Below are 43,449 nucleotides of genomic sequence, written 5' to 3'. Positions count from 1 at the left end.
CCTGATAAGCGCAGCGCCATCAGGCAATTTGCCGGATGGCGGCTCAAGGCCTTATCCGGCCTACATCGTTACCGTATTACTCCGCCAGAAACAGCTCCAGCAGCGAATTCAAAAACAGCTTACCGTGTTGGGTAATCTGCCAGTATTCATCGCATTCACTCAGGTAACCCTGGGCGATAGCTGCATCAATCTGTCGACGAATAACGTCTTCGGCAAGCCCGGTGTATTGCGTGAATTCTGCACGCGGCGCGGCCTCCAGTAACCGGAAACGATTCATAAAGAACTCGAACGGCTTGTCGGCTTCGGCAACATCACGCTGGCTTTCCAGGTAACGTCCTTGCATGTATCCGCGTGGATGCCGCGTTTTGGTGGTGCGCAAAATGCGTCCGTCCGGGAAAGTGATTTTGCCGTGCGCGCCACAGCCAATGCCAAGATAGTCGCCAAAACGCCAGTAATTGAGATTGTGCTGACACTGATAGCCCGGCTTCGCATAGGCTGAGGTTTCGTACTGCTGATACCCCGCTGCAGTCAGCAACTGGTGGCCTTGCTCAAAAATATCCCACAGTGCGTCATCGTCCGGTAGAACCGGCGGACGCGAACCAAATAGCGTGTTGGGTTCGATGGTCAACTGATACCAGGAAAGATGCGGCGGGTTGAGCGCGATGGCCTGCTGCAAATCACTCAATGCTTCTTCCAGCGACTGATCCGGCAGGCCGTGCATCAGATCGAGATTAAAGCTACGTAGCCCCAGACCGCTCGCCAGGTGTGCTGCACGTTTGGCTTCTTCCGGCCCGTGAATACGTCCCAGACGCTTAAGTTTGGCGGCGCTAAAGCTTTGTACGCCAATGGAGATTCGGTTTACGCCTGCGCGTTGATAATCAACGAAGCGATCGGCTTCCACCGTACCAGGATTCGCCTCCATCGTGATTTCTGCATCCGCGGCCAGCTTCAGACGTGCGCGCACGCCGTCGAGCAGCGTTTGCATTGCCGGGCCAGAAAGCAGGCTCGGCGTACCACCACCGATAAAAATGGTCTTTACTTCACGTCCCTGGGCGTGGGCCACCTCAGTATCCAGATCGCTCAGCAGATGCTGCACATAGTCGTCATGAGGAACGTCGCCCTTCAGCGCATGCGAGTTGAAGTCGCAGTACGGGCATTTTTGCACGCACCACGGGATGTGAATATAAAGACTTAGCGGCGGAAGCTTAACCATTACGCAGGGCATCCAGCAGCAACTTCAGCGCCTGTCCGCGGTGAGAAATCGCACTTTTCTCTTCACGGGTCAGTTCAGCCGCCGTTTTCCCTTCAGTCGGCACAAAGAATATCGGGTCGTAGCCAAAGCCACCGTTTCCGGCAGGTTCACGGGTAATAATACCCGGCCAGCTTCCGTGGCAAACTACCGGCGTTGGATCGTCTGCGTGGCGCATATAGACCAGCACGCAGTGGAACTGTGCCTGGCGCTTGTCATCAGGAACATCCTGCAGGGTATGAAGCAGTTTTTCCAGGTTCTGCCTGTCGGTCGCATCTTCGCCGGAATAGCGGGCCGAATAGATGCCTGGCGCGCCGCCAAGGGCGTTCACCGCCAGACCAGAGTCATCAGCAATGGCCGGCAGTCCGGTAATTTGCGCTGCATGACGCGCCTTCAGAATGGCATTCTCAATAAACGTCAGCCCGGTCTCTTCTGCAGAATCAACACCCAGATCCGTTTGGGCAACGACATCAAGACCGAAATCACTCAGAAGAGAGGCGAGTTCACGCACTTTACCGGCATTGCCGGTCGCGAGGACAACTTTTTGCATGGGATACCTAATCAGTTAGCGCCGCAATTTCGGGCGGGATCTGTTGCGGATGAATGATTTTAACCTGTTTGTGACGGCCAAGCTCGCCCTTCTCAATGATGACCTGGCTCTTTGCCACACGGAACTGTTTGCCGAGAAACTTCACCAGATGGCTATTCGCTTGCCCATCCACCGGCGGGGCGGTAATGGCGACTTTAACTTCGTCGCCATGTAAACCCACAATACTGTCACGGCTGGCTTTAGGCTGAATGTAGAGCCGTAAAACCAGACCGTCGTCGCAGGGTGTAACGGCACTCATAGCGCCATCCACAGCCCCGGCAGCAGCATATTGCCTGTCGCCTGTAACACTTCCGCGATACCCATGTTAATCACATAGAGCAGCAGAACCAGAATCATCGGCGAGAAATCGATGCCGCCCATGCCCGGGAGTATACGACGGATAGGACGCAGCAGCGGGTCTGCCAGTTGGATCAGTACATATTCCACAGGGCTACGGCCCTGGCTGACCCAGCTCATAATTGCCATCACCAGCAGTACCCAGAAAATCAGCAGCCCGATGGTCTTGAGGACAATCAGTACGGCAGCGATCCAGATAATCGGCTGGAACGTGACCACCTTAAACAGCACGATTGCTTTGATAAAGCTGAGAACGAGCGCAACTAATGCCGAGGCGCTGTCAATCGGCCCCATCGGGGGAATTACACGGCGTAACGGCCCAATAACAGGCTGAGTGATTTTCACTATAAACTGCGAGAACGGGTTGTAAAAATCGCAGCGAGACCATTGCATCCACACGCGTAGCAGCAGCGCCATGGTATACAGCTCAATTACCGTTGAGAGCAGGAAGGTCAACGTATTCATGGTGTTCCTTAGTTTTCCTTATTTTTTAGTGTAATCACGAGCACCAAAAATGGCAGTGCCAATGCGCACCATCGTGCTACCCGCCGCAATTGCGGCATCCATATCATCAGACATCCCCAGTGAGAGGGTGTCGATGCCTGGGTAGCGTGTTTTCAACCCGGTAAATGCTACAGCCATTTGCTGTGCAACTTCAAACTGCCTTACATAATCTGACTCAGGCGCCGGAATTGCCATCAGACCACGCAGGTTGATACGCGGCAATGCGGCGACTTCAGCGGCCAGTGCATCAAGCTCTGAAAGCAGAATTCCTGACTTACTGTTCTCATCGCTGATATTTATTTGGATCAGCACATTCAGCGGCGGCAGTTCTGCCGGGCGCTGCTCGCTCAGACGGGTGGCGATGCGCAGACGATCAATGGTATGGCACCAGTCAAAGTGCTCAGCGACCAGACGACTTTTGTTGGACTGCAGTGGGCCGATAAAGTGCCACTGCAGATCGTTGACGCCTTTTTCCCGGAAGTAGCGGATTTTATCCACCCCTTCCTGCACATAGTTTTCACCGAAGGCACGCTGCCCTGCGGTAATGGCTTCTTCGATGGCGCTCGCAGGTTTGGTTTTGCTGACTGCAAGCAACATAACTTCTTCTGAAGACCGCCCGCAACGCGTCGCGGCGGCTGAGATTTTGTCCCGGACATGTGCCAGGTTATGCGCGATATCGTTCATTTTCCGAGGATGTTCATATGAATATGGAAGAAATAGTGGCCCTTAGTGTAAAGCATAACGTGTCGGATCTACACCTGTGCAATGCATGGCCTGCGCGCTGGCGCATACGCGGAAATGTCGAAATTGCGCCGTTTACCACGCCTGACGTAGAGACGTTGCTGATGTGCTGGCTCAGCGAGCAACAACAGGTACAGTGGCAGAAACAGGGGCAGATTGATTTTGCTATTGCGCTGGCAGATTCCCGACGTCTGCGCGCCAGCGCATTTGTTCATCAGCAGGGAATCTCTCTGGCGCTAAGGCTGTTGCCGCTTGATTGCCCATGCCTGGATGATCTCCAGACTCCCGCCGCCTTATCAGAGTTGCTGCACAGTGAAAATGGATTGATTCTGGTGACAGGCGCCACCGGCAGCGGTAAATCAACGACCCTGGCGGCGATGGTGTCATATCTTAATCAGCACGTCGCGGGACATATTTTGACGCTGGAAGATCCCATTGAATATCGTTACACCAGCCAGCGTTGTCTCATTCAACAACGGGAGGTAGGCGTACACTGCGCTTCTTTCGCCGCCGGTTTGCGCGGCGCGCTGCGCGAAGATCCTGACGTCATTCTGCTGGGCGAGCTGCGCGATGTGGAAACCATTCGTCTGGCGTTAACGGCTGCGGAAACCGGGCATCTGGTGCTGGCAACGTTACACACGCGAGGGGCGGCGCAGGCCATTGCACGGCTGGTGGATACCTTTCCCGCACAGGAGAAAGATCCGGTGCGTAATCAGCTGGCAGACAGCCTGCGGGCGGTACTTTCGCAAAAGCTGGAACAAGATAAGCAGGGAGGACGCGTGGCGCTATTCGAACTGCTCGTCAACACGCCCGCCGTCGGTAACCTGATCCGTGAAGGGAAAACGCATCAGCTACCCGGCATAATGCAAACCGGGCAACAGACAGGCATGCAGACGTTTACGCAGAGCCAGCAGCAGCGCCAGGCGCAGGGACGGCTTTAGTAGCCCTGCTCGAAATAGCTTTCGAGAATAATAACGGCAGAAGCGGAGTCCACTTTACCTTTATTCAGTGCCCGGTACCCGCCTTGCTCAAACAGGCCGGAGCGGGCTTCGATGGTACTCAAACGCTCATCATGCAACGTCACGGTAACGCCAAAACGACCATGAATACGGTTAGCGAACTTGCGTGCGCGTGCGGTAAGGGGTTGCTCGGTGCCATCCATATTGAGCGGTAAACCGACAATGATTTCGTCCGGCTGCCATTCTTTCAGCAGACGTTCAATCAGATTCCAGTCCGGCGTACCGTCCTGTGCTTTGATCGCGGGCAAGGGTCTCGCGGTACCGGTAATGCGCTGACCAATTGCGACGCCAATGCTTTTTGTACCAAAGTCGAAAGAGAGTAATGTTCCGCTCATCAGGCATGTCCCGCCACGCCAGGCATGGTAAGAATATCTATCCCGATAAGTTTTGCCGCATCACGCCAGCGGTCGGCAATCGGCGTTTTAAACAAGATGTTGAGATCGGCGGGGGCCGTAAGCCAGGCGTTATCCAGCAGTTCTTGTTCCAGCTGGCCTTTTTCCCATGATGAATAGCCTAACGCAACCAGCACCTCAGAGGGTTGCTCCTGCGTACCTAAGGTTTCTAATACATCGCGGGAGGTGGTGATGATGGTGTTATCTGAAATGCGGATACTGGATGCAAAGCGTGACGGCGGGGTATGCAGAATAAATCCACGGTCTTCCGCCAGCGGTCCGCCGAGCATCACCGGTTTATCCAGACGAATAGCCGGATCGCGCGCTTCAGGGGTAATTTTCAGCTTTTCCAGAATCCCTTCAATTTGTAAGTTTTCCAGAGGCTTATTGATGATAATCCCCATTGCTCCGTTCTCATTGTGTTCACAGATATACACCACGGAACGGCGGAAAATCGGATCCTGGAGAGCAGGCATGGCAATAAGAAAGTGATGCTGTAAATTCATTGTCAGAGGTTCTGTTTCCTGGTTCAAAAAAGCAACAGCGCCCAGTATGCGTACAAATACGAGCGCTGTCACTATGAGTATTGGTAGGATCCCTTCTACCGGCGAGTTCTTTTATTTTTGCAAACGCGCCTCAATGGCATCCATCAGCATACCGGTAATCGAAACCGGGAACTCCGCTTCAATTTCACGAATACAGGTTGGGCTGGTAACGTTAATTTCCGTCAGGCGATCGCCAATGATATCCAGACCGACAAAAATTAATCCCTTCGCTTTCAGCGTTGGCCCAATGCGGCGGGCAATTTCCCAGTCGCTGTCGGTTAATGGACGCGGCTCGCCACGGCCACCGGCGGCCAGGTTGCCACGGGTTTCACCGCCCTGCGGAATACGCGCCAGGCAGTACGGAACGGGTTCGCCATCCACAACCAGTACGCGTTTGTCGCCGTCTTTAATCGCTGGCAAATAGTTCTGCGCCATGCAATAGCGGGCACCATGTTCGGTCAACGTTTCGGCAATGACACCGAGGTTCGGGTCACCTTCTTTCACGCGGAAAATAGACGCGCCGCCCATGCCGTCCAGCGGCTTGAGAATGATGTCGCTGTGTTTTTGCCAGAAGGCTTTCAACTGCGCTTTGTTACGGGTGACCAGCGTGTCTGGCGTCAGGTCGGCAAACCATGCGGTGAACAGCTTTTCGTTACAATCGCGCAGGCTCTGCGGTTTGTTGACGATTAACGTCCCTTTTTCTTCTGCACGTTCCAGAATATAGGTCGCGTAAATGAACTCAGTATCAAATGGCGGATCCTTACGCATCAGAATCACATCCAGATCGGCCAGCGGGAGATCCTGCTCACCCTTGAACTCATACCATTTGTCGTAGTTCTGCTCTACGCTCAGAGTCCGCGTACGGGCGCGGGCTTCACCGTTGATCAGATAAAGATCGGCCATCTCCATATAGTGAATTTCGTAACCACGACGTTGTGCTTCCAGCAGCATTGCGAAGCTGGAATCCTTCTTGATGTTGATGCTTGCGATGGGATCCATCACGATGCCGAGCTTGATCATTGTTCTTCTCCGTTAGCCCAGATCGCCAAAACGCACCTGTAGCGCGGTAATGGCGGTGAGCGCAGTTGTCTCAGTACGCAGAACGCGAGGTCCTAACAGAATATCAGTAAACTGATAACGTGCGGTCATGGCAATTTCATCTGCCGACAGTCCACCCTCCGGGCCAATCAGCAAGCGGATGCGCTCTACCGGCAGCGGCAGCGTATTGATGCTGGCGCTGGCGCGAGGATGCAGGTTCAGTTTCAACCCTTCGTCCTGTTCCGCGCACCATGCTTCCAGATCCATTGCCGGGCGAATTTCAGGCACCCGGTTACGACCGCACTGTTCGCAGGCGGCAATGGCGATTTTCTGCCACTGCTGGAGCTTTTTGTTCAGGCGTTCACTATCCAGTTTAACGCCGCAGCGCTCAGAAAAAAGTGGCGTAATGAGGCTTACACCCAGTTCGATCGATTTCTGGATAGTAAATTCCATTTTTTCGCCGCGCGACATCACCTGGCCCAGGTGGATGTGCAACGGCGATTCACGATCGTCGAGTTCGGCGTTAAGCACCTTCACGTCCACGCTTTTCTTGCTTGCGTGAGTGATTTCGGCGTCAAACACCTGGTTGCTACCGTCAAACAGCTGTAGCGCCTGGCCAGGTCCCATACGCAGCACACGGCCGATATGGTTGGCGGCATCTTCACATAGTGAAATTTGGCTGCCGGAAACGAGTGGCTCAGGGTGATAAATGCGAGGAATGCGCATAGTTAAACATCCGCGTCATGGCCCTGGGCTGCGAAAGGCCAGGGCATGGTTAAAAATATTGCCGCTAGTGTAGGTTAGCTCTTTTGCGCCTGGCAAGCGCGTTGCACATAGGGGTTATGGTTCCCCTGTACCTTCGCAATGCGTTCGTCACGCTCACACTCCCAGTCGGTAACCGGATATTGCTTGTTCCAGGCATTAAAAAGCTGGGTTTGTTGGCGGGAGAGCGTCAGGTCGTACTGGTCACGCATGTAAAAATAGGTGCGTGCGATAGCGCCGCGGGCGCGGGCTGGCGGCTCGGCAACTTTCTCTTTGAAATCAACCTTCATGGCGCACTGTCCATACTGTCCTTCGCCACCGTTCCACTGGCTGTACATAAAGTTTGCGCGATCGCCATTCACTTCACCCACTGCAGGCTGCAGGTTATGCATATCGCTTTCCATCTGGCGATAGACCGGATCTTTGGCGCAGTTTTTACGCCCTCCGTCCTGCCAGCACTGGCGCTGATGACCAAACTGCCAGGCGGGAACAACGTGTTCCCATTCGATACGACTGGCGCGGTTTTCGTTTTTTCGCACTTTATAGCCGCAGGATTCAAGGTCAACGACCCCTTTTTTACCTTGCCAGTTAATTTTGCAACCACAGTAGAAATCTCCCGGCGCATCGGCGTTAACTTTGACGCCTGCTGCTTTCGCCTGAGAAAAACTGTTGATACCTTCGGCTAACACCGGGCCAGAAAACGCAGCGGCTAACATGGCCGCGGCAAAAGAAAGATTACGGTACATCACGAACTCCGTGTCAAAACGAGCCCGCAACGTAGCGAAAGTTGTTCTTGTATGCAATCAGCTAGATCAGAAAGGTTCCTGATAATTCTGAATATTATTCTGCAATCAGTGGTTCGCCGCAATGGACGCAGCGGTAGGTGGCCTCACCGCGCACAACGCGGTTATGGCGGCGAACGGTCAAGTGATGTTCCTGGCACTTACAGCGGTAAGCAAAGGTTTTACGCTGAACGGATTGCAGTTCAAACTGATGCGTGCGTCGGGCCGGGACGCCCAGCACACTCTCCATCATCCATTTCCACTCTTTTCCGTGCGGCGGGACGCGGCCAAAGTGCTTCCACACCAGCAAATGTGCTAGTTCATGGGGGACCACTTCGTTAACGAACGCATCGACGTTTTCCATCAGCAACACCGGGTTGAGGCGGATTTCGTAAGTTTGTAGCCACGCCGTGCCCGCGGCGGTGCCGCGCTGTTGGTAAACAAGCTTTGGCTCCGGGTAATGACGTTCCAGCTTGAGATTGGCCTGGGCGAGTTTTTCCCGCAGGCTGCGCATAACGGCTTGCTGGATGGCGATGGGAAGTCGGGAGGTTTTCATAACGCAAGAGGATAGTGCGACAGGGAAGGGACTGCAAGAGGAAGGCTCCCTCCCGCCCGGGGAGGAAGCCTTGAGTGATTAGTCGTGTGCGCCAATTTCGCGCAGTTTACGACCTTTCATCAGGTTACGTTCAATGTGTTCCAGAGAGACGTTTTTCGTTTCCGGGATTAGCCACAGAGTCAGGAAGATGAACAGTACGTTCAGACCGCCGTAGACCCAGAAGGTGTTAGCGCTGCCCAGAGAGTTCAGCATCGTCAGGAAGGTTGCGCCAACGATCATGTTAGCAATCCAGTTGGTTGCGGTAGAGCAGGTGATGCCGAAATCGCGACCTTTCAGCGGCTGAATTTCAGAACACAGTACCCAAATCAGCGGACCGGCGCTCATCGCGAAGCCAACGATAAACATCAGCAGCATCAGCACGGCAAAGTACTGGGCGGCCGCGGAGTGGATACCTACATGCATCATAGTGCCCAGCACGCCCATACCCACCGCCATGACGATAAAGCCAAGAATCAGCGTAGGTTTACGGCCCCAGCGGTCAACCAGGCCAATGGCGATAAAGGTTGCCAGTACGTTGGTCAGGCCAACGATAACCGTTCCCCACATCTGCTCGGTGGTGTTGGTATAACCCGCCAGTTCAAAGATTTTTGGCGCGTAATACATAATGACGTTCATCCCGGTGAACTGCTGCATCACCTGTAACAGCACGCCAAGGAACACTGCGCGACGGAAGTTGCTGTTTTCTTTAAACAGCGCCCAGCCACTTTGTTTAACCTGCAGACTCTCACGAATTTCATCCAGCTCGCGTTTGGCCTCGGCGCTGGTATCACGCAGACGCAACAGAACGCGCTCTGCATCGACAAAACGACGTTTAGCTGCAAACCAACGTGGGCTGTCCGGCAGGAAGATAACGCCAACCAGCAGTAACAGAGCAGGGATAATGATTACGCCCAGCATCCAGCGCCATGCGCCGCTATAACTGAATGCGGTATCGGAGAGGTAAGCGCCGAGGATCCCGATGGTGATCATCAACTGATACATCGAGATCATGCTGCCGCGAATTTTTTCCGGTGCTATTTCGGACAGGTACAGCGGCGCAGTATAAGACGCAACACCAACGGCCAGGCCCAGCAGCACGCGGGAAACCAGCAGCACTTCAACGTTTGGCGCGGCGGCGGAGAACAATGAACCGGCAACAAACAGGATTGCGCCAATCATCAGGCTCTTTTTACGCCCCAGTTTGAAGGAGAGCCAGCCGCTGCCAACAGCGCCTACAGCCGCACCAAACATCATGGAGCTCACCACCCATTCCTGAGTGTGCGGGGTAATTTGAAACTCGTCGGTGATGAACGGTAAAGCACCGGCAATAACACCGATATCCAGGCCAAAAAGTAATCCAGCCAGGGCTGCAAGAAAGCAGACAAAAAATGTCATGGCTTTGTTGGAACGCCCCGTTTTTTTATTGTCAGGCATGATGCCCTCCGGTTGGGTAGCTAGTTTTGTTGATGTTAAGGGTAGGTGAGTACGGGGTAAAAAAATGCGAATTACATCACATTAGTGTAATCGCTTACACTGGCATTCATTGCGTTTATCATTTATTTAATTGAAAAATAACGTTTTTTATAAGGGTGCGATAAAGCTGGTTGCCTGAAATTAAGACAATGCTGAAAGATAATGTAACAATGATGCACAAGAGATGGCCTGGATATGTTAATTCAAAGTGGGTGGAAACACTGTTTGATGTAATCGCTTTCATTTTCGTTCGAAAAGAGGATTGCGAGGCTGTTCTGGTAATGGTAGGTAGAAAGAAAATGTGCATAAAAAAAGACCAGCCGGGGCTGGTCTTAGGAAGTATACGCGTTCAGTCGTGGGTGAATTACTTCAGCCCGGCAGCGTCACGCAGCAGTTGCGCTTTGTCGGTTTTTTCCCAAGGGAAATGCTCGCGACCAAAGTGACCATAGGCTGCGGTTTCTTTGTAGATTGGGTGCAACAGATCCAGCATCTGAATCAGACCATACGGGCGCAGGTCAAAGAACTCACGCACCAGCAGGGTCAGCTGTTCTGAAGGCACTTTTTCGGTACCGAACGTTTCAACCATGATAGAGGTCGGTTCAGCCACGCCGATGGCGTAGGAAACCTGAATCTCACAACGGTCGGCCAGACCAGCGGCAACGATGTTTTTCGCGACGTAGCGCGCCGCATAGGCTGCGGAACGGTCAACTTTAGACGGATCCTTACCAGAGAATGCGCCGCCACCGTGACGAGCCATGCCGCCGTAGGTATCAACGATAATCTTACGACCCGTCAGACCGCAATCGCCCATTGGGCCGCCGATAACGAAACGACCGGTTGGGTTGATGAAGAATTTGGTAGAAGCATTCAGCCATTCAGTCGGCAGCACCGGTTTGATGATTTCTTCCATAACGGCTTCTTGCAGCGATTTCTGGTCGATATCTTCAGAGTGCTGAGTTGACAGAACAACCGCATCAATACCGACGATTTTGCCGTCGTCATACTGGAAGGTGACCTGGCTTTTTGCATCCGGACGCAGCCAGGATAAGGTGCCGTTTTTACGCACTTCAGCCTGACGCTGCACCAGACGGTGAGCATAGGTAATTGGCGCTGGCATCAGCACGTCGGTTTCGTTGGTGGCGTAGCCAAACATCAGGCCCTGGTCGCCCGCGCCCTGTTCCAGCGGATCGGCACGGTCAACGCCCTGGTTGATGTCCGGAGACTGTTTACCAATTGCGCTCAGTACCGCACAAGAGTTGGCGTCAAAACCCATGTCGGAATGCACATAGCCAATTTCGCGCACCGTGTTACGGGTGATCTCTTCGATATCGACCCATGCGCTGGTGGTGATCTCACCGCCAACTAAAACCATACCGGTTTTGACGTAGGTTTCGCAGGCAACGCGTGCTTTCGGATCCTGTTCCAGGATTGCATCCAGCACGGCATCAGAGATTTGGTCAGCGATTTTGTCAGGATGCCCTTCTGATACGGACTCGGACGTAAAAAGGTGTTTTGCCATATTTAATTTCACCTAAGGAGAATTTGGTTAGCTCAAACTGTCGAGTGGGATAGCCATGTGTAGAAGATTCTACCATGAGTCTGCAGATGACGGACACTGGCAGTCTGAGTGTTAATCGGTATAGATGGATTAACATCTGGACGGCTATTTTAGGACAGTTCTTCGCCTGATTTCCAGCTTTTTTTGAGTAAGGTCTCATTGTACTGAAAATGTAACTGGAAATTTTTCCTGACGGTGCTGGCAATGTGCGTATTTATCTTTTGCTTTTTGACTTTCTTATCGGTATAAAACGCGGCGCGCGGCTCATACAAAAAGCACACGACATTTTCATCGTGTTGCCACTTCCAGCCGGGTTAAAACTTTAGCTTTGGCTTGTGGGTTCGTTCCGTAAGGAGCAACCGTGGAGGTGATACGAGATAATGAACCGTTGTATTCTGCTGAATCTGTCGCACCGTTCTGGTGTACATATGTCCCCCGCAATCTGCATCTCTGCTTTGCATACCTGTCGATGTTATATACACAAAATCATTCATGTTGCGTCGAGGCGGCAAGTGAATGAGTCCCCTGAACGTACGAGTAGTACGTGACTGGGGCGAATGAGCGTAGCCAACAAAGAGGCTGCATGAAGGATGAAGTGTATACCCATCTCGGCGTATCTCAGGACTCAAGAGCCGGTAACGGTCACTAAGAACTGAACAAGGGCGCTCTTGGTAAACAAGAGTTTTCTCGTGGTTTCGCCGAACCGTCAGCAGTACGTTCGGTTACGTGTTTACAATGATATGAAAAAGAAACCGGTCGCACAGTCGGAGCGTCAGCACTATCTGCTGGAAATTCTGCCTGTATTTGGGTTGTTATCGCGTCTTTGGATTGCGATAGTAGTCAACTGTTTTACACTTGTTAATAAAATTTGAGGTTCGCTATGTCTGACGACATTTCTTTGGGTTCGCCTTCGTCAGCAGGCGAACACGGTGTACTACGCTCCATGCAGGAGGTTGCAATGAGTTCCGAGGAAGCCAGCAAGATGCTGCGTACTTACAATATTGCCTGGTGGGGTAATAACTACTATGACGTCAATGAACTGGGTCACATCAGCGTGTGCCCGGATCCGGACGTACCAGAAGCGCGCGTTGACCTTGCTGAGTTGGTGAAAGCCCGTGAAGCACAGGGCCAGCGTCTGCCTGCATTGTTCTGCTTCCCGCAGATCCTGCAACACCGACTGCGTTCGATTAACGCCGCGTTCAAACGCGCCCGCGAATCCTACGGCTACAACGGTGATTATTTCCTCGTTTACCCGATCAAGGTTAACCAACACCGTCGCGTGATTGAATCACTGATCCACTCCGGCGAACCGCTGGGGCTGGAAGCGGGTTCCAAGGCTGAACTGATGGCCGTTCTGGCCCATGCCGGAATGACCCGTAGCGTGATCGTCTGTAACGGCTATAAAGACCGTGAATACATCCGTCTGGCGCTGATTGGCGAGAAGATGGGCCATAAGGTCTATCTGGTTATCGAGAAGATGTCTGAAATCGCCATCGTGCTGGATGAAGCTGAACGCCTGAATGTCGTTCCGCGTCTGGGCGTGCGTGCGCGTCTGGCGTCACAGGGTTCCGGCAAGTGGCAGTCCTCCGGTGGTGAAAAATCCAAATTCGGCCTGGCGGCAAACCAGGTACTGCAACTGGTAGAAATTCTGCGCGAGCGCGGCCGTCTGGACAGCATTCAACTGCTGCACTTCCACCTCGGCTCGCAGATGGCGAACATTCGCGATATCGCCACCGGTGTGCGTGAGTCGGCCCGTTTCTACGTCGAGCTGCACAAGCTGGGCGTGAATATTCAGTGCTTCGATGTGGGCGGCGGCCTGGGCGTGGACTATGAAGGTACCCGTTCGCAATCCGACTGCTCCGTAAACTACGGCCTGAACGAATACGCCAACAACATTATCTGGGCGATTGGCGACGCTTGTGAAGAACATGGTCTGCCGCACCCAACGGTGATCACTGAATCGGGTCGTGCCGTTACCGCGCACCATACCGTGCTGGTTTCCAATATCATTGGCGTTGAGCGTAGCGAAATTACCGAAGCGACGCCTCCGGCAGACAACGCGCCGCGCTCCCTGCAAAGCATGTGGGAAACCTGGCAAGAGATGCACGAGCCGGGCACGCGCCGTTCGCTGCGTGAATGGCTGCACGACAGCCAGATGGACCTGCACGATATTCACGTTGGATACTCCTCTGGCACCTTTAGTCTGCAGGAACGCGCGTGGGCGGAGCAGCTCTATCTGAACATGTGCCATAATGTGCAAAAACAACTCGATCCGAGCAACCGCGCGCACCGCCCGATTATCGACGAGCTGCAGGAGCGGATGGCGGATAAGATTTACGTCAACTTCTCACTGTTCCAGTCAATGCCTGATGCGTGGGGGATCGATCAACTGTTCCCGGTGCTGCCGCTGGAAGGGCTGAACCAGGCGCCTGAGCGCCGCGCGGTGCTGCTGGATATTACCTGTGACTCTGATGGCGCTATCGACCATTACGTTGACGGGGATGGTATTGCCACCACTATGCCGATGCCGGAATACGACCCGGAGAACCCGCCGATGCTGGGCTTCTTTATGGTTGGCGCGTATCAGGAGATCCTCGGCAACATGCACAACCTGTTCGGCGATACCGAAGCGGTTGACGTGTTTGTCTTCCCTGATGGCAGCGTGGAAGTGGAATTGTCTGACGAAGGTGATACTGTGGCGGATATGCTGCAGTACGTGCAGTTGGATCCGAAAACGCTGCTGACGCAGTTCCGTGATCAGGTGAAAAACACCGATCTGGACGCCGAGTTGCAACAACAGTTCCTCGAAGAATTTGAAGCGGGTCTGTACGGATACACCTATCTGGAAGACGAGTAAAGCTGTGCGGGTTCGCTTGAATCCGTACAAATTAACGGCGATAATTCGCCAAAACAAGTAGTCACGTAAATCAATCCCTTCCTCGTCGGGCTTAACGACGCGGAGGGGATTTTTTTTCATCGATTTTTAAAGAGGTCAGTACATGAGCACCTTAGGTCATCAATACGACAACTCCCTGGTTTCTAACGCCTTTGGTTTTTTGCGTCTGCCGATGAATTTCATGCCATACGACAGCGACGCCGATTGGGTGATTACTGGCGTGCCGTTTGATATGGCAACGTCCGGTCGTGCTGGCGGCCGTCATGGTCCGGCGGCGATCCGTCAGGTATCCACCAACCTGGCGTGGGAGCACAACCGCTTCCCGTGGAACTTCGATATGCGCGAGCGCCTGAACGTCGTGGACTGCGGCGATCTGGTTTATGCTTTCGGTGATGCCCGTGAAATGAGTGAGAAACTGCAGGCACACGCAGAGAAACTTCTTTCTGCGGGTAAGCGCATGCTCTCCTTTGGTGGCGACCACTTCGTCACGTTACCGCTGCTGCGCGCGCACGCTAAGCACTTTGGTAAAATGGCGTTGGTGCATTTCGATGCCCACACTGATACCTACGCTAACGGTTGCGAATTCGACCACGGCACCATGTTCTATACTGCGCCGAACGAAGGGCTGATCGACCCGAACCACTCGGTGCAGATTGGTATCCGTACCGAGTTCGACAAAGACAATGGTTTCACCGTGCTGGACGCCTGCCAGGTGAACGATCGCAGCGTGGACGACATCATCGCCCAGGTTAAGCAGATCGTCGGCGATATGCCGGTGTACCTGACCTTTGATATCGACTGCCTGGATCCTGCGTTTGCGCCAGGGACCGGCACGCCGGTGATCGGCGGCCTGACCTCCGATCGCGCGATCAAGCTGGTACGGGGTCTGAAAGATCTGAACATCGTCGGGATGGACGTGGTGGAAGTGGCGCCGGCTTACGATCAGTCTGAGATCACCGCACTGGCGGCGGCGACGTTAGCGTTAGAAATGCTGTATATCCAGGCGGCGAAGAAAGGCGAATAATAGTCGGACTATTTTACTCGTCATTTTGGGTCCGGGCAGTGCTCGCCATCCTCACGTACTACGTGTACGCTCCGGTGGCTGTGCTCTGGCCGGGCCCAAACTGACTTCGCCAATTACGTCCGATAATGGGATGAAATCTGTAGGCCGGATAAGGCATTCACGCCGCCATCCGGCACTGTTTGAAGATTACTTAATTCCGTCTGCGCTCATGCGATCGCGAATATGCTGCGCACGTTCTGCGGATGCCGGGTGATCGTCAAACATGGAGCTTTGACGTCCGGCTTCCAGTTTTGCCAGTTTCTCAAAGCTGGTTGCCAAACCTGACGGATTGATCCCGCGTTTGCGCAACAAATCATACGAGTAATCATCCGCTTCGGATTCCTGACGCTGGGAGAACTGCGAGTTCACCAGTTTCTCGCCAAGATCGCCCAATTGCGACTGCGACAGGCTGCCGACAATGCCGCCAGCGGAGGCCGCCGCTGCACGCACGGCGTTCGTGCCCAGCGCAACCTGCATGCCTTTTTTCACGTGACCCAACGCGACGTGGCCCATTTCGTGGCCGATCACCGCTTCGACTTCGTTATCCGTCATCATATCCATCAGGCCGCTGTATACGCGGATACAGCCGTTCGCCATGGCAAAGGCATTCACGTCTTTCGCCATATAGACTTTGTAGTTCACCGGCTGGCCGTTAATGTTATCGCCAAGCGCGGAGGCGATTTTGCCAAGACGCGTTGCATACTCGCTGCCAGCCGGGGCGATGGTAGCTTTGCTGTCCATATCCTTACAGGCCTGATCGCTCAGCGCTTTCACCTGAGTATCGCTCAGACTGTAGGCCTGAAAAGCCTCTGCGCCTGAGGAAAGCAGTCCGTTTGAGTCCATGTTCTGGCAGCCGGTCAATGCCGTCGCCATGCTCGTAGCAAGCAGTAAAGCGCGAATTTTCATTTTTTCTCTTCCGCACAAAGTCAGGATTATTCTAAAAAATGCGTCGTTTGCAGGTAAACCGACGCTCGGCATAAGTATAAAGAAAAGAACAATAAGCGGGCGAGAAGATTGCGCAACATGCGTGCATGATCCAGAGATTTCTGAAGCGGTAAAAGGATGCTCCATGTACATGACACGCGGCTTAGGTTACATTGTTGGCACTTTTTTCTGGCGTAGCCCAAAACGCGCTGTCGTCAAGTCGTTTAGGGCGTGGCCTTCATTATCCGATCTGGAGTCAAAATGTCCTCACGTAAAGAGCTTGCCAATGCTATTCGTGCGCTGAGCATGGACGCAGTACAGAAAGCCAAATCCGGTCACCCGGGTGCCCCGATGGGTATGGCTGACATTGCCGAAGTCCTGTGGCGTGATTTCCTGAACCACAATCCGCAGAACCCGTCCTGGGCTGACCGTGACCGCTTCGTGCTGTCTAACGGCCACGGCTCCATGCTGATTTATAGCCTGCTGCACCTCACCGGTTATGACCTGCCGATGTCCGAGCTGCAGAACTTCCGTCAGTTGCATTCCAAAACGCCGGGTCACCCGGAAGTGGGTTACACCGCGGGTGTTGAAACCACGACCGGTCCTCTGGGCCAGGGTATTGCGAACGCAGTCGGTATGGCTATCGCTGAAAAAACGCTGGCGGCGCAGTTTAACCGCCCAGGTCACGACATCGTTGACCATTTCACCTACGCTTTCATGGGCGACGGCTGCATGATGGAAGGTATCTCTCACGAGGTATGTTCTCTGGCTGGTACGCTGAAGCTGGGCAAACTGGTTGCGTTCTACGATGACAACGGCATCTCTATCGATGGTCACGTTGAAGGCTGGTTCACCGATGACACCGCTAAGCGTTTCGAAGCTTACGGTTGGCACGTGGTTCGTGGCGTTGATGGTCACGATGCTGACGCGATTAAACGCGCAGTTGAAGAAGCGCGCGCAGTGACCGACAAACCGTCTCTGCTGATGTGCAAAACTATTATCGGTTTCGGTTCTCCGAACAAAGCGGGTACTCACGACTCTCACGGTGCGCCGTTGGGCGATGCTGAAATCGCACTGACCCGTGAACAGCTGGGCTGGAAATACGCGCCGTTCGAAATCCCGTCTGAAATCTATGCTCAGTGGGATGCGAAAGAAGCAGGCCAGGCAAAAGAAGCTGCGTGGAACGAGAAGTTCGCTGCATATGCGAAAGCCTTCCCGCAGGAAGCGGCTGAGTTCACCCGTCGTATGAAAGGTGACATGCCGGCTGATTTCGACGCGAAAGCGAACGAGTTCATTGCGAAGCTGCAGGCGAACCCATCCAAGATCGCCAGCCGTAAAGCGTCTCAGAACGCGATTGAAGCATTCGGTCCTCTGCTGCCGGAATTCCTTGGCGGCTCTGCTGACCTGGCACCTTCTAACCTGACTCTGTGGTCTGGTTCTAAAGCGATCAACGAAGATACCGCTGGTAACTACATCCATTACGGTGTGCGTGAATTCGGTATGACCGCTATCGCTAACGGTATCTCCCTGCACGGTGGTTTCCTGCCGTACACCTCTACCTTCCTGATGTTCGTAGAATATGCCCGTAACGCGGTGCGTATGGCTGCGCTGATGAAACAGCGTCAGGTGATGGTCTACACCCACGACTCCATCGGTCTGGGCGAAGACGGCCCGACTCACCAGCCGGTAGAGCAGGTGGCTTCTTTGCGCGTGACGCCGAACATGAGCACATGGCGTCCGTGTGACCAGGTTGAATCCGCCGTGGCGTGGAAATACGGTGTTGAGCGTCAGGATGGCCCGACCGCCCTGATCCTCTCCCGTCAGAACCTGGCACAGCAGGAACGTACCGAAGAGCAGCTGGCGAACATCGCTCGCGGCGGCTACGTGCTGAAAGATTGCGCTGGTCAGCCAGAACTGATCTTCATCGCGACTGGTTCTGAAGTTGAGCTGGCTGTGGCTGCGTGGGACAAACTGACTGCTGAAGGCGTGAAGGCGCGCGTGGTTTCCATGCCGTCCACCGACGCATTCGACAAGCAGGATGCCGCTTACCGTGAGTCCGTACTGCCAAAAGCTGTCTCTGCACGTGTTGCTGTGGAAGCGGGTATCGCTGACTACTGGTTCAAATACGTGGGTCTGAACGGCGCTATCGTTGGTATGACTACCTTCGGTGAATCTGCTCCGGCAGAGCTGCTGTTCGAAGAGTTCGGCTTCACCGTCGACAACGTTGTCGCGAAAGCAAAAGAACTGCTGTAATTACGGTTACAGATGAAAACGGGTCGCTTAGGCGGCCCGTTTTTTTAGTAATAATATGTTTGTTTATTTCTTCGCAATGATTAATTGTAGATCTTTGTCACAAAGATGACATTTAGTGATGTTGTGAATATGCAATGCATGTCACATAATTGCTATTGCTTTTTATTTATCTATAAATAACTTTTTGTTTTTAAAGGGTTTATGAAAATGCAGTTTGCACTGCATGGCTTTTCTCCCTCGATTGATTTCGCTTTGCCGCACGAGTATTTTATTTTTAACGCTAACTCGTACCCTAAAAATAAAATAAGGAAAATGTATGCGGCTAATTGATTACTTTCCAGAGTCATCTATCTCAATAAAAAATTCAGCAAGGAACTGGCAGGAGGCAATAGATTTTTCTATGTCATCCTTGCTGGCTAACCATTATGTTAATTCAGATTATGTTCAGGCCATTAAGGATTCAACAATCAGCAATGGTCCTTATTATATTTTGGCTCCTGGCGTTGCGATGCCGCACGCTCGACCAGAATGTGGTGCGTTAAAAACCGGGATGTCGTTAACGCTTCTCAAACAGGAAGTAAAGTTTGCCGATGATGACGACGGTATAAAATTATTAATCGGGTTATCGGCAGCGAATGCCGATTCACACATTGGCGCTATCCAGGCCTTAAGCGAATTATTATGTGAAGAGGAAGCATTAACCGCTTTATTAACGGCTAAATCAGAAAAACAACTGGCGGATATTATCGCCCACGCATAATTCACAGCCTCCTTTCAGGACATTATTATGGAAAACAAGTCTGCTCGTGCCAAAGTCCAGGCTTTTGGTGGGTTTTTGACTGCGATGGTCATTCCCAACATCGGCGCTTTTATTGCCTGGGGTTTTATAACTGCATTGTTTATTCCTACCGGTTGGATGCCGAACGAGCATTTCGCCAAAATTGTCGGTCCGATGATTACCTATTTACTACCCGTCATGATTGGCTCCACTGGGGGACATTTGGTGGGAGGGAAACGTGGCGCAGTAATGGGGGGGATTGGTTCTATCGGCGTGATTGTGGGCGCGGATATCCCGATGTTCCTTGGCGCTATGGTGATGGGGCCGCTTGGCGGCTGGGTGATTAAGCATATCGATCGTCTGCTGGAAAAACGCATTCCTGCAGGTTTCGAGATGGTTATCAATAACTTCTCCCTTGGTATTGCGGGAATGCTCTTATGCTTGCTGGGGTTTGAAGTCATTGGCCCGGCGGTTCTCGTGGCTAATAATTTTGTGAAGGAGTGTATTGAAGCGTTGGTTCATGCGGGGTATTTGCCGTTGTTATCCGTGATTAACGAGCCTGCGAAAATCCTCTTTCTGAACAATGCCATCGATCAGGGCGTGTATTATCCGCTCGGCATGCAACAAGCTTCAGAAACGGGAAAATCGATATTTTTCATGGTGGCCTCCAACCCAGGGCCGGGATTGGGTTTGCTACTTGGCTTTGCCATCTTTGGTAAAGGGATGAGTAAGAAATCTGCGCCAGGGGCCATGATTATCCACTTCCTGGGGGGTATTCATGAACTGTATTTCCCCTATGTTCTGATGAAACCCCTGACCTTGATTGCCATGATCGCTGGGGGAATGACCGGGACGTGGATATTCCATCTGCTGGACGGTGGGTTGGTTGCGGGACCGAGTCCAGGATCAATATTCGCTTACCTGGCATTAACGCCAAAAGGTTCTTTCCTCGCGACTATTGCAGGCGTCACAGCGGGAACGATTGTCACCTTTGTTATCACTTCTTTAATCCTGAAAATGGAAAAGAACGTCGCAACAGAAAATGAAGATGACTTCGCGGAATCTGCCAGAACCGTCAAGGCAATGAAGCAGGAAGGTAAATTCTCTTATAAAAATATAAAGCGTGTCGCTTTTGTCTGTGATGCTGGAATGGGTTCCAGCGCTATGGGAGCCACCACATTCCGTAAACGTCTGGAAAAAGCGGGATTGAATATTAATGTGGCGCATTATGCCATCGAAAACGTTCCACAAGATGCCGATATTATTGTCACCCATGCCAGTCTTGAAGGTCGTGTTAAACGCGTAAGTGAAAAACCATTAGTGCTGATTAAGAACTATATTGGTGACCCGCTACTGGATGATTTATTTAAACGCATGACTGCGAACTAACTTTCTTTTTTTGGAGTGAATATGAAAACGAAAGTCGCTGCCATATATGGCAAGCAGGATATTCGTATCCGTGAATTTGAACTTCCTGCAATTACAGATAATGAATTACTAGTAAGTGTAATCTCAGATAGCGTTTGTTTATCAACCTGGAAAGCGGCTGCATTGGGTAGTGATCATAAACGTGTTCCGGATGACCTGGAAAATCATCCGGTTATTACCGGCCATGAGTGCGCAGGTATCATCATTGAGGTTGGGAAAAACCTGACGGAAAAATATAAAAAAGGCCAGCGTTTTGTTTTACAACCCGCGATGGGCTTGCCAAGCGGATATTCAGCAGGATACAGCTATGAATATTTTGGTGGCAATGCTACCTACATGATTATTCCTGAGGTGGCGATTAATCTGGGCTGCGTTTTACCGTACCACGGTTCTTATTTTGCCGCAGCATCCCTGGCGGAGCCGATGTGTTGCATCATTGGCGCTTATAACGCGAACTATCACACCACGCCTTACGTGTATGAGCATCGTATGGGGATTAAGCCAGGAGGCAGCATTGCGTTGCTGGCCTGCGCCGGGCCGATGGGGATTGGCGCTATAGATTATGCCATTAACGGCAATATTCAGCCGTCACGCGTGGTGGTCGTGGATATCGACGAAGCGCGACTGACGCAGGCTAAAAAACTGTTGCCGGTTGAGTTAGCGGCAGAAAAGGGGATTGAGCTTATCTATGTGAACACTACCGGCATGGATTCCCCCACAGCGATGTTGCGCGCGTTAACTGACGATGCAGGTTTTGATGATGTCTTTGTGTATGCGGCTGTGCCAGCGGTGATTGAAATGGCAGATGATCTCCTCGCGGAAGATGGTTGTCTGAACTTCTTTGCCGGACCGACTGACAGCAACTTCAAAGTGCCGTTTAATTTTTATAACGTTCACTATAACAGCACTCACGTTGTCGGAACGTCCGGTGGTTCAACGGATGATATGAAAGAGGCTATTGCGCTCAGTGCAACCGGTCAACTACAGCCCTCGTTTATGGTAACGCATATTGGGGGGCTGGATGCCGTACCGGAGACGGTATTGAATTTGCCTGCGATCCCTGGAGGTAAGAAGCTGATTTATAACGGTGTGACGATGCCACTTACAGCCATAACGGATTTTGCTGAGAAGGGGAAAACGGACCCACTTTTCAAAGAGCTGGCAAGGCTGGTGGAAAAAACGCACGGTATCTGGAATGAAGAAGCGGAAAGATACCTGTTGGCGCAATTTGGCGTGGATATTGGGGAGGCGGCAATATGATGTCGTTGGCATGGCCGCTGTTTCGTATTACTGAGCAGGCCGCGCTGGCGGCCTGGCCGCAAACCGGGTGCGGTGATAAAAACAAGATTGATGGTCTGGCCGTGACGGCAATGCGGGAAGCATTGAACAGCGTTGCCATTCGTGGGCGAATCGTTATTGGCGAAGGAGAAATTGATCGCGCCCCGATGCTGTGGATTGGTGAGGAAGTGGGAAGTGGCGCCGGACCAGAGGTGGATATTGCCGTCGATCCCATTGAAGGAACCCGAATGGTGGCGATGGGGCAAAGCAATGCGCTGGCGGTCATGGCGTTTGCCCCCCGCGGTAGTTTGTTACACGCTCCTGATATGTATATGAAAAAACTGGTTGTTAATCGGTTTGCAAAAGGGGCGATTAATCTGGCGCTGCCGTTGGCAGATAATCTGCGTAATGTGGCTGCGGCGTTGGGCAAACCGCTGGAACGACTGCGGATGGTGACGCTGGATAAACCGCGTCTTCAACCGGCGATTGCCGAGGCGACACGACTTGGCGTCAAGGTCTTTGCGCTGCCCGATGGTGATGTGGCCGCCAGCGTACTGGCCTGTATGCAAGAGAATCCCTATGATCTGATGTACACCATCGGCGGGGCACCTGAAGGCGTTATTTCAGCCTGCGCGGTTAAAGCGCTGGGGGGCGATATGCAGGCTGAGCTAATCGATTTCTGCGAAGCGAAAGGGGATAACGCCGATAATCGTCTGATTGCGACACAGGAACGTCAGCGCTGTGCCGAGATGGGCGTTGAGGTCAACCGTATCTATGCGCTCGACGAATTGGTAGGGGGAAATAAGATCCTTTTCAGCGCGACGGGGGTCACAGGCGGCGATCTTGTTAAAGGGATCCAACAGGTTGCGAATGGTGTGCGCACGCAAACTTTACTGATCGGCGGCGCGGATCGAACGTGTAATATAATAGACTCTCTGCATTCATGGTGATTTATCGAGAAACGAATGACGACGCTGACAGAAGACGATGTGCTTGAGCAACTGGATGCTCAAAATAATTTACTCTCGTTTATGACGACGGCACATAACATTTTGCTCCAGGGCATTAAGCGCTTTCTACCGTCGCTGTTCGTCAATAACGATGAAGAGATCGTGGAATATGCAGTGAAGCCGTTACTCGCCCAGAGTGGGCCGCTTGACGATATCGACGTTGCGTTACGTCTGATTTATGCGCTGGGTAAAATGGATAAGTGGCTTTATGCCGACATTACCCATTTTTCTCAGTTTTATCAGTATCTGAACGAGCAGGATAACATTCCCAGTTTTGCCGATGACATTACCTGGGATTTTGTCAGCAACGTGAACAGTATCACCCGCAACGCGACACTCTATGGTGCGCTGGAGTCGATGAAATTTGCCGACTTTGCTGCGTGGTCTGAAGTGCGCTTTAGCGCAATGGTCAAGACGGCAATGACGCTGGCAGTGACGGCGATTTTAAAGGAATTGACGCCGTGAAAATCGAACTAACGGTGAATGGGCTACAGGTTGAAGCACATTACCTTGATGATGAGATAAAGAACGTTCACAAACCCATATTACAGCAACTGGCCAAAATACATTCCACGAATCCGCAGCGACGAACGATTGTTTTTCTCAGCGCGCCGCCGGGAACGGGAAAATCGACGCTGACCACCTTCTGGGAATATCTTTCCCGTCAGGACCCCGGTCTGCTAGAGATCCAGACGCTGCCAATGGATGGCTTCCATCACTACAATAGCTGGCTGGACACCCATAATCTACGGGCATACAAAGGGGCGCCGGAAACCTTTGATGTGGAGAAGCTTGCACGGAATTTGCAGCAAATAAGAGACGGGGAAGGTGCCTGGCCGCAGTATGACCGGCAAAAGCACGACCCGGTCGAAGAATCCATACAAGTGACTGCACCGATTGTCATTGTGGAAGGAAACTGGTTATTGCGCGATGACCAAAGATGGCGGGCTTTAGCTGAATTTTGTGATTACTCGCTGTTTATTCGCGCCCCCGCCAATGCGCTTCGTACACGACTGGTAGGCCGTAAACTGGCTGGCGGACTATCGCAAGCTGACGCTGAAGCGTTTTATGAGCGTACCGACGGACCGAATGTTCGTCGGGTACTGGAGGGGAGCCGACCAGCCGACTTTATGCTGGAGATGACGGTCGATGGTGAATATCGGATTGCGTGAGATTTTTGTTGTGTAACCTTACCACTCGCGAGAAATGGCGCTGCGTAAACGCAGCGTCATGACTGATCGCCACAACGCTTGCGCCACGCGCACGGCACACCGCCAGCCAGTGCTCGAAAACACCCAGCCAGTGCGCATCAAAATCCCGGCTGGGCTCATCCAGCAGCAGAATCGCAGGTGCCAGGGCTTCCAGACTGGCGACGGCAACCATTCGGCGTTGCGCGGTATGCAGATCCAGTGGGTGTGCGTCGGCAACCTCATCTAGCTGACATAATTGCAGTGCCGCCGCAGTGCGTTGCGCAACTTCTACTGCAGGAAGCTTTTGTAACCGTAATCCAAAGGCCACTTCATCTCGTACCTTACTGTGGAAGATCTGATTTTCCGCCTCCTGAAACAGCACGCCGATCGCCCTGGCGCGCTCCCGGTTTTTCAGTTGCGCAATCGCACGGTTTTGCACCGTTACTGAGCCGGAAGAAGGGGAGAGCAGCCCGGCCATAATGCGCAGCAGCGTGGATTTACCGGCGCCATTATCGCCCGTCAGCGCCAGCCATTCACCTTCATGGAGTTCAAGTGAAATATTGCGCAAGCAGTCATCGGCGGCATTTGGCCAGCGCCAGGTTACCTGGTTTAGCGTTAACATAGTGGTGACAGCGCTCCGTCGCGCAGTTGCCACGCCTGCTGGCAGTGGCTGAGAAAAGGTGAATGATTGCGTTCGAAAAGCACCACTAAAGCATGCTGTTCCTGCGCCCATTGTTGCAGTCGCTCCAGCATCATTGTCGTGGCCTGCGCGGTGAGGCGGCTGAATGCTTCATCCAGAATCAATATTTTCGGCTGCATAGCGAGCGCGCTGGCAATCACCACCCGCTGGGTTTCGCCGCCGGAAAGCGTGCCTGGATGACGATGACGCAGTGGCTGGCATTCCGTTAGCGTGAGCGCCATGTCAATGCGGCGCACAATTTCAGCCTCGGTAAGGCAAAGATTCTCGGGACCAAACGCCACTTCCTCCTCAACGCTGAAAGTACAGCCGGAAAGCTGCAGGTAAGGTGATTGCTGCACCAACTGAATGGTGCTTGATTGCTCGACGAGCGACAGCTGTCCGATGGGGGTACCCAATAATGTTCCTGTACCCTCAATTTCACCGGGCAGGAAATCGGGGTACCAGCCTGCCATCAGCTGCGCCAGCGTACTTTTCCCACTACCGTTATCGCCAAAAATGGCTACCATGCCAGGCTTTGCATAGTGGAAATCGAAACAGGCTGGCGGTCGCATAGCATGCGTTGGGTGATAGCGAAACTGCTCTAACGTAACCATATCCAGACTCCAGTCTCAATCACTATCAGAACCACCATGCCGTAGCGCGCCAGACGCTGTAAGGTGCTGTCCGGCGGCGCCCACAGCGTTGTACGAGTGCGATGCAGGCGAAATCCGCGCATATCCAGCGCTGCGCCGCGTACGGCCAAATCGTTGAGCGCATTATGGGTGAGCGGCACAATCAGTGCAGGCATGGCGCGTAAACGTTGATGCCAGGACTCATCCAGCGGTACACCGCGCGCCCGCTGGGCCTCATGAATAATCGCCAACTGGTGTTTGAGCTGCTCGACGACCAGCAGCGGGCCTGCAAACAGATAGGCAATGCCAGGTGGTAAGCGTGAAGCAAACAGCGCGCGTATAAAGCGCGAAACCGGTACGTACTGCATCCACATCTGTGATGTCGACACAATGGCCAGGATCCGCGACCAGAGCGTGACGGCATCGGCCCAACGTTCTGGCGTGCGCGGTTGTCCGCTGAGCCATTCTGTAAGCCATCCGCCGTGAACCAGCCATAGCCCCAGACCTAAGGGAATCATCAGCCAGAGTACGTATTTTGCCCGTGGGCGCGTGGCCTTCATACACAACAGACCGATGAACGTCGCCGCGCTGTAAAGGCTGAGCGGCGCTCCGACTGGCAGCAGGAGCGTGGAGCAGGCGGCGAGCGCCCACAGGGTTAACGAGGTAAACGGATGCATTTAGCGCACAGCAGACATCGTGGGGAAGTGACGCGTGGTACGCAACGGAAGCTGGCGTAGCAGTACCCAGACGATGATCGCCGTGAGGATTTTATCGACCAGATTCGCGCCAATGACGGTGATGGCAACGGATTCCACCAGGTTCTGACCGACCGAGTACATCCAGGCGACAAAAAGATCGGCACCACTGCCGGTGACGCCGCCAAACAGGGTGGTACGAATCGGTACGGCCACGAGGGTGACGGCCAGTGTAATGATCACGCCGCTGACAACGACTTTGGGTAAGGTGCGAAACCATCCCGCCCGCGCCAGCCAACCGGCCACCAGCCCGATGACCATCGCCACAGGAGCAAAGGCGGCGGCGATGGGATCGGTCAATAATCCCCATAACAGGTTTGTGAGTAATCCGGTCAGCATTCCTACCACCGGACCTAGTAGCACTGCGCTGATTAAGGTGCCAATGGAGTCGAGAAAAATAGGTAATTTCAACATGCTGATAAGCTGTCCACCGACCATGTTGATGGCAATAGCAATGACAATCAGCACCAGAGACTGGCTGGAAAATTGGCGATGCGCCATAGAAGACCTCATTCAAATGAAACGTTAGCGGGATGAAATAACCAGTTCGTCATAACCGGAGATGGCGCAGGGTTGTCGGCTAAATGCCAGCGACGTTAGCTCGCCAATCACCAGTTCCAGCGTGGTGCGCACGGTACAGCCCGGCATCATGTGGCCGCCCAGCATCGCGCCATGCGGGTCGGCAACCGCCAGATGGAGATGCTCACCAGTGAGCTCCAGTGTGCCGTTCAGGGAGATGATCTCCCATGTGCCGGTGAGTAATGTGGTTTCCTCACGACCTGCGTAGCGCAGGGCAACGTTGGTTAGGCTTCCAGTGCAACCCGCTATCCAGGCTGCCTGCAACTGATGCTGTTGGACAAATGCGTGTAGCGCAGAAAAGAGTTCCTGACCGGGTAATAATCGCAGCGCCAAAAAGCGCGCGTCAGATGATTGGGGAGCGAATGTAGCCATAGTTGAGGGACTCCGAGACTCGGACGTAGCGCTGATAATATAGACGCGGGTTAGGGAGCTTTCTGATATAAATCAGGATTTGTGACATAGCAACGAAATAATCTTGCTACGGTTATTCGCAATTCTGGAATATGGAATAAATTTAGCGACGAAGGGCGTTAAAGTGTGATGTAAGTCAGATAACTGCGTTCTGTCGCTGGACAATCATTCCTTTTATTCCGCGTTTCGCTTATTCTAGCTGAAGCGTTTCAGTCGATTAAATGTTCGACAATTAACCAATTAGTCGCAGTTTGCGACAGGTAAGGTTTCCCTGAGCGATTTGCTGCATTACTCTGTCAGCCACATCGTTTCTGAGAAATCCTTGCAGGAGACCTATGACCGTACGCGTAGCGATTAATGGTTTCGGTCGCATCGGACGCAACGTGGTTCGTGCTTTGTATGAATCCGGGCGTCGGGCGGAAATCACCGTGGTGGCAATCAACGAACTGGCGGATGCTGCAGGCATGGCGCATTTGTTGAAATATGACACCAGCCATGGGCGTTTTGCCTGGGATGTTCGTCAGGAACGTGACCAACTCATCGTTGGTGATGACGCGATCCGCATTTTGCATGAGCGAACGCTCGACGCGCTGCCATGGCGTGAACTGGGTGTTGACGTTGTGCTGGATTGTACGGGCGTCTTCGGTAACCGCGAACACGGCGAGGCGCATATTGCCGCTGGTGCAAAAAAAGTGCTCTTTTCACATCCTGGTAGTCCCGACATCGACGCAACGGTTGTATTTGGCGTTAATCAGGATCAGCTGCGCGCTGAGCACCGAATTGTATCCAACGCCTCCTGCACCACGAATTGTATAATTCCCGTCATTAAATTGCTGGATGATGCTTACGGCATTGAGTCTGGTACCGTCACGACGATCCACTCTGCGATGCACGATCAGCAGGTGATTGATGCCTATCATCCTGACCTGCGTCGTACGCGAGCGGCCAGCCAGTCAATTATTCCGGTTGATACCAAACTGGCGGCGGGCATTACGCGAATTTTTCCGCAATTTAACGATCGTTTTGAAGCGATCGCGGTGCGTGTACCGACCATAAATGTGACGGCGATCGACTTAAGCGTGACGGTGAAAAAACCGGTAAAAGCCAGCGAAGTCAACCAGTTGCTGCAAAAAGCAGCACAAGGTGCATTTCATGGTATAGTTGACTATACGGAATTACCGTTGGTCTCTGTAGATTTTAACCATGACCCGCACAGCGCCATCGTTGATGGTACGCAAACGCGTGTGAGTGGTGCTCACCTGATCAAGACCCTGGTCTGGTGTGATAATGAATGGGGCTTTGCTAACCGTATGCTCGACACAACGTTAGCGATGGCTGCTATTGGTTTCAGGCTCGACGCTTGAGCGTCGACAAAACTTTAAGTATCAACGAGAGGATTCACCATGTCTGTAATTAAGATGACCGATCTGGATCTGGCTGGTAAACGCGTTTTTATCCGTGCCGACCTGAACGTACCAGTTAAAGAAGGGAAAGTAACCAGCGACGCGCGTATCCGTGCTTCCCTGCCGACCATCGAACTGGCCCTGAAGCAGGGTGCTAAAGTGATGGTAACTTCCCACCTGGGTCGTCCTACCGAAGGCGAGTACAACGAAGAATTCTCTCTGCTGCCGGTTGTTAACTACCTGAAAGACAAATTGTCTGCTCCGGTTCGCCTGGTAAAAGATTACCTGGACGGCGTTGAAGTCGCTGCCGGTGAGCTGGTGGTTCTGGAAAACGTTCGCTTCAACAAAGGCGAGAAGAAAGACGACGAAGCACTGTCCAAAAAATATGCGGCGCTGTGCGACGTATTCGTGATGGACGCTTTCGGTACGGCTCACCGTGCACAGGCTTCTACCCACGGTATCGGTAAATTCGCTGATGTTGCTTGCGCAGGTCCTCTGCTGGCTGCTGAGCTGGACGCGCTGGGCAAAGCGCTGAAAGAACCGGCTCGTCCGATGGTGGCTATCGTTGGTGGCTCTAAAGTTTCTACCAAACTGACCGTTCTGGATTCCCTGTCTAAAATTGCTGACCAGCTGATCGTTGGCGGTGGTATCGCGAACACCTTCGTTGCCGCTCAAGGCCACAACGTCGGTAAATCCCTGTATGAAGCTGACCTGGTTGACGAAGCAAAACGTCTGCTGACCACTTGCGACATCCCGGTTCCGACCGATGTTCGCGTAGCGACTGAGTTCTCTGAAACTGCGCCGGCGACACTGAAATCCGTTAGCGATGTGAAAGAAGACGAGCAGATCCTGGATATCGGCGACGCTTCTGCACAGCAGCTGGCTGAAATCCTGAAGAATGCGAAAACCATTCTGTGGAACGGCCCGGTTGGCGTGTTCGAATTCCCGAACTTCCGTAAAGGTACTGAAATCGTTGCTAACGCTATCGCAGACAGCGAAGCGTTCTCCATCGCGGGCGGCGGCGATACCCTGGCAGCAATCGACCTGTTCGGCATTGCTGATAAAATCTCCTACATCTCCACTGGCGGCGGCGCATTCCTCGAATTCGTGGAAGGCAAAGTTCTGCCAGCAGTAGCGATGCTCGAAGAGCGCGCTAAAAAGTAAGCATTTAATGGGCAGGGAAACCTGCCCAATTATTAGCGCGCTTTAGAGCGCGCGCCCTTTCCAAGGCCGAAGATACAGGACTCGCAACATGTCTAAAATTTTTGATTTCGTAAAACCAGGCGTAATCACTGGTGATGACGTACAGAAAGTTTTCCAGGTAGCTAAAGAAAACAACTTTGCTCTGCCAGCTGTTAACTGCGTTGGTACCGACTCCATCAACGCCGTACTGGAAACCGCTGCAAAAGTTAAAGCGCCGGTAATCGTACAGTTCTCCAACGGTGGTGCTTCTTTCATCGCGGGTAAAGGCGTGAAGTCCGACGTGCCTCAGGGCGCTGCAATCCTGGGTGCTATCTCTGGCGCGCATCACGTTCACCAGATGGCTGAACACTACGGTGTTCCGGTTATCCTGCACACTGACCACTGCGCGAAGAAACTGCTGCCGTGGATCGACGGTCTGCTGGACGCAGGTGAAAAACACTTCGCAGCAACCGGCAAACCGCTGTTCTCTTCTCACATGATCGACCTGTCTGAAGAGTCTCTGGAAGAGAACATCGAAATCTGCTCCAAATACCTGGCGCGCATGTCCAAAATGGGCATGACTCTGGAAATCGAACTGGGTTGCACCGGTGGCGAAGAAGACGGCGTGGACAACAGCCACATGGACGCTTCTGCACTGTACACCCAGCCGGAAGACGTTGATTATGCATACACCGAGCTGAGCAAAATCAGCCCGCGTTTCACCATCGCTGCTTCCTTCGGTAACGTACACGGCGTTTACAAGCCGGGTAACGTGGTTCTGACCCCGACCATCCTGCGCGACTCTCAGGACTATGTTTCTAAGAAACATAACCTGCCGCACAACAGCCTGAACTTCGTCTTCCACGGCGGTTCCGGTTCTACTGCTCAGGAAATCAAAGACTCCGTAAGCTACGGCGTAGTGAAAATGAACATCGATACCGATACCCAATGGGCGACCTGGGAAGGTGTTCTGAACTACTACAAAGCAAACGAAGCTTACCTGCAGGGCCAGTTGGGTAACCCGAAAGGCGAAGATCAGCCGAACAAGAAATACTACGATCCGCGCGTTTGGCTGCGTGCTGGTCAGACAAGCATGATCACCCGTCTGGAACAGGCTTTCAAAGAACTGAACGCGGTTGACGTTCTGTAATTTACGCCGTTCTATGTGACATGAGGCCCGCCAATGCGGGCCTTTTTTATTGCCATTTCAACAGGCTGCTGGCAGAGATTTCTGTGATCTGTTTGGCAAAAATCAGGTTTATTGTTTACTCTTGTCAGATTGTCAGTCCCGGCGGGGCGGCTTTATTTTTCCCATTTGGGTAAGCAAAAAAGGAATAGTAAATGGAAGATTTGAATGTTGTCGACAGCATAAACGGGGCGGGCACCTGGCTGGTCCGCAATCAGGAACTGCTGTTGAGCTATGCCGTCAACATCGTTGCGGCCATCGCCATTGTTATCATCGGTATGATTGTGGCGCGTATCGTATCAAACACCGTTAACCGCCTGATGGTGGCGCGGAAAATTGATGCAACGGTTGCCGATTTTCTCTCCGCACTGGTGCGCTACGGTATTATCGCTTTCACGCTGATTGCCGCGCTGGGCCGCGTTGGGGTGCAAACCGCCTCCGTGATCGCCGTTCTCGGTGCCGCAGGTTTAGCCGTTGGTCTGGCATTGCAAGGTTCGCTGTCCAACCTTGCCGCAGGCGTGCTGTTGGTAATGTTCCGTCCGTTCCGGGCGGGTGAGTATGTAGACCTCGGCGGCGTGGCGGGAACCGTACTTAACGTGCAGATTTTCTCCACCACCATGCGTACCGTAGACGGTAAGATTGTGGTGATCCCAAACGGTAAAATCATTGCCGGGAACATCATTAACTTCTCTCGCGAACCGGTTCGCCGTAACGAATTCATTATCGGCGTGGCCTACGATTCCGATATCGATCAGGTAAAGAAAATCCTCACCGATATCATCCAATCCGACGAGCGCATCCTTAAAGATCGTGAAATGACGGTGCGCCTGAATGAGCTGGGTGCTTCTTCGATTAATTTTGTTGTACGCGTCTGGAGCAACAGCAGCGATCTGCAAAGCGTCTACTGGGACGTACTGGAGCGTATTAAACGCGAGTTTGACGCCAACGGCATCAGCTTCCCGTATCCGCAGATGGATGTGAACTTCAAGCGTGTGAAAGAGAACGTGGCAGAGTAATCTTTTTCTGCACCACGGTGCCGGATGGCGCTTCGCTTATCCGGCCTGGTCAGATTTCTATACTGTAAGCCGGAAAGGCGTTAGCTGACATCCGGCAAAGAACCTCTCATTAATTCCTCTAATACGCGATTAAAATTATCCATTTCAGCTAATGATTCTCCCGCGCTATAGTCTGCTCCTAAGAGAAACAGTACGGGATAAAAACGTGTTATCGTATTACTTTCAAGGGCTTGCACTTGGTGCGGCCATGATACTTCCGCTTGGTCCGCAAAACGCCTTCGTGATGAATCAGGGCATTCGTCGCCAGTATCACATTATGATTGCATTACTCTGCGCCATCAGCGATCTGGTGCTGATTTGCGCGGGGATCTTCGGCGGTAGCGCCTTGCTGATGCAGTCGCCGTGGCTGATGGCGCTGGTCACCTGGGGCGGGGTCGCATTTTTACTCTGGTACGGTTTCGGCGCGTTAAAAACGGCCATGAGCAGTAATCTGGAACTGGCCAGTGCTGAAGTAATGAAGCAAGGACGCTGGAAAATCATCGCCACGATGCTGGCGGTGACCTGGCTCAACCCACACGTTTATCTGGACACCTTTGTGGTGTTGGGGAGTCTGGGTGGTCAACTGGACGTTGAGCCTAAGCGCTGGTTTGCGCTGGGTACCGTCAGCGCCTCGTTCCTGTGGTTCTTTGGCCTGGCATTGCTGGCGGCCTGGCTGGCGCCGCGTCTGCGTACGGCTAAAGCACAGCGCATCATCAATATCTTAGTAGGATTAGTGATGTGGTTTATCGCTTTTCAGCTGGCAAAAGAAGGTGTTACGCATGTTCATGCGCTGTTCAACTAAGTGTTGTCTGATGGACAACGCAGCGAGATCGGCTAAGCTTGCCTGCATGTGCCCTGAGTTTCGGGGTAATTAATGAAACATGGAGGAACGACCGTGAAGTTCAAAATAATGGCCCTGGCGGCATTAGTCGGATTCAGCGCACTATCGGTACAGGCAAATGAGTTGCCAAACGGACCGCACATCGTGACTTCCGGAACGGCAAGCGTGGATGCGACGCCTGATATCGCCACCCTGGCGATTGAAGTCAATGTTGCTGCGAAGGATGCGGCTTCAGCGAAGAAGCAAGCCGATGAGCGCGTGGCGCAATATCTGTCCTTCCTTGAGCAGAATCAGATAGCGAAGAAAGACATTAGCGCTGCCAACCTGCGCACGCAGCCGGACTACGATTACCAGAACGGCAAAAGCATCCTCAAAGGCTATCGTGCGGTGCGTACCGTTGAAGTGACGCTGCGTCAGCTGGACAAACTCAACGCTCTGCTTGATGGCGCACTTAAGGCCGGTCTGAATGAGATCCGTTCGGTATCGCTTGGCGTTGCCCAGCCGGACGCTTACAAAGATAAGGCGCGTAAAGCGGCAATTGATGATGCCATCCATCAGGCCGAGCAGTTGGCGGCGGGCTTTAACAGCAAACTGGGACCCGTTTACAGCGTGCGCTACCACGTGTCCAATTATCAGCCCAGCCCGATGGTACGGATGATGAAAGCGGATGCAGCGCCTGCGGCATCAGCTCAGGAAACCTACGAACAGCCGGTTATTCAGTTTGACGATCAGGTTGATGTGGTCTTCCAGATTGAGCCTACGGCGGGACAGCCGGCAGCAACGCCTGCCAAAACCCAGTAATCTTTCAAACCCGGCTTTCCAGCCGGGTTTTTTCTGTGTGTAACTGTAAAAATGAGATCTTACATCCAGTCTTTTTTTTCGGCGTAATGAGGATAGGCCATAGCGATTTTAAAGGGGACGCTATGGATATTTTTATCTCGAAAAAGATGCGTAATTTCATTCTGCTGGCGCAAACCAATAACATCGCCAGAGCGGCAGAAAAAATCCATATGACCGCATCGCCTTTCGGTAAAAGCATTGCCGCACTGGAAGATCAAATCGGCTATACGCTGTTTACCCGCAAAGATAACAACATCAGCCTGAATAAAGCCGGGCAGGAGTTGTATCAGAAACTGTTCCCTGTTTATCAGCGTCTCTCCGCTATTGATAACGAAATTCATAACGCCTCTCGCCGCTCGCGAGAAATCGTCATCGGCATCGATAATACCTATCCAACGATTATTTTTGACCAGTTAATTAGCCTTGGCGACAAGTACGATGGCGTAACGGCCCAGGCCGTTGAATTCAGCGAGAATGGGGTGATCGATAACCTGTTCGACCGGAAACTGGATTTTATTATCTCACCGCAGCACGTTTCCCCTCGCGTGCAGGAACTGGAAAATCTGGCGATTAGCGAGCTGTCTCCGCTGCGTCTGGGGTTTCTCGTTTCCCGGCGCTACGAGGAAAAACAGCCGCAGGAGCTGCTGCGCGAGCTGCCCTGGCTACAAATGCGCTTCCAGAATCGCGCCAACTTTGAGGCAATGCTCGATGCTTACATGCGGCCATGCGGAATTCATCCGACGATTATCTACCGTCCGTACAGCTTTATGGCCAAGATTAGCGCGGTGGAGCGCGGGCAGTTTTTGACGGTGATCCCTCATTTTGCCTGGCGACTGGTTAACCCCTCGACGTTGAAATATTTCGATGCGCCCGGCAGTCCTATGTATATGCAGGAGTTTCTCTATTCGCTGAAAAACCATCGTTATACCGCCACGATGCTTCAGCATATTGCTGAAGATCGTGAGGGTACGGCAAGTTAACCGAGCATCGATCCGGTTTCGATCAGGTTACGATGCAGATCGAACGCATGGCTGAGATCGTGATGGATATGCCCGCCGGGCGCTTTCTCCAGATAGCGGTGCAGGTAGTCCCGATACAGGGGATGCGCACAGTTATCGATAATCGTGTGCGCCCGCTGCATCGGAGATAACCCACGCAGATCGGCAATCCCCTGTTCGGTGACGATCACTTTGACGCTATGTTCGCTGTGATCGACATGGCTACACATCGGCACGATGGTGGAGATTTTCCCGCCTTTGGCAATCGACGGCGCCATAAAAATAGACAGGTAGGCGTTGCGCTCGAAATCGCCGCTGCCGCCAATGCCGTTCATCAGGTTTACACCTGCTACGTGTGTGGAATTGGCATGACCGTAGATGTCAAACTCCAGACCGACATTGAGCGCAATGACGCCCAGCCGACGAATGATTTCCGGGTTATTGGAAATCTCCTGCGGGCGCAGCACAATCCGGCTGGCGAAGAAGTCCATGTTGTCGTAAATCTTCTGCAACGACGGGGCTGAAATAGTCAGACTGGAGGCACTGGCGCCGGTTATCTTGCCCGTTTCCAGCAGATGCACCACAGATTCTTGCAACACCTCGGAATACATCATAAAGGGTGGAATATCTGGGTTCTCGCCCAGTCGCGCCATTACCGCGTTGTTGATATTGCCCACGCCGCTTTGTAAGGGCAGGAATTCCGCTGGGATGCGTTTGTGCGCCATTTCCGCCAGCAGAAATGTCACCACGTTATCGGCAATTTGCTGGCTGACTGGGTTGCTTTTATCCGCGGCATTTCCGGCATCGGGAAGTTCGGTATCCACGACCGCGATAATTTTTTTCGGGTCTATCTGCACACACTGGCTGCCCACGCGATCCATGGTGTGAAAAATCGGTACGCTGTTTCGCCGCGGCGGTGCGCCGGGTATCACAATGTCGGCAAACTCCGCCACGCGCGGGTTATGATAATGATTCAGCTCGATAATCACCTTTTTCGCCCGCAGCAGCCAGGTCGGCGCGTTGCCGATGCCGCTGGAAAGCCAAATCCGACCATCTGGCGCAATGGCGGAGGCTTCAATGACGGCAACATCGATATCGCCAAAAAAGCCATAATTGACCATTTGCGCCACTTCGCTCAAATGGAGATCGACAAACCTCACCTGACCCTGATTAATTTTCTCGCGCAGGCCCGATGATGTTTGATAGGGAGCCCGCCAGGAAACAGCATCCGCCGCGGATAACGCATCATCAGCGGCAGCGCCAATTGATGCCCCGGTCAGCAGGCGGATTTGAAAAGGCTGCCCGACCTGATGCCGCTCGCAAGCGAGTTGAGCAATTGCGTTAGGTAATGCTTTTGGCGAACCCGCAGGGGTAAAGCCGCTGAATGCTACCATATCGTCGTGCTGGATAATTTCTGCCGCTTCTTCGGCACTCATCCGTTTCATGGCCGTCTCCTTCCTCGAGCGTGATTAATGGCCGACAAAATTGGGTTTACGTTTTTCCATAAACGCGTTCATCCCTTCCTGATAATCCTCGCTGTCGTACACCGCGCGGCGCATGCCCTGAATACGCTCAAATTCGTCTGAGTTCATGGTGTGCGCTTCGCCCAGTACGCGCAGTTCTTCTTTGATGACGGCGATGGCCAGCGGCGCTTTCTCCGAGATGTGGTGCGCCATTTGCAGAGTGAAATCCTCCAGTTCGTCGACAGGAACCACATGGTTGAGGATCCCGACGGCCATCGCTCGCTGAGCGGTAATCGGCGAGGCGGTAAAGATCAGCTCTTTCACGATGTGGAACCCAGCATCGCGGGTCAGGTTGTGGATGCCGACCAGGTTATATGGCACGCCGAGGTTGACGGGTGTCATCGAGAAGGTAGAGGTTTCAGCGGCGATGATCAGATCGGAACTCATGATCATCTCAAACGCGCCGCCCCAGACGCTGCCTTCGACCATGGAGATCACCGGTTTTGGATATTTTTGGATCATGCGGGTTATCTGGCGCAGCGGATCGTCATAGGAGAGCGGATCGCGACGTCCGGAGGGGAGTTCATGAATATCATGTCCGGCAGAGAACACTTTGGCCCCGCTCGGGGCGCGCAGAATGATGCAGCGAATTTCCGCACGATTAAGATCGCTAAGCGCCTGCATCAGATCGTCGATAAACACTTTGCTCAGCGCATTGAGTTTGCGGGCGTAATTGAACTCAATAACCGCGACTTTCTGGATGATGACTACGTTGACGTATTGATAAGACATAATGTTCTCTTTATTCAAAGTAATGATGCTGGATAAATTCACTGATGTGACGCAGACCGGTACGCGGCGAAAGGTCGTTATTTTTGACGGCCTGCAGCGTCTGCTGGAAATAACGGTCGAAATCAGTCCGGGTAAACAGCAGATGCAAAGCTTCTTCTTCAGCCTGCTTGTGTAACCAGTCCACCGCTTGCTGCTGGCGGACTTTTTCCAGTCGACCGCTGACGGTAAGGCACGTTTTAAAGTCGGTTATCGCCTGCCAAATCTCCTCAATGCCACGTTTTTCCAGGGCGCTACAGGCCAGAACCTGCGGCTGCCACTCGTCATATTTGCGGCGCAGAATATGCAGAGCGGATTCGTACATATGGCGGGCGATGGCAACCTGGTTACGGTTATCACCGTCGTCCTTGTTGATGACGACCAGATCCGCCATCTCCATCAGGCCCTTTTTGATGCCCTGCAGATCGTCACCGCCGCCGGCAATTTGCAGTGAGATAAAGCAATCCACCATGCTGGCGACTTCGGTTTCTGACTGCCCGACGCCGACGGTTTCTACAATCACCACGTCAAAGCCCGCCGCCTCGCACAACAGCATTAATTCACGGGCGCGCTGGCTGGCGCCGCCTAAATGACCGCTGGAAGGCACCGGGCGGATAAATGCCGATTCTGCACGGGCCAGTTCCGTCATTCGGGTTTTATCGCCAAGAATGCTGCCGCCGCTAACGGGGCTACTGGGATCGACCGCGATCACTGCCACACGTAATCCCCGGCGGATCAACAGCATACCGAACGCCTCCAGAAAGGTGCTTTTGCCCGCGCCCGGCGTGCCGGTGATGCCCAGACGCAGCGCGTTACCGGTGAACGGCATTATCGCGTCCAGCAATTGCGTACTCAGTGGCTGGTGGCGTGGGTGGCTGCTCTCAACCAGCGTCATCGCCTGAGCAAGCGTGGCCCGTTCACCGCGCCGCAAGCGTCGGACGGCATCGTCAAGCGTGGCGGCGTTAATCATGATGCTGACTGATCCGGGTCAACACATCGCGGACGCTGTCGAGCATCGGTGTGCCGGGGCCATAAATGGCGGCCACGCCATGCTCGTACAGGAAGGCGTAGTCCTGGGGTGGAATCACACCGCCTGCCACCACGCAGATATCTTCGCGTCCCCAGCCTTTCAGCGCCGTGACCAGTTCAGGGATCAACGTTTTATGCCCGGCAGCCAGTGACGATGCGCCTATGACATGCACATCGTTTTCTACCGCCAGACGGGCGATCTCTTCTGGCGTGGAGAACATCGGACTGAGATCGACGTCGAAGCCGAGATCGGAGTAGGCGCTGGCGATCACTTTCGCGCCGCGATCGTGACCATCCTGGCCCATCTTGGCGATCAGGATCCGAGGTCGGCGACCATTTTCCGCGAGGAACTGTTCGGTTTGCGCAACAATGGCGTCGAACTCATTGGCGGATTTGTCGGACTGGTGATAGCTTTGCGCAATCACGCCGGTGACGCACTGGCTGGGCACCAGATAGCGGTCAAAAGCGGCTTCCAGCGCGTCGGAGATCTCACCGAGCGTGGCGCGAACGCGGGCGGCGTTAACGGAGGCGGCCAGCAGATTTTCATTATGCTGCGCGGCGTGGGTCAGCGCCGTTAGCGCGGCGTTGACGGCATCATTGTCGCGAGTGGCGCGGATATGTTGTAGTGAAGCAATCTGTTCGTTGCGCACCTTCACGTTGTCGATTTCCAGTACCGACGTTTCGTCTTCTTTATCCAGCTTGTACTTGTTCACGCCAACGATGACGCGTTTGCCCTGGTCGATCAGCGACTGCTCGCGCGCCGAAGCTTCTTCGATCATCCGTTTGGGGAGTCCAGCTTCAATCGCCTTCGCCATGCCGCCCGCTTCATCAATTTGTTTAATGATCGTGCGCGCCTGCTTCACGATTTGATCGGTCAATGACTCGACGTAGTACGATCCGGCCAGCGGATCGACGGTGCGGCAGATCTCTGACTCTTCCTGAATGATGATCTGCGTATTACGCGCGATGCGGGCGGAGAAATCGGTGGGTAGCCCGAGCGCTTCATCAAAGGCGTTGGTATGCAGCGACTGGGTGCCGCCAAGCGTGGCGCCGAGCGCTTCAATGGTCGTGCGGATCACGTTGTTGTAGGGATCCTGCTCGGTCAGACTCCAGCCGGAGGTCTGGCAGTGGGTACGCAGAGCGAGAGATTTCGGGTTGGTTGCGCCAAAACCGCTGACGGCTTCACTCCACAAATAGCGAGCCGCGCGCAGCATGGCGACGTTCATAAACAGATCCATGCCGATACCGAAGAAGAATGACAGACGCGGGGCGAAGTCATCAATTTTCAGCCCGGCAGACAGTGCGGCTTTGATGTACTCAATGCCGTCAGCCAGCGTAAACGCCACCTGCTGGACGCAGTTCGCCCCGGCTTCCCCCATGTGATAACCGCTGATGCTGATGGTGTTATAGCGTGGCATATTGGCGGAGCACCAGGCGATGATGTCGGCGATGATGCGCATCGAAGGTTTTGGTGGGTAAATGTAGGTGTTGCGGCACAGGTACTCTTTCAGAATATCGTTCTGAATGGTCCCGGTGAGCTGTTCCGGCGTTACGCCTTGTTCCTCAGCCGCGACGATATAAAACGCCAGTACCGGCAGCACCGCGCCGTTCATCGTCATCGACACCGACATCTTATCCAGCGGGATCTGATCAAACAGCACCTTCATATCTTCAACGGTATCGATCGCCACGCCCGCTTTGCCGACATCGCCCGCCACGCGCGGGTTGTCAGAGTCATAGCCGCGGTGGGTGGCAAGGTCAAAGGCGACGGAAAGCCCTTTTTGTCCGGCGGCGAGGTTGCGGCGGTAAAAGGCGTTGGATTCTTTGGCGGTAGAGAAACCGGCATACTGGCGGATGGTCCACGGCTGCGCGGTATACATGGTGGCGCGTGGGCCGCGCACGTAAGGCGGCAGGCCGGGCAGGGTGCCCGTGACTTCCAGATTATCGAGGTCAGCCTCGGTGTACAGCGGCTTGATGACAATCCCTTCCGCCGTTTGTCTTTCCAGTGACTCAACGGTTTTTTCCCGTCGACTGAGTTCTTTATTGGCAAGTGTTTGCCACTCTTGCACGTTAGCCATTTTTTGCTCCGTATTACGCAATAAGTTGAATCTTTACGAGATACGGTGAGCTTTTTCATTTGGCTTGTCGCCAGCAAAAAATAGCCAACTGGGCGTCGTTTTTTGCCGCGTGGTATGTTTTATTTTGTGATGTATTTCAAAGACGTGGCGGGAATAGCATGAAAAGGCGATAGAGTCATAAATGCCGGATCGGCAAAGCCCACCCGGCATTCATATGGGGAATTAATCCTGACGCAGTACGTTGTGACCGTAAGCCAGCAGCGCGTCGGTAACGTTGCGCATCATACGGCTTTCCGGCGCAAAACGGTGCCAGTACAACATCCGACGCTGGAACAGGCCCGGCGTCAAGTCGATAAGCTCACCGCTTTCCAGCTCTTTTTCTATCTGTAAGTGCGGGATCATGCAGCAGGTCGTGCCCTGACGGGCCAACTGGACGAAGGCTTCTGATGAGTTAACGATATGGCACGGCACGCTGCCTGGCGGCAGATCGAAGTTTTGTTGCAGGAACGCCTGATGCATATCATCAAGATGGTCAAACGCCACCGCCGGAGCTTTCAGTAGTGCAGAGCGGGTGACGCCGTTGGGGAAATAGCGCTCGGCGAACGCTTTTGAACCTACAAACAGGTAATCCAGCGCGCCAAGTTTATCCACCAGACAGCTTGGCAGCGCCTGATGTTGAATACTCACCGCACCGACCACTTCACCACGGCGCAGACGTTCCTGGGTGCGCGTTTCATCCTCAACCTGCAGGTTCAGGCGAATCGGCGAATTAGCCAGTACCGGGGCCAGCGCCGGAAGCAACCAGGTCGCCAGACTGTCGGCGTTCACCGCCAGCGAAAGCAGCAGCGGCGTGGAGCCAGTTTGCTCATCACCCAGCCACTCATCTTCCAGCAGTTCAACCTGGCGTAAAAGCGCCAGGAGTTTCTGCCCTTGTTCAGTAGGGCGAGGCGGTACGGTACGCACCAGCAGCGGCTGTCCGAACATATTCTCAAGCTGTTTTATGCGCTGTGAAACGGCGGATTGCGTGATGCACAGCTTTTGCGCCGCGCGCTCAAATCCTCGTTCACGAATAACCGCATCCAGTGCTTGTAGTGTTCTGTAGTCCGGACGTTTCATTGCTTTGGCGCACTCCTGAAATTTTTGCTTGTTCTGCACTATGACACAAATTTGGGTTGGGTAAAGACGAAATCAGCCACCTGGTAGCGGGTGTGGGGACATTTTTCTGCACAATGTTCTATAATGCGCGTGAATTTTCCCACCATATTCACACCACAGGCGAAACGATCATGACGCAGGATGAACTGAAAAAAGCAGTAGGATGGGCGGCACTTCAGTATGTACAGCCCGGTACCATTGTGGGCGTAGGTACAGGTTCAACAGCCGCACACTTTATTGATGCGCTGGGCACAATGAAAGGTCAGATTGAAGGCGCGGTGTCCAGTTCTGACGCCTCGACCGAAAAACTCAAAAGCCTTGGCATCCACGTGTTCGATCTTAACGAAGTGGACAGCCTCGGCGTCTACGTTGACGGCGCAGATGAAATCAACGGCCATATGCAGATGATTAAAGGCGGTGGCGCAGCGTTGACCCGTGAAAAAATCATTGCTTCAGTGGCGAAGAAATTTATCTGCATCGCTGACGCGTCCAAAGAAGTCGATATTCTCGGTAACTTCCCGTTGCCGGTAGAAGTTATCCCAATGGCGCGTAGCGCAGTGGCTCGCCAGTTGGTGAAGCTGGGCGGTCGTCCTGAATACCGTCAGGGCGTGGTAACTGACAATGGTAACGTGATCCTTGATGTGCACGGTCTGGAAATCCTCGACGCCATCGCGCTGGAAAACGCCATCAATGCGATTCCGGGCGTGGTAACCGTAGGTTTGTTCGCTAACCGTGGTGCGGATGTCGCGCTGATCGGTACCCCAGACGGCGTGAAAACTATCGTAAAATGATCTGATGGGAGCGTCTTCTCCCGTTAAAAAAAATTTGGCAGGGCAAATTTGGTGACTTGTGTCACGTTTACAATATTGCCCTGCCGATCTCTCCAAAGAAAAAGTTATCGCCAGTATTTTCCTCTGACATTTCCCGCTGAATGACATTTCCTCAGCATGACGACGCAAACGTTCATATTGCCGCAATATTATTTTTTGATATGTTGAAGAGGCGGATGAAAATCCCACACACAACACATCAGATTGAACAAAAAAGACAGGGTCGGGGAAATGGCAAAGGTATCACTGGAGAAAGATAAGATTAAATTTCTGCTGGTAGAAGGCGTGCATCAAAAAGCACTCGAAAGCCTTCGTGCAGCAGGTTATACCAACATCGAGTTTCACAAAGGCGCTCTGGACACCGAACAACTGAAAGAGTCCATCCGTGATGCCCACTTCATTGGCCTGCGATCCCGTACCCATCTGACTGAAGATGTAATTGCCGCCGCAGAAAAACTGGTCGCGATTGGTTGCTTCTGCATCGGCACCAACCAGGTTGATCTTAGCGCTGCGGCAAAGCGCGGGATCCCGGTGTTTAACGCGCCATTCTCTAACACACGTTCCGTTGCTGAACTGGTGATTGGTGAACTGCTGCTACTGCTACGCGGCGTACCAGAAGCGAACGCCAAAGCGCACCGCGGCGTGTGGAATAAACTGGCTACCGGCTCTTTTGAAGCGCGCGGCAAAAAACTGGGGATCATCGGCTACGGGCACATTGGTACTCAGTTAGGCATTCTGGCGGAATCGCTGGGGATGCATGTCTATTTCTATGATATTGAAAATAAACTTCCGCTGGGTAACGCCACGCAGGTTCAGCACCTTTCCGATCTGCTCAATATGAGCGACGTGGTGAGCCTGCACGTGCCGGAAAATGCCTCTACCAAAAACCTGATGGGCGCGCGTGAGATTTCGCTGATGAAACCTGGCGCGCTGCTGATCAACGCCGCGCGCGGTACGGTGGTTGATATTCCAGCCCTGTGCGACGCGTTAGCGACCAAGCACCTGGCAGGGGCGGCAATTGACGTTTTCCCAACCGAACCGGCAACGAACAGCGATCCGTTCACTTCGCCGCTGTGTGATT

Annotated in this window: 44 protein-coding genes and 1 pseudogene (1 of these 45 cut by a window edge); 21 read left to right on the top strand and 24 right to left on the bottom strand. The window is 53.2% G+C overall.

The window, feature by feature from the left end:
• Positions 1 to 76: 76 nt before the first annotated feature.
• The 5 genes from hemW to FDW92_RS15345 are packed head-to-tail and all read right to left on the bottom strand — an operon-like array spanning position 77 to position 3,383.
• Positions 77 to 1,213 (bottom strand): radical SAM family heme chaperone HemW, encoded by a 1,137-nt coding sequence (hemW, locus tag FDW92_RS15365; RefSeq protein ID WP_042310949.1) that lies wholly within the window; start codon positions 1,211 to 1,213, stop codon positions 77 to 79.
• Complete coding sequence (locus tag FDW92_RS15360) at positions 1,206 to 1,799, bottom strand: XTP/dITP diphosphatase (protein ID WP_038633614.1); 594 nt, start codon at positions 1,797 to 1,799, stop codon at positions 1,206 to 1,208. Before FDW92_RS15360 ends, hemW begins: the two co-directional genes overlap by 8 nt.
• 7 nt (positions 1,800 to 1,806) lie before the next feature.
• Complete coding sequence (gene yggU / locus FDW92_RS15355; protein WP_042310947.1) at positions 1,807 to 2,097, bottom strand: DUF167 family protein YggU; 291 nt, start codon at positions 2,095 to 2,097, stop codon at positions 1,807 to 1,809.
• The gene (locus FDW92_RS15350) at positions 2,094 to 2,660 is read right to left on the bottom strand and encodes a YggT family protein (protein WP_038633609.1); all 567 of its coding nucleotides are present in this window, start codon (positions 2,658 to 2,660) and stop codon (positions 2,094 to 2,096) included. Before FDW92_RS15350 ends, yggU begins: the two co-directional genes overlap by 4 nt.
• A gap of 18 nt (positions 2,661 to 2,678) precedes the next feature.
• Positions 2,679 to 3,383, bottom strand: a complete 705-nt coding sequence (locus FDW92_RS15345; RefSeq protein WP_042310945.1) for a YggS family pyridoxal phosphate-dependent enzyme — start codon at positions 3,381 to 3,383, stop codon at positions 2,679 to 2,681.
• Positions 3,384 to 3,400: 17 nt separating this feature from the next.
• On the opposite strand from FDW92_RS15345, the gene FDW92_RS15340 reads away from it, so the two are divergent.
• A complete protein-coding gene (locus FDW92_RS15340) occupies positions 3,401 to 4,381 on the top strand; it encodes a type IV pilus twitching motility protein PilT (RefSeq protein ID WP_042310943.1) in 981 nt (326 codons plus the stop codon).
• Here FDW92_RS15340 and ruvX read toward each other — a convergent pair.
• The 8 genes from ruvX to metK form a co-directional block, all read right to left on the bottom strand.
• The gene (gene ruvX, locus FDW92_RS15335; RefSeq protein ID WP_042310941.1) at positions 4,378 to 4,794 is read right to left on the bottom strand and encodes a Holliday junction resolvase RuvX; all 417 of its coding nucleotides are present in this window, start codon (positions 4,792 to 4,794) and stop codon (positions 4,378 to 4,380) included. The genes FDW92_RS15340 and ruvX overlap by 4 nt on opposite strands.
• The gene (locus tag FDW92_RS15330) at positions 4,794 to 5,357 is read right to left on the bottom strand and encodes a YqgE/AlgH family protein (RefSeq protein WP_032940453.1); all 564 of its coding nucleotides are present in this window, start codon (positions 5,355 to 5,357) and stop codon (positions 4,794 to 4,796) included. Before FDW92_RS15330 ends, ruvX begins: the two co-directional genes overlap by 1 nt.
• Positions 5,358 to 5,468: 111 nt before the next feature.
• On the bottom strand, positions 5,469 to 6,416 hold the full coding sequence (gshB, locus tag FDW92_RS15325) for a glutathione synthase (RefSeq protein ID WP_042310939.1): 948 nt from the start codon (positions 6,414 to 6,416) through the stop codon (positions 5,469 to 5,471).
• Between the two features lie 12 nt (positions 6,417 to 6,428).
• The gene (rsmE, locus tag FDW92_RS15320) at positions 6,429 to 7,160 is read right to left on the bottom strand and encodes a 16S rRNA (uracil(1498)-N(3))-methyltransferase (protein WP_042310938.1); all 732 of its coding nucleotides are present in this window, start codon (positions 7,158 to 7,160) and stop codon (positions 6,429 to 6,431) included.
• A 74-nt stretch (positions 7,161 to 7,234) separates the two neighbouring features.
• Positions 7,235 to 7,942, bottom strand: a complete 708-nt coding sequence (gene endA, locus FDW92_RS15315; RefSeq protein ID WP_042310937.1) for a deoxyribonuclease I — start codon at positions 7,940 to 7,942, stop codon at positions 7,235 to 7,237.
• Positions 7,943 to 8,036: 94 nt separating this feature from the next.
• The gene (locus tag FDW92_RS15310) at positions 8,037 to 8,534 is read right to left on the bottom strand and encodes a SprT family zinc-dependent metalloprotease (RefSeq protein WP_042310936.1); all 498 of its coding nucleotides are present in this window, start codon (positions 8,532 to 8,534) and stop codon (positions 8,037 to 8,039) included.
• 78 nt (positions 8,535 to 8,612) lie between these two features.
• Positions 8,613 to 10,007, bottom strand: coding sequence for a galactose/proton symporter (gene galP, locus FDW92_RS15305; protein WP_003027074.1), 1,395 nt, complete (start codon positions 10,005 to 10,007; stop codon positions 8,613 to 8,615).
• Positions 10,008 to 10,410: 403 nt separating this feature from the next.
• On the bottom strand, positions 10,411 to 11,565 hold the full coding sequence (gene metK / locus FDW92_RS15300; RefSeq protein ID WP_006686850.1) for a methionine adenosyltransferase: 1,155 nt from the start codon (positions 11,563 to 11,565) through the stop codon (positions 10,411 to 10,413).
• Positions 11,566 to 11,984: 419 nt separating this feature from the next.
• Here metK and FDW92_RS23310 point away from each other — a divergent pair.
• From FDW92_RS23310 to speB, 4 genes and pseudogenes are all read left to right on the top strand, one after another.
• A pseudogene (locus FDW92_RS23310) lies at positions 11,985 to 12,086 on the top strand (hypothetical protein); the annotation flags it as partial.
• Between the two features lie 258 nt (positions 12,087 to 12,344).
• A complete protein-coding gene (gene yqgB / locus FDW92_RS15295; RefSeq protein WP_064507034.1) occupies positions 12,345 to 12,476 on the top strand; it encodes an acid stress response protein YqgB in 132 nt (43 codons plus the stop codon).
• 8 nt (positions 12,477 to 12,484) lie between these two features.
• A complete protein-coding gene (speA, locus tag FDW92_RS15290; RefSeq protein ID WP_072014782.1) occupies positions 12,485 to 14,461 on the top strand; it encodes a biosynthetic arginine decarboxylase in 1,977 nt (658 codons plus the stop codon).
• A gap of 142 nt (positions 14,462 to 14,603) precedes the next feature.
• Positions 14,604 to 15,524, top strand: a complete 921-nt coding sequence (speB, locus tag FDW92_RS15285) for an agmatinase (RefSeq protein ID WP_003027056.1) — start codon at positions 14,604 to 14,606, stop codon at positions 15,522 to 15,524.
• A 186-nt stretch (positions 15,525 to 15,710) separates the two neighbouring features.
• On the opposite strand, the gene FDW92_RS15280 is transcribed toward speB, so the two are convergent.
• On the bottom strand, positions 15,711 to 16,469 hold the full coding sequence (locus tag FDW92_RS15280; protein ID WP_042310933.1) for a M48 family metallopeptidase: 759 nt from the start codon (positions 16,467 to 16,469) through the stop codon (positions 15,711 to 15,713).
• A gap of 279 nt (positions 16,470 to 16,748) precedes the next feature.
• Between FDW92_RS15280 and tkt the strand changes: the two genes are divergently transcribed.
• The 7 genes from tkt (at position 16,749) to FDW92_RS15240 (ending at position 24,406) form a co-directional block, all read left to right on the top strand.
• A complete protein-coding gene (gene tkt, locus FDW92_RS15270) occupies positions 16,749 to 18,740 on the top strand; it encodes a transketolase (RefSeq protein WP_042310931.1) in 1,992 nt (663 codons plus the stop codon).
• 316 nt (positions 18,741 to 19,056) lie between these two features.
• On the top strand, positions 19,057 to 19,500 hold the full coding sequence (gene cmtB, locus FDW92_RS15265) for a PTS mannitol transporter subunit IIA (protein WP_042310928.1): 444 nt from the start codon (positions 19,057 to 19,059) through the stop codon (positions 19,498 to 19,500).
• 27 nt (positions 19,501 to 19,527) lie between these two features.
• Positions 19,528 to 20,907, top strand: coding sequence for a PTS mannitol transporter subunit IICB (locus FDW92_RS15260; RefSeq protein ID WP_042310926.1), 1,380 nt, complete (start codon positions 19,528 to 19,530; stop codon positions 20,905 to 20,907).
• 21 nt (positions 20,908 to 20,928) lie between these two features.
• Positions 20,929 to 22,206 (top strand): zinc-binding dehydrogenase, encoded by a 1,278-nt coding sequence (locus FDW92_RS15255; protein ID WP_042310923.1) that lies wholly within the window; start codon positions 20,929 to 20,931, stop codon positions 22,204 to 22,206.
• Entirely contained in the window at positions 22,203 to 23,174 is a 972-nt protein-coding gene (glpX, locus tag FDW92_RS15250; protein ID WP_042310921.1) for a class II fructose-bisphosphatase, read from the top strand. The genes FDW92_RS15255 and glpX overlap by 4 nt, the downstream gene beginning before the upstream one ends.
• Positions 23,175 to 23,189: 15 nt before the next feature.
• Positions 23,190 to 23,699, top strand: a complete 510-nt coding sequence (locus FDW92_RS15245) for an MltR family transcriptional regulator (RefSeq protein WP_038633553.1) — start codon at positions 23,190 to 23,192, stop codon at positions 23,697 to 23,699.
• A complete protein-coding gene (locus FDW92_RS15240) occupies positions 23,696 to 24,406 on the top strand; it encodes a nucleoside/nucleotide kinase family protein (protein ID WP_042310920.1) in 711 nt (236 codons plus the stop codon). The genes FDW92_RS15245 and FDW92_RS15240 overlap by 4 nt, the downstream gene beginning before the upstream one ends.
• Here the strand turns inward: FDW92_RS15240 and FDW92_RS15235 are convergent.
• The 5 genes from FDW92_RS15235 to FDW92_RS15215 are packed head-to-tail and all read right to left on the bottom strand — an operon-like array spanning position 24,363 to position 27,441.
• Positions 24,363 to 25,046: an ATP-binding cassette domain-containing protein gene (locus FDW92_RS15235; protein WP_042310917.1), complete on the bottom strand. Its 684-nt coding sequence runs from the start codon at positions 25,044 to 25,046 to the stop codon at positions 24,363 to 24,365. The two genes, FDW92_RS15240 and FDW92_RS15235, sit on opposite strands and share 44 nt — an antisense overlap.
• Positions 25,040 to 25,717, bottom strand: a complete 678-nt coding sequence (locus FDW92_RS15230; RefSeq protein ID WP_137400654.1) for an energy-coupling factor ABC transporter ATP-binding protein — start codon at positions 25,715 to 25,717, stop codon at positions 25,040 to 25,042. Before FDW92_RS15230 ends, FDW92_RS15235 begins: the two co-directional genes overlap by 7 nt.
• Positions 25,705 to 26,412 (bottom strand): energy-coupling factor transporter transmembrane component T, encoded by a 708-nt coding sequence (locus FDW92_RS15225; protein ID WP_042310914.1) that lies wholly within the window; start codon positions 26,410 to 26,412, stop codon positions 25,705 to 25,707. Before FDW92_RS15225 ends, FDW92_RS15230 begins: the two co-directional genes overlap by 13 nt.
• Positions 26,413 to 26,991 (bottom strand): ECF transporter S component, encoded by a 579-nt coding sequence (locus FDW92_RS15220; RefSeq protein ID WP_042310912.1) that lies wholly within the window; start codon positions 26,989 to 26,991, stop codon positions 26,413 to 26,415.
• Between the two features lie 24 nt (positions 26,992 to 27,015).
• Positions 27,016 to 27,441: a PPC domain-containing DNA-binding protein gene (locus tag FDW92_RS15215; RefSeq protein WP_042310910.1), complete on the bottom strand. Its 426-nt coding sequence runs from the start codon at positions 27,439 to 27,441 to the stop codon at positions 27,016 to 27,018.
• Between the two features lie 374 nt (positions 27,442 to 27,815).
• On the opposite strand from FDW92_RS15215, the gene epd reads away from it, so the two are divergent.
• From epd to FDW92_RS15180, 7 genes are all read left to right on the top strand, one after another.
• A complete protein-coding gene (gene epd, locus FDW92_RS15210; protein ID WP_038633548.1) occupies positions 27,816 to 28,844 on the top strand; it encodes an erythrose-4-phosphate dehydrogenase in 1,029 nt (342 codons plus the stop codon).
• A gap of 39 nt (positions 28,845 to 28,883) precedes the next feature.
• Complete coding sequence (pgk, locus tag FDW92_RS15205) at positions 28,884 to 30,047, top strand: phosphoglycerate kinase (protein WP_006686863.1); 1,164 nt, start codon at positions 28,884 to 28,886, stop codon at positions 30,045 to 30,047.
• Positions 30,048 to 30,135: 88 nt separating this feature from the next.
• On the top strand, positions 30,136 to 31,215 hold the full coding sequence (gene fbaA / locus FDW92_RS15200; RefSeq protein ID WP_038633542.1) for a class II fructose-bisphosphate aldolase: 1,080 nt from the start codon (positions 30,136 to 30,138) through the stop codon (positions 31,213 to 31,215).
• A gap of 191 nt (positions 31,216 to 31,406) precedes the next feature.
• Positions 31,407 to 32,267 (top strand): small-conductance mechanosensitive channel MscS, encoded by an 861-nt coding sequence (locus tag FDW92_RS15195; protein WP_042310907.1) that lies wholly within the window; start codon positions 31,407 to 31,409, stop codon positions 32,265 to 32,267.
• A gap of 205 nt (positions 32,268 to 32,472) precedes the next feature.
• Positions 32,473 to 33,108 (top strand): arginine exporter ArgO, encoded by a 636-nt coding sequence (gene argO, locus FDW92_RS15190; protein ID WP_038642859.1) that lies wholly within the window; start codon positions 32,473 to 32,475, stop codon positions 33,106 to 33,108.
• A gap of 93 nt (positions 33,109 to 33,201) precedes the next feature.
• On the top strand, positions 33,202 to 33,948 hold the full coding sequence (locus tag FDW92_RS15185) for an oxidative stress defense protein (RefSeq protein WP_003027002.1): 747 nt from the start codon (positions 33,202 to 33,204) through the stop codon (positions 33,946 to 33,948).
• Positions 33,949 to 34,070: 122 nt separating this feature from the next.
• Positions 34,071 to 34,967, top strand: coding sequence for a LysR family transcriptional regulator (locus tag FDW92_RS15180; protein WP_042310905.1), 897 nt, complete (start codon positions 34,071 to 34,073; stop codon positions 34,965 to 34,967).
• On the opposite strand, the gene FDW92_RS15175 is transcribed toward FDW92_RS15180, so the two are convergent.
• From FDW92_RS15175 to argP, 5 genes are all read right to left on the bottom strand, one after another.
• Positions 34,964 to 36,430, bottom strand: coding sequence for an acetyl-CoA hydrolase/transferase family protein (locus tag FDW92_RS15175; protein WP_042310903.1), 1,467 nt, complete (start codon positions 36,428 to 36,430; stop codon positions 34,964 to 34,966). The two genes, FDW92_RS15180 and FDW92_RS15175, sit on opposite strands and share 4 nt — an antisense overlap.
• Positions 36,431 to 36,454: 24 nt before the next feature.
• The gene (gene scpB, locus FDW92_RS15170; RefSeq protein WP_038633533.1) at positions 36,455 to 37,240 is read right to left on the bottom strand and encodes a methylmalonyl-CoA decarboxylase; all 786 of its coding nucleotides are present in this window, start codon (positions 37,238 to 37,240) and stop codon (positions 36,455 to 36,457) included.
• Positions 37,241 to 37,250: 10 nt separating this feature from the next.
• Positions 37,251 to 38,246 (bottom strand): methylmalonyl Co-A mutase-associated GTPase MeaB, encoded by a 996-nt coding sequence (gene meaB / locus FDW92_RS15165; protein ID WP_042310901.1) that lies wholly within the window; start codon positions 38,244 to 38,246, stop codon positions 37,251 to 37,253.
• The gene (scpA, locus tag FDW92_RS15160) at positions 38,239 to 40,383 is read right to left on the bottom strand and encodes a methylmalonyl-CoA mutase (RefSeq protein WP_042310900.1); all 2,145 of its coding nucleotides are present in this window, start codon (positions 40,381 to 40,383) and stop codon (positions 38,239 to 38,241) included. The genes meaB and scpA overlap by 8 nt, the downstream gene beginning before the upstream one ends.
• A 222-nt stretch (positions 40,384 to 40,605) precedes the next feature.
• On the bottom strand, positions 40,606 to 41,499 hold the full coding sequence (argP, locus tag FDW92_RS15155) for a DNA-binding transcriptional regulator ArgP (protein WP_032940465.1): 894 nt from the start codon (positions 41,497 to 41,499) through the stop codon (positions 40,606 to 40,608).
• A gap of 170 nt (positions 41,500 to 41,669) precedes the next feature.
• Between argP and rpiA the strand changes: the two genes are divergently transcribed.
• Together rpiA and serA are read left to right on the top strand one after the other, a co-directional pair.
• Positions 41,670 to 42,329, top strand: a complete 660-nt coding sequence (gene rpiA / locus FDW92_RS15150; RefSeq protein ID WP_016154364.1) for a ribose-5-phosphate isomerase RpiA — start codon at positions 41,670 to 41,672, stop codon at positions 42,327 to 42,329.
• 270 nt (positions 42,330 to 42,599) lie between these two features.
• Positions 42,600 to 43,449, top strand: partial view of a phosphoglycerate dehydrogenase gene (gene serA, locus FDW92_RS15145; RefSeq protein ID WP_006686878.1) — the 5' portion only. 383 nt of this gene lie beyond the right edge of the window; only the first 850 of its 1,233 coding nucleotides appear in the window; the start codon lies at positions 42,600 to 42,602; its stop codon lies off the right edge, out of view.

This window comes from Citrobacter sp. wls706 (assembly GCF_005281305.1).
Taxonomy (GTDB): Bacteria; Pseudomonadota; Gammaproteobacteria; order Enterobacterales; family Enterobacteriaceae; genus Citrobacter; species Citrobacter werkmanii.
This window is presented reverse-complemented; position numbering and strand designations above follow the sequence as displayed.

Bases quoted from the DNA above. Each gene is read 5' to 3' on its own strand.
- speB (WP_003027056.1), top strand. From the start codon at position 14,604: ATGAGCACCTTAGGTCATCAATACGACAACTCCCTGGTTTCTAACGCC.
- pgk (WP_006686863.1), top strand. From the start codon at position 28,884: ATGTCTGTAATTAAGATGACCGATCTGGATCTGGCTGGTAAACGCGTT.
- FDW92_RS15235 (WP_042310917.1), bottom strand. From the start codon at position 25,046: ATGTTAACGCTAAACCAGGTAACCTGGCGCTGGCCAAATGCCGCCGAT.
- meaB (WP_042310901.1), bottom strand. From the start codon at position 38,246: ATGATTAACGCCGCCACGCTTGACGATGCCGTCCGACGCTTGCGGCGC.
- FDW92_RS15245 (WP_038633553.1), top strand. From the start codon at position 23,190: ATGACGACGCTGACAGAAGACGATGTGCTTGAGCAACTGGATGCTCAA.
- FDW92_RS15280 (WP_042310933.1), bottom strand. From the start codon at position 16,469: ATGAAAATTCGCGCTTTACTGCTTGCTACGAGCATGGCGACGGCATTG.
- ruvX (WP_042310941.1), bottom strand. From the start codon at position 4,794: ATGAGCGGAACATTACTCTCTTTCGACTTTGGTACAAAAAGCATTGGC.
- epd (WP_038633548.1), top strand. From the start codon at position 27,816: ATGACCGTACGCGTAGCGATTAATGGTTTCGGTCGCATCGGACGCAAC.
- yqgB (WP_064507034.1), top strand. From the start codon at position 12,345: ATGAAAAAGAAACCGGTCGCACAGTCGGAGCGTCAGCACTATCTGCTG.
- scpB (WP_038633533.1), bottom strand. From the start codon at position 37,240: ATGTCTTATCAATACGTCAACGTAGTCATCATCCAGAAAGTCGCGGTT.
- scpA (WP_042310900.1), bottom strand. From the start codon at position 40,383: ATGGCTAACGTGCAAGAGTGGCAAACACTTGCCAATAAAGAACTCAGT.
- rsmE (WP_042310938.1), bottom strand. From the start codon at position 7,160: ATGCGCATTCCTCGCATTTATCACCCTGAGCCACTCGTTTCCGGCAGC.
- FDW92_RS15180 (WP_042310905.1), top strand. From the start codon at position 34,071: ATGGATATTTTTATCTCGAAAAAGATGCGTAATTTCATTCTGCTGGCG.
- cmtB (WP_042310928.1), top strand. From the start codon at position 19,057: ATGCGGCTAATTGATTACTTTCCAGAGTCATCTATCTCAATAAAAAAT.
- FDW92_RS15220 (WP_042310912.1), bottom strand. From the start codon at position 26,991: ATGGCGCATCGCCAATTTTCCAGCCAGTCTCTGGTGCTGATTGTCATT.
- tkt (WP_042310931.1), top strand. From the start codon at position 16,749: ATGTCCTCACGTAAAGAGCTTGCCAATGCTATTCGTGCGCTGAGCATG.
- metK (WP_006686850.1), bottom strand. From the start codon at position 11,565: ATGGCAAAACACCTTTTTACGTCCGAGTCCGTATCAGAAGGGCATCCT.
- FDW92_RS15330 (WP_032940453.1), bottom strand. From the start codon at position 5,357: ATGAATTTACAGCATCACTTTCTTATTGCCATGCCTGCTCTCCAGGAT.
- galP (WP_003027074.1), bottom strand. From the start codon at position 10,007: ATGCCTGACAATAAAAAAACGGGGCGTTCCAACAAAGCCATGACATTT.
- FDW92_RS15350 (WP_038633609.1), bottom strand. From the start codon at position 2,660: ATGAATACGTTGACCTTCCTGCTCTCAACGGTAATTGAGCTGTATACC.
- FDW92_RS15255 (WP_042310923.1), top strand. From the start codon at position 20,929: ATGAAAACGAAAGTCGCTGCCATATATGGCAAGCAGGATATTCGTATC.
- FDW92_RS15310 (WP_042310936.1), bottom strand. From the start codon at position 8,534: ATGAAAACCTCCCGACTTCCCATCGCCATCCAGCAAGCCGTTATGCGC.
- hemW (WP_042310949.1), bottom strand. From the start codon at position 1,213: ATGGTTAAGCTTCCGCCGCTAAGTCTTTATATTCACATCCCGTGGTGC.
- gshB (WP_042310939.1), bottom strand. From the start codon at position 6,416: ATGATCAAGCTCGGCATCGTGATGGATCCCATCGCAAGCATCAACATC.
- fbaA (WP_038633542.1), top strand. From the start codon at position 30,136: ATGTCTAAAATTTTTGATTTCGTAAAACCAGGCGTAATCACTGGTGAT.
- FDW92_RS15345 (WP_042310945.1), bottom strand. From the start codon at position 3,383: ATGAACGATATCGCGCATAACCTGGCACATGTCCGGGACAAAATCTCA.
- speA (WP_072014782.1), top strand. From the start codon at position 12,485: ATGTCTGACGACATTTCTTTGGGTTCGCCTTCGTCAGCAGGCGAACAC.
- FDW92_RS15360 (WP_038633614.1), bottom strand. From the start codon at position 1,799: ATGCAAAAAGTTGTCCTCGCGACCGGCAATGCCGGTAAAGTGCGTGAA.
- yggU (WP_042310947.1), bottom strand. From the start codon at position 2,097: ATGAGTGCCGTTACACCCTGCGACGACGGTCTGGTTTTACGGCTCTAC.
- FDW92_RS15175 (WP_042310903.1), bottom strand. From the start codon at position 36,430: ATGAAACGGATGAGTGCCGAAGAAGCGGCAGAAATTATCCAGCACGAC.
- argP (WP_032940465.1), bottom strand. From the start codon at position 41,499: ATGAAACGTCCGGACTACAGAACACTACAAGCACTGGATGCGGTTATT.
- FDW92_RS15225 (WP_042310914.1), bottom strand. From the start codon at position 26,412: ATGCATCCGTTTACCTCGTTAACCCTGTGGGCGCTCGCCGCCTGCTCC.
- FDW92_RS15260 (WP_042310926.1), top strand. From the start codon at position 19,528: ATGGAAAACAAGTCTGCTCGTGCCAAAGTCCAGGCTTTTGGTGGGTTT.
- rpiA (WP_016154364.1), top strand. From the start codon at position 41,670: ATGACGCAGGATGAACTGAAAAAAGCAGTAGGATGGGCGGCACTTCAG.
- FDW92_RS15195 (WP_042310907.1), top strand. From the start codon at position 31,407: ATGGAAGATTTGAATGTTGTCGACAGCATAAACGGGGCGGGCACCTGG.
- FDW92_RS15215 (WP_042310910.1), bottom strand. From the start codon at position 27,441: ATGGCTACATTCGCTCCCCAATCATCTGACGCGCGCTTTTTGGCGCTG.
- endA (WP_042310937.1), bottom strand. From the start codon at position 7,942: ATGTACCGTAATCTTTCTTTTGCCGCGGCCATGTTAGCCGCTGCGTTT.
- FDW92_RS15230 (WP_137400654.1), bottom strand. From the start codon at position 25,717: ATGGTTACGTTAGAGCAGTTTCGCTATCACCCAACGCATGCTATGCGA.
- glpX (WP_042310921.1), top strand. From the start codon at position 22,203: ATGATGTCGTTGGCATGGCCGCTGTTTCGTATTACTGAGCAGGCCGCG.
- FDW92_RS15340 (WP_042310943.1), top strand. From the start codon at position 3,401: ATGAATATGGAAGAAATAGTGGCCCTTAGTGTAAAGCATAACGTGTCG.